The organism is Limnohabitans sp. T6-20 (assembly GCF_003063505.1).
In the GTDB taxonomy this organism is placed as follows: domain Bacteria; phylum Pseudomonadota; class Gammaproteobacteria; order Burkholderiales; family Burkholderiaceae_C; genus Limnohabitans_A.
The window spans coordinates 56,638-111,672 of record NZ_NERW01000002.1; the positions used below are offsets into that span (position 1 = coordinate 56,638).

At 58.0% G+C, this 55,035-nt stretch carries 58 protein-coding genes and 4 tRNA genes (2 of these 62 cut by a window edge); 25 read left to right on the forward strand and 37 right to left on the reverse strand.

Features of this window, described 5'->3' with window-relative positions:
* From serS to B9Z33_RS15520, 4 genes are all read left to right on the forward strand, one after another.
* Positions 1–920 carry the 3' portion of a serine--tRNA ligase gene (gene serS / locus B9Z33_RS06490; protein WP_108286244.1) on the forward strand. 388 nt of this gene lie to the left of the window's left edge, so only the last 920 of its 1,308 coding nucleotides appear in the window; its start codon lies off the left edge, out of view; the stop codon is at positions 918–920.
* 29 nt (positions 921–949) lie between these two features.
* Positions 950–1,429 (forward strand): hypothetical protein, encoded by a 480-nt coding sequence (locus B9Z33_RS06495; protein ID WP_108286245.1) that lies wholly within the window; start codon positions 950–952, stop codon positions 1,427–1,429.
* A gap of 37 nt (positions 1,430–1,466) precedes the next feature.
* Positions 1,467–1,556 (forward strand) — tRNA-Ser (locus B9Z33_RS06500).
* A gap of 99 nt (positions 1,557–1,655) precedes the next feature.
* A complete protein-coding gene (locus B9Z33_RS15520) occupies positions 1,656–1,829 on the forward strand; it encodes a hypothetical protein (protein WP_158270188.1) in 174 nt (57 codons plus the stop codon).
* A gap of 115 nt (positions 1,830–1,944) precedes the next feature.
* Here B9Z33_RS15520 and B9Z33_RS06505 read toward each other — a convergent pair whose 3' ends face one another.
* The 6 genes from B9Z33_RS06505 to B9Z33_RS06530 all read right to left on the reverse strand — a co-directional run bounded on the left by B9Z33_RS06505 (position 1,945) and on the right by B9Z33_RS06530 (position 7,204).
* On the reverse strand, positions 1,945–2,553 hold the full coding sequence (locus B9Z33_RS06505; protein WP_108286246.1) for a LuxR C-terminal-related transcriptional regulator: 609 nt from the start codon (positions 2,551–2,553) through the stop codon (positions 1,945–1,947).
* A gap of 87 nt (positions 2,554–2,640) precedes the next feature.
* Positions 2,641–3,957: a tryptophan--tRNA ligase gene (locus tag B9Z33_RS06510; protein ID WP_108286247.1), complete on the reverse strand. Its 1,317-nt coding sequence runs from the start codon at positions 3,955–3,957 to the stop codon at positions 2,641–2,643.
* Between the two features lie 25 nt (positions 3,958–3,982).
* Positions 3,983–4,645, reverse strand: a complete 663-nt coding sequence (locus B9Z33_RS06515) for a site-2 protease family protein (RefSeq protein ID WP_108286248.1) — start codon at positions 4,643–4,645, stop codon at positions 3,983–3,985.
* Positions 4,646–4,814: 169 nt separating this feature from the next.
* The gene (locus tag B9Z33_RS06520) at positions 4,815–5,438 is read right to left on the reverse strand and encodes an L-threonylcarbamoyladenylate synthase (RefSeq protein WP_108286249.1); all 624 of its coding nucleotides are present in this window, start codon (positions 5,436–5,438) and stop codon (positions 4,815–4,817) included.
* A 30-nt stretch (positions 5,439–5,468) separates the two neighbouring features.
* The gene (locus B9Z33_RS06525; protein WP_108286250.1) at positions 5,469–6,365 is read right to left on the reverse strand and encodes a DMT family transporter; all 897 of its coding nucleotides are present in this window, start codon (positions 6,363–6,365) and stop codon (positions 5,469–5,471) included.
* Positions 6,362–7,204, reverse strand: a complete 843-nt coding sequence (locus B9Z33_RS06530) for a 3',5'-nucleoside bisphosphate phosphatase (RefSeq protein ID WP_108286251.1) — start codon at positions 7,202–7,204, stop codon at positions 6,362–6,364. The genes B9Z33_RS06525 and B9Z33_RS06530 overlap by 4 nt, the downstream gene beginning before the upstream one ends.
* A gap of 159 nt (positions 7,205–7,363) precedes the next feature.
* Between B9Z33_RS06530 and B9Z33_RS06535 the strand changes: the two genes are divergently transcribed.
* The gene (locus B9Z33_RS06535; protein ID WP_019430476.1) at positions 7,364–7,612 is read left to right on the forward strand and encodes a YfhL family 4Fe-4S dicluster ferredoxin; all 249 of its coding nucleotides are present in this window, start codon (positions 7,364–7,366) and stop codon (positions 7,610–7,612) included.
* 12 nt (positions 7,613–7,624) lie between these two features.
* On the opposite strand, the gene pth is transcribed toward B9Z33_RS06535, so the two are convergent.
* The 7 genes from pth to B9Z33_RS06570 all read right to left on the reverse strand — a co-directional run bounded on the left by pth (position 7,625) and on the right by B9Z33_RS06570 (position 13,348).
* Positions 7,625–8,275 carry an aminoacyl-tRNA hydrolase gene (gene pth / locus B9Z33_RS06540; protein ID WP_108286252.1) on the reverse strand — a complete coding sequence of 217 codons (651 nt, stop codon included), beginning with the start codon at positions 8,273–8,275 and terminating at the stop codon, positions 7,625–7,627.
* A gap of 114 nt (positions 8,276–8,389) precedes the next feature.
* Positions 8,390–9,019: a 50S ribosomal protein L25/general stress protein Ctc gene (locus tag B9Z33_RS06545; protein ID WP_108286253.1), complete on the reverse strand. Its 630-nt coding sequence runs from the start codon at positions 9,017–9,019 to the stop codon at positions 8,390–8,392.
* Positions 9,020–9,118: 99 nt separating this feature from the next.
* Positions 9,119–10,096 (reverse strand): ribose-phosphate pyrophosphokinase, encoded by a 978-nt coding sequence (locus B9Z33_RS06550; RefSeq protein WP_304598392.1) that lies wholly within the window; start codon positions 10,094–10,096, stop codon positions 9,119–9,121.
* A gap of 41 nt (positions 10,097–10,137) precedes the next feature.
* Positions 10,138–10,214, reverse strand: a tRNA-Gln gene (locus B9Z33_RS06555).
* A gap of 34 nt (positions 10,215–10,248) precedes the next feature.
* Positions 10,249–11,094: a 4-(cytidine 5'-diphospho)-2-C-methyl-D-erythritol kinase gene (ispE, locus tag B9Z33_RS06560; RefSeq protein WP_108286254.1), complete on the reverse strand. Its 846-nt coding sequence runs from the start codon at positions 11,092–11,094 to the stop codon at positions 10,249–10,251.
* Between the two features lie 35 nt (positions 11,095–11,129).
* Positions 11,130–11,630: an outer membrane lipoprotein LolB gene (locus tag B9Z33_RS06565; RefSeq protein ID WP_108286255.1), complete on the reverse strand. Its 501-nt coding sequence runs from the start codon at positions 11,628–11,630 to the stop codon at positions 11,130–11,132.
* Entirely contained in the window at positions 11,627–13,348 is a 1,722-nt protein-coding gene (locus B9Z33_RS06570) for a tetratricopeptide repeat protein (RefSeq protein WP_233252755.1), read from the reverse strand. Before B9Z33_RS06570 ends, B9Z33_RS06565 begins: the two co-directional genes overlap by 4 nt.
* Positions 13,349–13,425: 77 nt before the next feature.
* On the opposite strand from B9Z33_RS06570, the gene mutM reads away from it, so the two are divergent.
* Both mutM and mutY read left to right on the forward strand, forming a co-directional pair.
* Positions 13,426–14,241 carry a bifunctional DNA-formamidopyrimidine glycosylase/DNA-(apurinic or apyrimidinic site) lyase gene (mutM, locus tag B9Z33_RS06575; RefSeq protein ID WP_108286257.1) on the forward strand — a complete coding sequence of 272 codons (816 nt, stop codon included), beginning with the start codon at positions 13,426–13,428 and terminating at the stop codon, positions 14,239–14,241.
* Positions 14,226–15,278, forward strand: a complete 1,053-nt coding sequence (gene mutY, locus B9Z33_RS06580; protein WP_108286258.1) for an A/G-specific adenine glycosylase — start codon at positions 14,226–14,228, stop codon at positions 15,276–15,278. Before mutM ends, mutY begins: the two co-directional genes overlap by 16 nt.
* A gap of 29 nt (positions 15,279–15,307) precedes the next feature.
* Here mutY and rapZ read toward each other — a convergent pair whose 3' ends face one another.
* From rapZ to B9Z33_RS06595, 3 genes are read right to left on the reverse strand one after another with little or no spacing between them, the layout of a single operon-like run.
* Positions 15,308–16,174: an RNase adapter RapZ gene (gene rapZ / locus B9Z33_RS06585; RefSeq protein ID WP_199220305.1), complete on the reverse strand. Its 867-nt coding sequence runs from the start codon at positions 16,172–16,174 to the stop codon at positions 15,308–15,310.
* Positions 16,171–17,865, reverse strand: a complete 1,695-nt coding sequence (gene recN / locus B9Z33_RS06590; RefSeq protein ID WP_108286260.1) for a DNA repair protein RecN — start codon at positions 17,863–17,865, stop codon at positions 16,171–16,173. The genes rapZ and recN overlap by 4 nt, the downstream gene beginning before the upstream one ends.
* Positions 17,866–17,868: 3 nt before the next feature.
* Positions 17,869–18,762 carry an NAD kinase gene (locus B9Z33_RS06595; RefSeq protein ID WP_108286261.1) on the reverse strand — a complete coding sequence of 298 codons (894 nt, stop codon included), beginning with the start codon at positions 18,760–18,762 and terminating at the stop codon, positions 17,869–17,871.
* 28 nt (positions 18,763–18,790) lie between these two features.
* Between B9Z33_RS06595 and hrcA the strand changes: the two genes are divergently transcribed.
* Together hrcA and B9Z33_RS06605 are read left to right on the forward strand one after the other, a co-directional pair.
* The gene (gene hrcA / locus B9Z33_RS06600) at positions 18,791–19,795 is read left to right on the forward strand and encodes a heat-inducible transcriptional repressor HrcA (protein WP_108286262.1); all 1,005 of its coding nucleotides are present in this window, start codon (positions 18,791–18,793) and stop codon (positions 19,793–19,795) included.
* Between the two features lie 623 nt (positions 19,796–20,418).
* Complete coding sequence (locus B9Z33_RS06605; protein ID WP_108286263.1) at positions 20,419–21,372, forward strand: amidohydrolase family protein; 954 nt, start codon at positions 20,419–20,421, stop codon at positions 21,370–21,372.
* A gap of 363 nt (positions 21,373–21,735) precedes the next feature.
* Here B9Z33_RS06605 and B9Z33_RS06610 read toward each other — a convergent pair whose 3' ends face one another.
* The 5 genes from B9Z33_RS06610 to B9Z33_RS06630 all read right to left on the reverse strand — a co-directional run bounded on the left by B9Z33_RS06610 (position 21,736) and on the right by B9Z33_RS06630 (position 27,658).
* Positions 21,736–22,953: a serine hydrolase gene (locus B9Z33_RS06610; protein ID WP_108286264.1), complete on the reverse strand. Its 1,218-nt coding sequence runs from the start codon at positions 22,951–22,953 to the stop codon at positions 21,736–21,738.
* A gap of 17 nt (positions 22,954–22,970) precedes the next feature.
* Positions 22,971–24,176, reverse strand: a complete 1,206-nt coding sequence (locus B9Z33_RS06615) for a serine hydrolase (RefSeq protein WP_108286265.1) — start codon at positions 24,174–24,176, stop codon at positions 22,971–22,973.
* 73 nt (positions 24,177–24,249) lie between these two features.
* A complete protein-coding gene (locus B9Z33_RS06620) occupies positions 24,250–25,749 on the reverse strand; it encodes a potassium channel family protein (RefSeq protein ID WP_158270189.1) in 1,500 nt (499 codons plus the stop codon).
* A 140-nt stretch (positions 25,750–25,889) separates the two neighbouring features.
* On the reverse strand, positions 25,890–26,444 hold the full coding sequence (locus tag B9Z33_RS06625) for a hypothetical protein (RefSeq protein ID WP_146183835.1): 555 nt from the start codon (positions 26,442–26,444) through the stop codon (positions 25,890–25,892).
* Between the two features lie 212 nt (positions 26,445–26,656).
* On the reverse strand, positions 26,657–27,658 hold the full coding sequence (locus B9Z33_RS06630; protein WP_233252756.1) for a P1 family peptidase: 1,002 nt from the start codon (positions 27,656–27,658) through the stop codon (positions 26,657–26,659).
* 55 nt (positions 27,659–27,713) lie between these two features.
* Between B9Z33_RS06630 and B9Z33_RS06635 the strand changes: the two genes are divergently transcribed.
* From B9Z33_RS06635 to greB, 7 genes are all read left to right on the forward strand, one after another.
* Positions 27,714–28,679 carry an ABC transporter permease gene (locus tag B9Z33_RS06635; protein ID WP_108286269.1) on the forward strand — a complete coding sequence of 322 codons (966 nt, stop codon included), beginning with the start codon at positions 27,714–27,716 and terminating at the stop codon, positions 28,677–28,679.
* The gene (locus B9Z33_RS06640; RefSeq protein ID WP_108286270.1) at positions 28,669–29,514 is read left to right on the forward strand and encodes an ABC transporter permease; all 846 of its coding nucleotides are present in this window, start codon (positions 28,669–28,671) and stop codon (positions 29,512–29,514) included. The genes B9Z33_RS06635 and B9Z33_RS06640 overlap by 11 nt, the downstream gene beginning before the upstream one ends.
* A 15-nt stretch (positions 29,515–29,529) precedes the next feature.
* Entirely contained in the window at positions 29,530–30,525 is a 996-nt protein-coding gene (locus B9Z33_RS06645) for an ABC transporter ATP-binding protein (RefSeq protein WP_369916560.1), read from the forward strand.
* Positions 30,525–31,397, forward strand: a complete 873-nt coding sequence (locus B9Z33_RS06650) for an ATP-binding cassette domain-containing protein (protein WP_108287023.1) — start codon at positions 30,525–30,527, stop codon at positions 31,395–31,397. Before B9Z33_RS06645 ends, B9Z33_RS06650 begins: the two co-directional genes overlap by 1 nt.
* Complete coding sequence (locus B9Z33_RS06655; protein ID WP_233252757.1) at positions 31,394–32,911, forward strand: ABC transporter substrate-binding protein; 1,518 nt, start codon at positions 31,394–31,396, stop codon at positions 32,909–32,911. Before B9Z33_RS06650 ends, B9Z33_RS06655 begins: the two co-directional genes overlap by 4 nt.
* Positions 32,912–32,965: 54 nt before the next feature.
* Positions 32,966–33,042: transfer RNA gene (locus tag B9Z33_RS06660), tRNA-Arg, on the forward strand.
* 120 nt (positions 33,043–33,162) lie between these two features.
* Positions 33,163–33,717: a transcription elongation factor GreB gene (greB, locus tag B9Z33_RS06665; protein ID WP_108286272.1), complete on the forward strand. Its 555-nt coding sequence runs from the start codon at positions 33,163–33,165 to the stop codon at positions 33,715–33,717.
* Positions 33,718–33,737: 20 nt separating this feature from the next.
* Here the strand turns inward: greB and B9Z33_RS06670 are convergent, their stop codons facing one another.
* The 4 genes from B9Z33_RS06670 to B9Z33_RS06685 form a co-directional block, all read right to left on the reverse strand.
* Complete coding sequence (locus B9Z33_RS06670) at positions 33,738–35,996, reverse strand: bifunctional (p)ppGpp synthetase/guanosine-3',5'-bis(diphosphate) 3'-pyrophosphohydrolase (protein ID WP_233252758.1); 2,259 nt, start codon at positions 35,994–35,996, stop codon at positions 33,738–33,740.
* Between the two features lie 115 nt (positions 35,997–36,111).
* The gene (rpoZ, locus tag B9Z33_RS06675) at positions 36,112–36,312 is read right to left on the reverse strand and encodes a DNA-directed RNA polymerase subunit omega (protein WP_062402588.1); all 201 of its coding nucleotides are present in this window, start codon (positions 36,310–36,312) and stop codon (positions 36,112–36,114) included.
* Positions 36,313–36,344: 32 nt separating this feature from the next.
* A complete protein-coding gene (gmk, locus tag B9Z33_RS06680; protein ID WP_108286273.1) occupies positions 36,345–36,965 on the reverse strand; it encodes a guanylate kinase in 621 nt (206 codons plus the stop codon).
* 10 nt (positions 36,966–36,975) lie between these two features.
* A complete protein-coding gene (locus B9Z33_RS06685; protein WP_108286274.1) occupies positions 36,976–37,878 on the reverse strand; it encodes a YicC/YloC family endoribonuclease in 903 nt (300 codons plus the stop codon).
* 175 nt (positions 37,879–38,053) lie between these two features.
* On the opposite strand from B9Z33_RS06685, the gene rph reads away from it, so the two are divergent.
* Genes rph through hemW form a run of 3 tightly spaced genes read left to right on the forward strand, consistent with a single transcriptional unit; the run spans position 38,054 to position 40,668 of the window.
* Positions 38,054–38,815 carry a ribonuclease PH gene (gene rph, locus B9Z33_RS06690; RefSeq protein WP_108286275.1) on the forward strand — a complete coding sequence of 254 codons (762 nt, stop codon included), beginning with the start codon at positions 38,054–38,056 and terminating at the stop codon, positions 38,813–38,815.
* A gap of 19 nt (positions 38,816–38,834) precedes the next feature.
* Positions 38,835–39,449, forward strand: coding sequence for an RdgB/HAM1 family non-canonical purine NTP pyrophosphatase (gene rdgB, locus B9Z33_RS06695; RefSeq protein ID WP_108287026.1), 615 nt, complete (start codon positions 38,835–38,837; stop codon positions 39,447–39,449).
* 16 nt (positions 39,450–39,465) lie between these two features.
* Entirely contained in the window at positions 39,466–40,668 is a 1,203-nt protein-coding gene (gene hemW / locus B9Z33_RS06700) for a radical SAM family heme chaperone HemW (RefSeq protein ID WP_108287027.1), read from the forward strand.
* A 20-nt stretch (positions 40,669–40,688) separates the two neighbouring features.
* Here hemW and B9Z33_RS06705 read toward each other — a convergent pair whose 3' ends face one another.
* Together B9Z33_RS06705 and B9Z33_RS06710 are read right to left on the reverse strand one after the other, a co-directional pair.
* Positions 40,689–41,249, reverse strand: coding sequence for a hypothetical protein (locus B9Z33_RS06705; RefSeq protein WP_108286276.1), 561 nt, complete (start codon positions 41,247–41,249; stop codon positions 40,689–40,691).
* A complete protein-coding gene (locus B9Z33_RS06710) occupies positions 41,246–41,614 on the reverse strand; it encodes a hypothetical protein (protein ID WP_108286277.1) in 369 nt (122 codons plus the stop codon). Before B9Z33_RS06710 ends, B9Z33_RS06705 begins: the two co-directional genes overlap by 4 nt.
* A gap of 82 nt (positions 41,615–41,696) precedes the next feature.
* On the opposite strand from B9Z33_RS06710, the gene B9Z33_RS06715 reads away from it, so the two are divergent.
* Positions 41,697–42,662 carry a Gfo/Idh/MocA family protein gene (locus tag B9Z33_RS06715; protein ID WP_108286278.1) on the forward strand — a complete coding sequence of 322 codons (966 nt, stop codon included), beginning with the start codon at positions 41,697–41,699 and terminating at the stop codon, positions 42,660–42,662.
* 56 nt (positions 42,663–42,718) lie between these two features.
* On the opposite strand, the gene B9Z33_RS06720 is transcribed toward B9Z33_RS06715, so the two are convergent.
* The 8 genes from B9Z33_RS06720 to ureA form a co-directional block, all read right to left on the reverse strand.
* Positions 42,719–42,806: transfer RNA gene (locus tag B9Z33_RS06720), tRNA-Ser, on the reverse strand.
* Between the two features lie 60 nt (positions 42,807–42,866).
* Positions 42,867–43,535, reverse strand: a complete 669-nt coding sequence (ureG, locus tag B9Z33_RS06725; RefSeq protein ID WP_108286279.1) for an urease accessory protein UreG — start codon at positions 43,533–43,535, stop codon at positions 42,867–42,869.
* Positions 43,532–44,221, reverse strand: coding sequence for an urease accessory protein UreF (locus tag B9Z33_RS06730; RefSeq protein ID WP_108286280.1), 690 nt, complete (start codon positions 44,219–44,221; stop codon positions 43,532–43,534). Before B9Z33_RS06730 ends, ureG begins: the two co-directional genes overlap by 4 nt.
* The gene (ureE, locus tag B9Z33_RS06735) at positions 44,211–44,903 is read right to left on the reverse strand and encodes an urease accessory protein UreE (RefSeq protein WP_108286281.1); all 693 of its coding nucleotides are present in this window, start codon (positions 44,901–44,903) and stop codon (positions 44,211–44,213) included. The genes B9Z33_RS06730 and ureE overlap by 11 nt, the downstream gene beginning before the upstream one ends.
* Positions 44,903–46,645: an urease subunit alpha gene (ureC, locus tag B9Z33_RS06740; protein WP_108286282.1), complete on the reverse strand. Its 1,743-nt coding sequence runs from the start codon at positions 46,643–46,645 to the stop codon at positions 44,903–44,905. Before ureC ends, ureE begins: the two co-directional genes overlap by 1 nt.
* A 1-nt stretch (position 46,646) precedes the next feature.
* Complete coding sequence (locus B9Z33_RS06745; RefSeq protein WP_108286283.1) at positions 46,647–46,985, reverse strand: urease subunit beta; 339 nt, start codon at positions 46,983–46,985, stop codon at positions 46,647–46,649.
* Positions 46,986–46,992: 7 nt separating this feature from the next.
* Positions 46,993–47,163, reverse strand: coding sequence for a hypothetical protein (locus B9Z33_RS15525; protein ID WP_158270190.1), 171 nt, complete (start codon positions 47,161–47,163; stop codon positions 46,993–46,995).
* 16 nt (positions 47,164–47,179) lie between these two features.
* Positions 47,180–47,482: an urease subunit gamma gene (ureA, locus tag B9Z33_RS06750; protein ID WP_090138429.1), complete on the reverse strand. Its 303-nt coding sequence runs from the start codon at positions 47,480–47,482 to the stop codon at positions 47,180–47,182.
* 223 nt (positions 47,483–47,705) lie between these two features.
* Here ureA and urtA point away from each other — a divergent pair, with 223 nt between their 5' ends.
* From urtA to urtE, 5 genes are all read left to right on the forward strand, one after another.
* Positions 47,706–48,977: an urea ABC transporter substrate-binding protein gene (gene urtA / locus B9Z33_RS06755; protein ID WP_108287028.1), complete on the forward strand. Its 1,272-nt coding sequence runs from the start codon at positions 47,706–47,708 to the stop codon at positions 48,975–48,977.
* A gap of 176 nt (positions 48,978–49,153) precedes the next feature.
* A complete protein-coding gene (gene urtB / locus B9Z33_RS06760; protein WP_108286284.1) occupies positions 49,154–50,737 on the forward strand; it encodes an urea ABC transporter permease subunit UrtB in 1,584 nt (527 codons plus the stop codon).
* Between the two features lie 14 nt (positions 50,738–50,751).
* On the forward strand, positions 50,752–51,864 hold the full coding sequence (urtC, locus tag B9Z33_RS06765; protein WP_369916567.1) for an urea ABC transporter permease subunit UrtC: 1,113 nt from the start codon (positions 50,752–50,754) through the stop codon (positions 51,862–51,864).
* Positions 51,861–52,736, forward strand: coding sequence for an urea ABC transporter ATP-binding protein UrtD (gene urtD / locus B9Z33_RS06770; protein WP_108286285.1), 876 nt, complete (start codon positions 51,861–51,863; stop codon positions 52,734–52,736). Before urtC ends, urtD begins: the two co-directional genes overlap by 4 nt.
* 120 nt (positions 52,737–52,856) lie before the next feature.
* The gene (gene urtE, locus B9Z33_RS06775; protein ID WP_108286286.1) at positions 52,857–53,561 is read left to right on the forward strand and encodes an urea ABC transporter ATP-binding subunit UrtE; all 705 of its coding nucleotides are present in this window, start codon (positions 52,857–52,859) and stop codon (positions 53,559–53,561) included.
* 121 nt (positions 53,562–53,682) lie between these two features.
* On the opposite strand, the gene B9Z33_RS06780 is transcribed toward urtE, so the two are convergent.
* Positions 53,683–54,513: an urease accessory protein UreD gene (locus tag B9Z33_RS06780; RefSeq protein ID WP_108286287.1), complete on the reverse strand. Its 831-nt coding sequence runs from the start codon at positions 54,511–54,513 to the stop codon at positions 53,683–53,685.
* Positions 54,514–54,567: 54 nt separating this feature from the next.
* Positions 54,568–55,035: the 3' portion of an ABC transporter permease gene (locus B9Z33_RS06785; RefSeq protein ID WP_108286288.1), read on the reverse strand. It continues 300 nt past the right edge of the window; 468 of the gene's 768 nt are visible here — the last part of the coding sequence; the start codon falls outside the window, past its right edge; its stop codon occupies positions 54,568–54,570.

Below are 55,035 nucleotides of genomic sequence, written 5' to 3' on the forward strand. Positions count from 1 at the left end.
GCTGGGGCCAGGTTCGGGCTTTTGACTTTGAAGTCAAAGACCATGTGGACATTGGCGAAAAGCTGGGCCTGGACTTTGCCACCGGCACCAAGCTGACCGGTTCGCGCTTTACCTTCATGCGCGGCCCGATGGCCCGCCTGCACCGTGCTTTGGCGCAGTTCATGCTGGATGTGCAGACCAACGAACACGGCTACACCGAGTGCTACACGCCTTACATCGTGAACGCGGACACGCTGCGCGGCACGGGCCAGTTGCCCAAATTTGAAGCCGATTTGTTTGCCGCCAACAAGGGCGGCCAAGAGGGTGAAGAAAGCCAGGCGTTGTACCTGATTCCCACCTCTGAAGTGACGCTCACCAACGTGGTGCGCGACGAGGTGTTGGCCGAGGCCGATTTGCCCATCAAACTCACAGCGCACACCCCGTGCTTCCGGTCAGAAGCCGGCAGCGGCGGGCGCGATGTGCGTGGCCTGATCCGTCAGCACCAGTTTGACAAAGTCGAGATGGTGCAGATTGTGCACCCCGAGCACAGCTACGAAGCGCTGGAAGCCATGACGGGCCACGCCGAGGCCATTTTGCAAAAGCTGGGCCTGCCTTACCGCGTGATGAGCCTGTGCACAGGCGACATGGGCTTTGGTGCCAGCAAGACCTATGACCTGGAGGTCTGGGTGCCTGCGCAAAACACCTACCGCGAGATCAGCTCGGTGTCCAACTGCGAGGCCTTTCAGGCACGCCGCCTGCAAGCGCGCTTCAAGAATGCGCAAGGCAAAAACGAGTTGGTGCACACCTTGAACGGTTCAGGTCTGGCCGTGGGCCGTGCGCTGGTGGCGGTGCTGGAGAACTACCAGAACGCCGACGGCTCGGTCACCGTGCCCGAAGTGTTGCGCCCCTACATGGGCGGCGTGGCGCTGCTGAGCGCTTGATGCTTTTGAATTTCACCAGGAGTGCTTTGATGAACACCATGCAACGGATTTCTGGTGCGCTTCGGGGGGGCTTGCTGGCCTTGTCTGCCTTTTGTGCTTTGGGTTTGGCCGGATGTGCCAGCCCGGGCAGTTCGCCCTCTGTGGGCGTGGGGCCGGATGGCAAGGTGCAGAACCCGGTGCAGTTGCTTGGGCAGCTGCCTTTGCCTCCGGGCAGCATCATTCGGGCCGATCAGTCCCTGATCATTGGCGCGGGCGACAACTGGGTGGGCCGGGTGGTGCTGGATGTGGGCCGTGATTTTGATGCCGCTTACCGGTTCTTCCTTGAAACTTATCCGGCACAGGGCTGGACCGTGGTGTCTGCGGTGCGTGGCAAAAACAGCTTCATGGTGATGACCCGGCAGGAACGCACGGCCACGTTGGAGATGGTTGATGGCGGCATGATGGGCAGCAACGTGTCGTTGACGATGGCCCCGCGCAATGCGGCGGTGATGGTGCCCAAAAAGCCCTGAAGGGCTCTGCTAGAATCACAGCTTCGACAAATACTCAGGAGGGGTGGCAGAGTGGTCGAATGTACCTGACTCGAAATCAGGCGTAGTGGCAACACTACCGAGGGTTCGAATCCCTCCTCCTCCGCCAGTTGAAAACCCCACATTGGTTTGCCAATGTGGGGTTTTTTTATGACTTTCGCGGCGTCCAAGTTCTGTGACGCTTTCCTCAAAACTTCAGACTGTGGTCATGAAATCCTTGTTCTTAGTTCTGTCTGCCATGGTGGTGTCCACATGCTTGTCGGGCTGCACGCTTTTGGCCATTGCCGATGCTGCAGGCTCAGCGGTGGTTTATGGTGTCAAGACCACGGTGAATGTGCTGGACGCGGTGACGCCCGACATTGTGAACAAGAAGAAGGATTGAGCAGCGCAGCCGTGGCTGGCTGATCCCAGCACGCCAGCAGGCCACACAAAGCAAAACCGGCACATCTGTGCCGGTTTTCATGAACGCAACAGGCACTTGAAGTGCCTGTTGTTTTTTAAATGCCCAACCAGCCGTTGGTGCGTGCAAAGTGCAGCGCTTGGGTGCGGCTATTGACGCCCAGACGGCGGAACAGACGCCAGAAGTGCACCTTGACGGTGTGCTCGCTGATGTCGAGTTTTTCGGCAATTTCGCGGTTGGACAAGCCCTGGTCCAGCATCAGAATCAATTGCTTTTGACGTTTGGACAGTTTGGTGGGGCCAGCCGGCGTGGCAGCTTCTTCTGCTGCGGCTTCCTCTTCTTCAGAGACCAGCAAAGAACGCAAAGCCGCGATGATTTGCGTCGGGCTGTTGGACTTTTCGATGAAGGCGTTGGCACCCGCTTCAAGGCAACGTGCTTCAAATTCGCTGGCGCTGGCGCTGGTGACCACGGCCAGTGGCACATCCGGAAACTTGGCTTTCAGAACCTGTACGCCCGACATGCCGAGCGTGTCGGGCAGCTGCAAGTCGAGGCAGAAGAGCTCGGGTGCACCATTTTTTTCAACAGTGGACTCGACCACATTCAGTTTGTGGATCGGAATGATTTTGAGACCGGGCTTGACGCGGTGCACGAGCATCGTCAGCGCATCGCGCATCAAAGGGTGGTCGTCGATGACATATACAGTCATGTTTTAGTTCTCTGCAGTAGGCTTAAAGTTTAAGGATACACCGGATTGGAATTTTTAGCAATATAAATTGCCAAACTTGAGAAAAAATTATTTAAATGATTTTTTCAAATTTATCAAATATTCCAACGCTTGTGTGAGAAGTGGCTCGGTATCCGGTGTCAGAGGTTCCAGTTGCGCACGCAATTCGCTCAGGCAGGCAATGCCTTCGGTTTGCAGACGGGCCATGGTTTGGGCGGCTTCTTTGGGCGATGCAAAGCCCAGGCTTTGCAAGATCAGCTGGCCCTGTGCATCGACCAGCTTGAAGTAGAACTGCCCGTCTTTTTCGCGGTATTGCTTGAAGCTGGGGGTTGCGGCTTTGGCTTCTTTGGCCACTGGCGCCTTAGCACCCGATGACAAGGCGCGAAGCCCCACGGCGTGGCGCACTTCGCGCATGAACGGGGTGGCCAGTTGGCGGGCTTTGTCGGCACCGGCCAGCAAGATTTTGTCCATCTGTGCGGGGTTGTCGATGAGGGCTTGGTATTGCTCGCGCATGGGCGCGATTTCACGGTCGATGCGCTCAAACAGCATTTGTTTGGCATCGCCCCAGCCAATGCCGTCGGCATAGGCTTGGGCCATGGCCGCGGTTTCTTCGGCGCTGGCAAAGGCCTGGTAAATCTGGAACAGGGCCGAGCCTTCGGTGCTTTTGGGCTCGCCGGGCGCTTTGGAGTCGGTGACGATGCCCGCGATTTGCTTGCGCATTTGCGCCGCAGGGGCAAACAGCGGGATGGTGTTGTCGTAGCTCTTGCTCATCTTGCGGCCGTCGAGGCCGGGCAGCAGGGCCACGGATTCTTCGATCACGGCTTCGGGCAGCACAAAGTGTTCACCATACAAATGGTTGAAGCTGGACGCCATGTCGCGCGCCATCTCGATGTGCTGGATTTGGTCACGGCCCACGGGCACTTTGTGCGCTTTGAACATCAAGATGTCGGCACCCATGAGCACCGGGTACATGAACAGGCCTGCCGTCACGTCGCTGTCGGGGTCGTGGCCTGCGGCGTTGTTTTTGTCGACAGCGGCTTTGTAGGCATGGGCGCGGTTGAGCAGGCCTTTGCCGGTCACGCAGGTCAACAGCCAGGTGAGTTCGGGGATCTCGGGGATGTCGGATTGGCGGTAAAACGTGACCTTTTCAGGGTCGAGGCCCGAGGCGATCCAGCTGGCGGCGATCTCAAGCGTCGAGCGCTGGATGCGGGCAGGTTCATCGCATTTGATGAGCGCGTGGTAGTCGGCCAGAAAGTAAAAACCGTCGGTGTTGAGGTCACGGCTGGCTTGCACCGTGGGGCGAATGGCCCCCACATAGTTGCCCAGGTGGGGCGTGCCGGTGGTGGTGATGCCGGTGAGGACGCGGGTGCGGGGCTTGGAGGTCATGTGAGCAAAATCAACGAAGCAAAAATCAACGAAGTAAAAAAGACAAGGGGCTGAGCGCCAGCTTGAGCAGATCAAAGGTCACGCCCATGAGCGGCTGCATCCACAGGCTGCTGATGACGCCTGTGATGACCAGTGCCATGACGATGTAAAAACCGAAGGGCTCAATGCGCGAAACCATCACGGCCTGACGCCAGGGCAGCAAGCCGACCAGAATGCGCCCACCGTCGAGCGGGGGCAGCGGAAACAGGTTGAAAGCGAACATGACCACGTTGGTCAGCATGCCGGCTTTGCACATTTCAAGAAAGAACCGCTCGGTGATGCCGCCAGCTGCCAGCACATAAAGCAAGACGCCCCACAGCAGTGCTTGCACCAAATTGGAGGCCGGGCCTGCCAACGCCACCCAGACCATGTCGCGTTTGGGGTGTCGCAATTGGTCAAAGCGCACGGGCACGGGTTTGGCATAACCAAACAAGAAAGCCCCCCCGGTGCTGAAATAAAGCAGCAGCGGCAACAAGATGGTGCCCATTGGGTCGATGTGCGGAAGGGGGTTCAGGGTGACGCGCCCCAGCATGGCTGCTGTGTTGTCGCCCAGGCGTTGCGCGGCATAACCGTGTGCCGCCTCGTGCAGCGTGATCGCAAAGATCACCGGCAGGGCATAGATCAGGACGGTTTGGATGAGGTCGGTCATAAGCTGTTGATTGTCTCAGACCTGGCCTCACTTTGACTTGGTGCGCGGCCGTCTTTGTGGGAGGCTGCCCCTGCGGCCGAATGCTTGCTTTGCCAATGCACGAATTCGCGAGCTGGGGCTCGCTCCTACAGAGACACCGTTTGCTGCCTCCCACACGACAAAAGCGAGTTCAGAGCCCCAAAAGGGCCGGGTCGCCCTGGCCGCGCCGCAGCACTTCGGGCTCGTCGCCGCTCATGTCGATCACGGTGGTGGGTTCCAACGAGCAGGCGCCAGCGTCAATCACCGCGCCGACCTGGTGTTCCAGGCGTTCGCGGATGTCTTCGGGGTCGTTCAGCGGCTGTTCTTCGCCCGGCATGATGAGTGTGGCCGCCAGCAGTGGCGCGCCGTGCAAGCTCAGCAGTTCTTGCAGCACTTTGTGATTGGGCACACGCAGGCCGATGGTTTTGCGCTGGGGGTGGCTGACCCGGCGGGGCACTTCTTTGGTGGCTTCCAGAATGAAAGTGAAGGGGCCGGGCGTGGCCTGCTTGATGGCGCGGAACTGCTGGTTGTCGACTCTGGCGTAGTTGGCCAGTTCACTCAGATCGCGGCACAGCACTGTCAGGTGGTGCTTGTCGTCCACGCCACGAATGCGGCGCAGTTGGTCGGCTGCGTTTTTGTCGTCCAGGTGGCAGACCAGGGCATAGCTGGAGTCGGTGGGCACCGCCAGCACGCTGCCTTGGTTCAGCAGTTGCACGGCTTGCTTGAGCAGGCGCGCTTGCGGGTTGTCGGGGTGAACGGTGAAAAACTGGGCCATGGCGTCTTGACGATCGAGGGAATGCGGAATTCAGGATTCTGGCGGTTGAATGGCGATGCGGTTTTCGCGAACTGTGAGCCAGGCCCCCAAAGCGCCGCACAAGGCCACCAGGCCCATGCCCACAAAGGTCCATTGGTCCGGCAGGTGCTTGAAGACGAGCCAGCCGCCCAGCACGGCAAAGCCGATCTGTGTGTACATATAGGGCGTGAGCGTGGCGGCCGGTGTGCGGGCATAGGCCAGGATCAGCAAGAAATGCCCGATCGAGGCCAGTACACCCATCAACAACAGTTGCAGCCAAACCGTCCAGTCTTGCGGCATTTCCCAGACAAAAGGCAGGATCAGCGAAGACAAGGCGGTGCCGATCCAGCCCGTGTAGAAGTGCATGGTGATCGGGTCTTCGGTTTTGGCCATCTTGCTGGTCAGGATCTGAAAGCCCGCATTGGTGGCCACCAGCATCAGGGGCAGAATCACCGTCCAGTCAAAGTGGTGGCTGCCGGGGCGGATGATGACCAGCGTGCCTGCAAAGCCACCGGCAACCAACATCCAGCGCAGGGGGCGTATTTTTTCCTTCAGCATCCAGGCCGCCAGCAAGGTGATGACCAAGGGGGCCAAAAGCGCGATGGACGTGAATTCGCCCACAGGCATGTATTTGAGGCTGTAAAAGGCCAGGATGCTGCAGGCAAACAACAGCAGACCGCGCGCCAGTTGAAAGCGCGGGTGGTGTGTCAGCAATACCCGGCGACCACGGCCTGGCCAGACCACGGCGGTGGTGATGAGCGCCTGAATGGCATAGCGAAACCAGAGCGCCACCAAAACAGACAAGCCTGCACTGATGTGCCGGGTGGTGGTGTCCAGCGTGGCAAAGCAGGCGGTCGCCAAAACGGCAAAGCCAATGCCGTGCAGGGTGTTCGCGGCGGGTTTGCTCACTGAATGCGGTCGGCCAGCAGTTCCCAAACCGGGGTCAATTGGCCAGGCAAGAAGGGCAGTGTGCCCAGGTCGATGCGGCTTTCGTCGGGGCTGTGGAAATCACTGCCGCGCGAGGCCGCGAGGTCGAATTCGAGGGCGGTTTCCGCATAGCGCACGGCTTCGGGTGAGGAGTGGCTGCCTGTGATGACTTCGACGCCACGGCCGCCATGGGCCTTGAACTCGCTGAACAGGGCATATTCTTCGTTGGGGCTGAAGCCGTAACGTGCCGGGTGGGCAATGACGGCGATACCGCCAGCATCGGTGATCCACTGCACGGCTTCTTGCAGTCGTGCCCAGCGGTGCGGCACATAACCGGGCTTGCCTTCGGTCAGGTATTTGCGAAACACCTCGGAGGTGTCGCTGCAAACACCGGTTTCCACCAGGTGTCGCGCAAAGTGGGTGCGTGAAATCAGCTCGGGGTTGCCCACATATTGCAAGGCGCCCTCGTAGGCATTCAGGATGCCGACTTTAGCCAGGCCATCCGACATTTCCTGGGCGCGTTCGCTGCGCCCGCCGCGTGTGCGGCGCAAGCCCTCCACCAGCGAGGTGTTGTGGGCATCAAAGCCCAAGCCCACGATGTGGACGGTCTGGTTGGCAAAGGTGATCGAAATTTCGGTGCCCGTGAGGTAGGGCAGGTTTTGCGCACGGGCTGCCGCCAAAGCACGGTCTTGGCCACCTACTTCGTCATGGTCGGTCAGGGCCCAGAGTTCTACGCCGTTGGCTTTGGCGCGTGCGGCCAGGGCTTCCGGGGTGAGGGTGCCGTCGGAGACAACGGAGTGGCAATGCAGGTCAGCGTTCATGGTGATTTCCTCAAAGGCATTTTAGGCCCATGCCGAACAGCACGGCCTTTGGCGTGGCAAAGCCCTGACAGCACGAACAGCCCTGCGTTTTTTCAGGCTGATCGGGCTGGCCGATAATCCAAGCATGACCACGATGCAGAATTTTGCGGAGCCCACCCCATGGCACTGATGATCACCGATGAATGCATCAACTGCGATGTGTGCGAGCCCGAGTGCCCGAACCAGGCGATTTATCTGGGCGAAGAGATTTATGAAATCGACCCGTCCAAGTGCACCGAGTGCGTAGGCCATTTTGACGAGCCGCAATGCGTGCAGGTGTGCCCTGTGGCGTGCATTCCCGTCAACCCGCAGCACGTCGAAAACCAGGAATCCTTGTGGGCCAAGTACCGGCGCTTGCAGGGGCAGTGACGGCTTAACGCTTCAGGGGCGGTTTTCGCTGCTTTCAGTGGGCGGCGTCTGTGCCACAGCTGGGGCCGGCCTTGGGGGTTTGGGTCTGGGCGGTTTGCTGGTGTGAATTTGCGCCATGGCTTTTTCCATCTCACCTGCCAGTAACAGCGGCAAAGCTTTCACGGAACGGTGAATGCTTTCTTCGATGGCTTTTCGGTGCTCCAGCATCGGCTTTTTCAAGACCCAACTGACCACTTCGGCTTTGTCACCCGGGTGGCCCACGCCGATGCGCAGCCGCCAATAGTCGGCGGTGCCCAGTTGTGCATGGATGTCGCGCAGACCGTTGTGCCCAGCATGGCTGCCGCCCAGTTTGAGCTTGGCTTCTCCGGGCACGATGTCCAGTTCGTCGTGTGCCACCAGGATTTCGTTGGGCTGGATTTTGAAAAATCGCGCCAAAGCGCTAACCGATTTGCCGGACAGGTTCATGTAGGTCTGCGGCTCCAGCAACCAAACGGTTTGCCCGTTGACGGTGGTACGGGCCATCAGGCCGTGGTAGCTGCGCTCGGGCACCAGGGAGACCTTGAGTTCACGGGCGACCGCATCGATCCACCAAAATCCGGCGTTGTGGCGGGTGTCTTCGTATTCGTTGCCCGGGTTGCCCAGGCCGACTAGGAGTTTGATCATGGTGCGTGATTATCCTTGGGTGCGTGGCCATGCCGCCTGCAATGCGGTGCGCCAAAGAAAAAGGCCCGCATGGCGGGCCTTTTGGAGCCAGGCTTTTCAGCCTGAGCAAGAAGATTACTTCTTGCCTTTGCCCTTGCCTTTGGCGTCTGCTGGTGCAGCGGCCACAGGCGCTGCAACCACTTCTTCCACGGGAGCCACCACGGACACGAGGACCGGGTTTTTCTTGCCGTGGGTCACGGGCTTGCAGCCAGTGGGCAAAGTGATGTCGTTCAGGTGCAAAGAGTTGCCCTTGGTCAGGCCTTTCAGGTCCACCGCGATGAATTCGGGCAGGTTGGCAGGCAAGCAAGCCACTTCGATTTCAGTCACGACGTGGTTGACCAAGCACTTGTCGGTCTTGACGGCTTCGGACTCTTCTTCGCCGCTGAAGTGCAATGGCACTTTCATGTGCAAAGTGGTGTTCGCATCGACGCGCTGGAAGTCGATGTGTTGCACCAATTGCTTGTAGGGGTGCATTTGGTAGTCACGCAACAGCACTTGGCTGGTTTGACCGTTGAATTCCATCTCAAGGATCGAGGCGTGGAAAGCTTCTTTTTTCAGGGCGTGCCACAAAGCGTTGTGGTCCAACTCGATCAGTTGAGGGGCCGATGTGGAACCGTAAACGATGCCAGGTGTGCGACCGGAATTGCGGAGACGGCGGCTCGCACCCGTACCCTGCTTAGCGCGCTCAAAAGCGACAAATTTCATACATTTCTCCTTCTAGGGCCCACCGCGACCAGTGCGGCCCTGACTCAAAAAAGCCAGCCAGTCCACAAGGACGGCTGGCCGCTGTTGGCCTTTTTCCGATCAGGCTTGATCGGAGAACAGGCTCATCACCGACTCGCCATGGGCAATCCGGTTGATCGTTTCGGCGATCAGCGGAGCCACGGAAAGTTGGCGAATCTTGGAACACGCTGCGGCTTCGGCCGACAGCGGGATGGTGTTGGTGACCACGACTTCGTCGAGGGCTTCGCCCTTGGCGATGCGGTCGATGGCCGGACCCGAGAAAATCGGGTGCGTGCAATAGGCGTAGACTTTTTTGGCGCCGCGCTCTTTGAGCACTTCGGCGGCTTTGACCAAGGTGCCTGCGGTGTCGATCATGTCGTCCATGATCACGCAGTTGCGGCCTTCGATTTCACCGATCACGTGCATGACTTCGCTCACGTTGGCCTTGGGGCGGCGCTTGTCGATGATGGCCAGATCGCAACCGAGCTGCTTGGCCAATGCACGAGCGCGCACCACACCGCCCACATCGGGCGACACGACGATCAGGTCGTCGTAGTTTTTCTGGCGCAGGTCGCCCAGCAAAACTGGCGATGCATAAATGTTGTCGACCGGGATGTCAAAGAAGCCTTGAATCTGGTCAGCGTGCAAGTCCATGGTCAGGACGCGGTCAACGCCCACGGCCTGCAGCATGTTGGCCACCACTTTGGCCGAGATCGGCACACGGGTTGAACGTGGGCGACGGTCTTGGCGTGCGTAACCGAAATAAGGAATGACGGCGCTGATGCGACCAGCCGATGCGCGCTTGAACGCGTCGACCATGATCAGCAGTTCCATCAGGTTTTCGTTGGTCGGTGCGCAGGTGGACTGGACCACGAAGACTTCGCGTGCACGCACGTTTTGCTTGAGTTCGACGGTGACTTCACCGTCAGAGAAGCGGCCCACATCGACGGCACCGAGCTGTGTGCCCAGGCAACGGGCGATTTCGGCAGCCAAAACGGGATTGGCGTTGCCGGTGAACAGCATGAATTCGGGGGGGAGTGAAGCAGGCTGCATGTGCATTCCAGCGATCAGAAAAAAGGGCCTGTACGAGTGAACGTATTTGGCAGGGGAAGAAGGACTCGAACCTTCGAATGCCGGAATCAAAATCCGGTGCCTTAACCAACTTGGCGACTCCCCTACACGGGTTGACCGCTGAAACAGCGATCTACCGATCAACTTTCGCTGGATGCCCAACCATTTAATGGGTGAACTTCCATGTTGCTGCATTTGCGCACTTGCCAGTGGTCTGGGACCGGACTGAGCGTTGTGCCTGTTGTGCAATGTGCGAACACTGCACTGCCAGAACCCGTCATTCTGCCGTTCATGCCTGCGTTGGAAAGCACTTGCAGTGCTTGTGAAACCTCAGGGCATATCACTTCAGCGATGGGTTGCAGATCATTGTGACCGAAGTCATATGGCTCTGCAGCGAAGACCGAAATTGTAGCAGGGTTTGTGGCCCTTTGAAGCCCCGGATGCGTAAAAATTTGAGCAGTTTCGATTCCGCTGGGGGGTTTGATGACCCAAAACTGGGCCGAAGGCAGTGTCAAAGGGGTGATTTTTTCGCCCACGCCTTCCACCCAGGCATTGTGGCCGCGCAAGAAAAATGGCACGTCTGCACCCAATTGCAGGCCCAGTTTTTCGAGTGTTTCAAGGCTCAGCTTCAAGTTCCAGAGCTGGTTGAGCGCCAGCAGGCAGGTGGCTGCATCCGATGAGCCGCCGCCCATGCCAGCTTGGGCTGGGATTTGTTTTTCGACGGCAATGTGCACGCCTTGTGTGCAGCCTGTGTGTTGTTGCAGCAGTCTGGCGGCTCGGGTGATCAGGTCGTCGGCGGGCAGTTGCACCGTCAAGTCTTCTCGGCTGATGGCCGCATTCGGGCGCTTTTCAAAGTGAAGCGTGTCGCACCAATCGATGAGCATGAACACCGATTGCAGCAAGTGGTAGCCGTCAGGGCGCTGGCCTGTGATGTGCAAAAACAGGTTGAGTTTGGCCGGTGCGGGGACGTCGTGCAGCTGTTTCATGAGGGAGATTATCGTCAGCGCTGAAAGGCGTTGCGTCAGCGGTCGAGCACGATGCGCAACACAGCTTCGGGCGCGGGCGTGTCTCTTTTGGCCGTCAGTCGGCCTTGGGCGTGTGCCGACAAGTCGGCTTGCCAGCCAGAGGCTTGTGCTGTTTTGCCTGCCAGCCATTCAAACAGGGCCGCAATGGGCAGCTCAGTGCCCGTCAGGCGCTGGCTCAGGCTTTGCAGGTTGTGGCTTTCGGTTTTGTCCTGGCCTTGCTCCAGCCATGCCGCTTGGGGCGTCCAGCTCAGGCGTGCCAAGGTGGTGCCGATGGGGCTGAGCAAGACCATTTGGCCTTGCTCGGCGGAGCCTTGCAGCTCAAAGCTGGCGCTCCAGTTTTGGGGCGGCGTGCTTTGCAGTTGCAGCGCCAAGCGACCAGACCAAAAGGCCGAGGTGTCGGCCGGCTGGGGGCGGGGGGTGGCACAGCCTGCCAAAGTCAGCAGAGCCAGGCCGCAAACGCTCAGCCATGCCCGGCGCTGTGCCCCGTGTGGCGTCATGGCTTGAAGTTGAAGCGTTTGAGGGTCTCGACCAGCGTTTCATTGTCCGCTTTGAGCAGCAGACCTTCGCGCCAGATGGTGCCGGCTTCACGGGTTTGGCCGATAGTCCAGAGCACTTCGCCCAAATGGGCGGCTATCTCCGCATCGGGTTTGGCTTTGTAGGCCGCTTGCAAAATGCGCAAAGCTTCCTGATGTTGGCCTTGGCGAAAAATCACCCAGGCCAAGCTGTCCTGGATGTAGGCGTCTTGCGGGGACAGTTGCACCGCCTTTTCGATCAGTTGACGGGCCTCATCCAGCCGGATGTTCCGGTCTGCCAGTGAATAGCCCAGCGCATTGAAGGCATGCGCATCTTCTGGTGCTTTGGCCATGAGTTGGCGCAGCAGAAGCTCCATTTCGTCAAAGCGTTTGAGTTTTTCGCAAATGAGTGCCAGCTCTGACAGCAGTTCGTTGTTGTCGGCTTGGCGTTCCATGGCGGCCTTCACCAGCGTGTAGGCGGCTTGGGCTTCGCGGTGTTCGCGCAGCCAATAGGACTGAGCCAGGATCTTGCGCTGGGCTTGCTCGGCATTGGCTGGCTTGACTTGGGCCAGCACATTGCGTGCCTCGTCCATGCGCCCTTGTTGGGCCAGCAGATCGGCTTGCCGACTGGCGAGCTTGATGGGGTCGGCGCCTGCTGGCATTTTGGCCAGCCATTGGTTGGCACGTTCCAGTTGTCCGTTCTTTTGAGCGATTTGTGCCAGTGACAACAAAGCTTCGGCCAACCCGGCTTGGTGCTCGGGTGTCTTGCTCTGGGCCACCAGACGCACGTACTGTTCCAGCCGTTTTTCGGCTTCAGGCAGTTGGCTATTTTCTTGCAGCACCAGGCCGTGGATCAGCCAACCTTCGACAAACTCTGGGTGCTTGGTGTTGAGCACCACCAGCTGCCTGATGGCGTCAGGGTAGAGCTGCAGTGAAACCAGGGTGCGGGCATAGCCCAAACGCAATTCGGGCACGACATCGGTTTTCATGGCCGCGTCGAGCATGGGTTTGAGGGTGCTGTTGTCGGAGACCATCAAACTGAGGGCCAGAATCAGTGGCCCTTGTGCCTTGGGATCGGCTGCATACCCTTTGACGGATGCTTCTACCGCCGGGGTGATTTGACCTGCATCGCGGCGCATGCGACCTATGGTGGTCCAGGCGGAGGCCGACGTTTGCGGCTTGGACAGTGCTTGCGCCAGGGCTTTTTCGACCACGCCAGCCGCCAGGGCTTTGTCTTGCACCACGCCAAACAGTCGGGGCACAGAAGCGATGGCCCCCGATTGCTGCTCCAAAGGCAGTTCATGGATGGAGACCGCGAGGGCTTTGCCCGCTTCTTCGACCCGGTTGAGTGCCAGCAAAATTTGCAGCACATAACGGCTGGCTTCAATGGCGGAAGGGATCTCTTTTTTCCAGGTTTGCGCCGCTTGCAATGCGGCTTCGCCTGAGCGGGCTTGCAGCGCCATGTCGACGGCGCGCTGGAACAAGGCCGGGTCGCGCGTTTTGCGGGCGGCGTCGAGCATGATCGAAAAGCCGCTGCCTGGCGAGCCTTGGCGCGTGTTCAGTTCACCCAGCAGAATTTGGTAGAACAAAACCGCATCCAGTGCAGATTGTTCGGGGGGCACCTCGGCTTTAGGGGCTGCAGGCTGAGCCCAAGCACCGATGACGCACGAGGACAAGACGGCAAGTCGAAACCAGAATTTCATGTGGACGATCATAATCCAGCCACCTTTTCAACCAGTGCGTCAGGGGTGGATTGCCCACTTTGACGCAGGACCCCTGCATGCCCGAACTCCCAGAAGTTGAAGTGACCCGTCGCAGTTTTGCAGACCGCATAGCCTTGGCCAAAATTTTGGATCTGCGCATGGGCAAGCCCTTGCGTTGGCCCTTGGGGGTGCCAGCCCCAAGCCTGGTGGGGCGGCAGATTGCGGGTGTGCGCCGTCGGGGCAAATACCTGTTGCTCGATCTGGACCAAGGCTTGCTGCTGGTGCACCTGGGCATGTCGGGCAGCCTGAATTTCGCCCCCACTCAGCCGGAATCCGGCCCCCATGACCACATGGATCTGGTGACCGATCGTGGCGTTTTGCGTTTGCACGATCCGCGCCGCTTTGGTGCCGTGGTTTGGGCACCTTCCGAAGATTCGCCCCAAGCCCAAAAGTTGCTGGGGCGGCTGGGTGTCGAGCCGTTGGATGGTCAATTTGACGTTGACCGCTTTGGTGAGGCCCTCAAAAAGCGCCAATCGGCCATCAAGCAGGTGTTGCTGGCGGGTGATGTGGTGGTGGGCGTGGGCAATATTTATGCGTCCGAGGCGTTGTTCATGGCCGGCATCCGCCCGACCACCAAGGCATCGCGTTTGTCCCGGCCCCGTGTGGCCAAGTTGCATGCCGCCATCGTTCAGGTATTGACCCGCGCTGTGCAGCAAGGCGGCAGCTCGCTCAAGGATTTTGTGAGCGCCGAAGGCCGCACCGGTTACTTTCAGTTGGAGGCGGCTGTCTATGGCCGTGCTGGCGAGCCTTGCCGTGTGTGTGCCACGCCGATCAAGTCCATGCTGCAAGGCCAGCGCACCACTTTTTATTGCCCCGTATGCCAGAAACCCTGATACGCCCCTCTCGTGATTTGCCCGAAGGTTTTGCCCACCGAATGGTGGCTTGGCAGCGCCAACACGGGCGTCAAAGTCTGCCGTGGCAAAACACCCAGGACCCTTATCGCGTGTGGCTGTCCGAGATCATGTTGCAGCAAACGCAAGTGAGCACGGTGCTCGATTACTTTCCCAGATTTCTGGTGCGCTTTCCTGATGTGGCGGCTTTGGCCGCCGCGCAGCAAGACGATGTGCTGGCGCTCTGGAGCGGCTTGGGCTACTACAGCCGTGCGCGCAATTTGCACAAATGCGCCCAAGAGGTCATGAGCCGATTTGGGGGCGCATTTCCAAGGCAAGCCGAAGACCTGCAAACCTTGCCGGGCATTGGGCGTTCGACCGCTGCCGCGATTGCTGCGTTTTGCTTTCAAGAGCGCGCTGCGATTCTGGATGGCAACGTCAAGCGCGTGTTGACCCGCGTGCTGGGCTATGGCGATGATTTGGCGGTGGCCAAAAACGAACGCGCCCTGTGGGCCTTGGCGCAAGACCTGCTGCCTGAAAAACCAGCCGACATGCCCCGTTACACCCAGGCCTTGATGGACTTGGGCGCCACGGTGTGCTTGCCACGCAAGGTGCAGTGCGACACGTGCCCCGTGAGCAGCTTGTGTCAGGCCCAAGGGCAGGGCGAACCGCTGGCTTATCCCGTCAAGACCCGCAAACTCAAACGGACCAGTGCCACGCTGTGGTTGTTGTGGGCCGTGAATGCACAAGGCCAGGTGTGGCTGCAAAAGCGGCCTGACAAGGGCATTTGGGCGGGTTTGTTCAGTTTGCCAGTGTTTGATTCAGAGGATGAATTGCTGGCAGCCTGGGCGCAGGGGCACGGTGCGCATTACATCGAGCCGTGGAAGCATGTACTGACCCACCGTGATCTTTATTTGCACCCCGTGCGGATGACGGGCACCGCCAAAAACGCACCCGCTTGCGAGGGGCAGTGGGTGGATGCTGCGGTGTGGCCCGCCATGGGCTTGCCTGCACCGATCAGGACTTTGCTGGAAGGTTGAGCCTGGGCTTGTGCAGCCTAAGGGGCCGTTCAAGCCAGCGCGTCAAGCTCGCGGTGCCGTTTGAGGGTGAGCCAGCGCGTGCCAAAGCTGTGTGCCAGCTGCTCCACCATAAAGACCGAGCGGTGTTGCCCCCCGGTACAGCCGATGGCCACGGTGACGTAGCTGCGGTGATCGCGTTCGATGGCGGGAATCCACTGCTTGAGAAAACCTTCGATCTGCAATTGCATTTGCACGAACTCTTCGGATTGCCGCAAATAGTCTTGCACCGGGGCATCGCGCCCAGTTAAAGGTTTCAGGGCGCTTTCATAGTGCGGATTGGGCAACATCCGGATGTCAAAAACGTAGTCGGCGTCGGTGGGAATGCCGCGCTTGAACCCGAATGATTCGAACACCAGGGTCAGCTGTGCCACCGGGGCGCTGACCAGGGTTTTGATGTAGGTTTGCAATTGCGCCGAGCGCAGCAAGCTGGTGTCGATGACGTGGGCGCGTTCGCGCAAATCGGCCAGCAATTCGCGTTCGAACTCGATGGTTTCAAAAAGCGCTTTGTCACTCTGGGGTTTGCTGCCGCCCGACAACGGGTGCTTGCGACGGGATTCGGAATAGCGGCGCTGCAAGGTGTCAGAGGTGGCGTCCAGAAACACCGATTTCACCGTCATGCCCATGTCGCGCAGCAAGGTCATTTGCTCGGGCATCAGGTGCAGCGAGTTGGCGCTGCGCACGTCGATGGCGATGGCCAAGCGCTGTTCTTTTTGTTGTTCTTCAAGCTTGACGAAGGAGATCAGCAACTCAGGCGGCAAGTTGTCGACGCAGTAGTAGCCAGCGTCTTCGAGCGCGTGCAGCGCGACCGATTTGCCGGAGCCGGACATGCCGGTGATCAGAATGATGTCCATGCTCAATTTTGTGTGGCTTTGCGGCCCGCAGGTTTCAAAGGGGCATCGCCCAGCATTTCTCGGGCGTGGGCCAAGGTGGTGGGCGACAGCTTTTCACCGCCCAGCATGCGCGCGATTTCGCTCACGCGCTCTTCGCCGTTGACGGCGCGCACCTGGCTGCTGACCTGGCCTTTGGCAGCGGCTTTGCTGACCAGCAAATGGTGGTCAGCACAAGCCGCCACTTGGGGCAGGTGCGTGACCGCCAGCACTTGGCGGTGCACACCCAATTGCTTCATCAGGCGGCCCACGGTTTCGGCTACTGCGCCGCCGACGCCCGAGTCGACTTCGTCAAAAATCAGGGTGCCTGCTTCGCCCAGTTCGCTGGTGGTGACCGCAATGGCCAATGCGATGCGAGAGAGCTCACCACCGGAGGCCACTTTGCCCACCGGGCGCGGTGTGCTGCCTTCGTGTCCGGCGACCAGAAAGCTGACTTCTTCGAGGCCATGCTGTGCAGGCACATCGAGCGTTTGCAGCTGAACTTCAAAACGACCGCCTTGCATCCCCAGTTGCTGCATGGCGTTGCTCACGGCTTGTGCCAGTGGTTTGGCGGCTTTTTGGCGTTGGCGAGAGATCGCTTTGGCTTCTTGCATGCACGCGGTTTGTGCGGCTTGTTCGGCTTTTCGCAGGCTGTCCAAGTCGGCGGCCGCATCGAGTTGGGCCAATTCCTGACGCCACGATTGCAGTGCCACAGGCAATTCATCGGGCGTTTTTTTGTAGCGGCGTGCCAGCGACAGCCACAGGCCCATGCGTTCGTCGAGCTGTGCCAGATGCCCTGGGTCCAGATCGGTTTTGCGCAAATAACTGTGCAGGCTGTGCGCCACGTCTTCGGCTTGGGCTTGGGCTGATGTCAGCACATCGGCCAGCGCATTGAACTCGGGCTCAAACTGCCCGAGCGACTGCAGGGCCTGGATGGCGCGGGACAGCTGGCGCAACGCGCCGCCCTCGCTGTCGTTGTCTCCGCCTTCGAGCAGCAGCGTGCCTTGGTTGGCCCCGTCGATCAGGGCCTGCGCGTTGGCCAGGCGGCTGTGCTGGGAGCTCAGGTCTTGCCACTCACCCACTTGGGGGTTGAGCTTTTCCAGTTCGCCAATTTGCCAGGCCAGGCGCTCGCGTTCGTTGACCAATGTACTTTGCGCTTGGCTCGCGTCGGCGAGGGTTTGCTGTGCTTGTCGCCAAACTTGCCAGGCGGCTTTGAGCGGGCGGATGTCGGTGCCGGCGTAGGCGTCCAGCAGGCCGCGCACGGCGTCAGGGCGGGTCAGGCTTTGCCAGGCGTGTTGGCCATGGATGTCCAGCAAGCGTTCGCCCAGTTCGCGCAGTTGTGTGGCCGTGGCGGGGCTGCCATTGATCCAGGCGCGACTTTTGCCAGCCGTGTCCACGGTGCGGCGCAGCAGCAATTGAGCCACTGCGTCAAAGCCTGCTTCTTCAAGCCAGGCCTGAATGGGCGGGGTGGGCTCGAATTCGGCGCAGACCTCGCAGCGGTTGGCACCTTCGCGCACCACGCTCGATTCGGCGCGGGCACCCAAGGCCAGCTGCAGGGCATCGATCAAAATGGATTTGCCTGCGCCTGTTTCTCCTGTGAGTACGCTGAAGCCTTGGCTCAGATCGAGCTCCAGCTCGTGCACGATCACAAAATCGCGCAGGGTGATGTGCGTCAGTGCCACGGCTTATGCGCCTCCATTCCAGTGCATTTTTTTGCGCAAGGTGTCGAAGTAGTTCCAGCCCGAGGGGTGCAAAAACCGCACTTTGTGCTCGGAGCGCTGCACCTTGATCTGGTCACCCAGGATCAGATCGGCCAGCGATTGCATGTCGAAATTGGCGCTGACATAGCGCCCCGCCACGATCTCGATGCTGATCTCGGATGACTCAGGCAGAACGATGGGGCGGTTGGACAAAGTATGCGGTGCGATAGGGGCCATGACCCAGCCCCCAATGGCCGGGTGCATCAGTGGGCCGCCGACCGACAGAGAGTAAGCCGTTGAGCCCGTAGGCGTCGCAATGATCAGGCCGTCGGCGCGTTGGTTCGACACAAAATGACCGTCGACCTCGACCCGCAGCTCCACCATGCCCGAGGTGCCCCCTCGGTTGACGACCACGTCGTTCATCGCCAAAGCGCTGAACACACAGCGCTGGTCGCGCATCACTTGGGCTTGCAGCAAGCTGCGGTCTTCTGTTTGGTAATTGCCCTGCAGCATGGGCTGCAGCACATCCTGATAACTTTGCAAAGGGATATCTGTGATGAAGCCCAGTCGGCCCTGGTTGATGCCCATCAGCGGCAAGCCGTAGCGCGCCATTTGGCGACCAATGCCGAGCATGGTGCCATCGCCGCCAATCACCAGACCCAAGTCGCACTGCGCGCCAATGTCGGTCATGGGCAAGATGGAGTACTGGTTCAAGCCCGTGTGCGCGGCGGTTTCCTGGTCCAACACCACATCGCAACCTTGGCGGGTCAAAAACTGGGCGACGTCGTCCAGAGCACGTCGAGAGTTCTCCAGCGCACCCCCTTGGGTGGTCGTGTGGTATTTGCCAAAAAGTGCAACGTGACGGAACTTGGATCTCATGCGCAAATTACATCATTAAAATGGCCAAATGCTAGATGATCGTGCCAAGTTATTGCTCAAAGCGCTGGTTGAACGCTATATCGCGGACGGCCAACCCGTGGGCTCGCGCACGCTCTCCAAAGCCTCGGGCCTGGACCTGTCGCCCGCCACCATCCGCAACGTGATGGCTGATCTGGAAGAGCTGGGCCTGATTGCCAGCCCGCACACCTCAGCCGGGCGCATCCCGACCAGCCGGGGCTATCGGCTCTTTGTGGACACCATGCTCACGGTGCAGCGGGATGGTTTTGAAACGCCTGCGCTCACGCCCGATCAGCCGCAAAAGGTGATTGCCAGCGCAGCCAACCTGTTGTCCAACCTGTCGCATTTTGTGGGCGTAGTCATGACGCCGCGCAGGGCCTCAGTGTTCCGGCACATCGAGTTTTTGCGTTTGTCCGAGCGGCGTTTGCTGGTCATCATCGTTTCGCCCGAAGGCGACGTGCAAAACCGCATCCTGTTCACCGAGACCGACTACTCCCAAAGCCAGTTGATCGAGACCTCGAATTTCCTCAACACCCACTATGCAGGCATGGCCATCGAGCAGGTGCGCAGCCGGGTGCAGCAAGAGCTGGTCAGTTTGCAAAGCGAAATCGCCACCCTCATGCAAGCGGCCGTGCAGGTCAGCACCGAGGCGTTGGCCGAAGACCAGAACGAAGTGGTGATCGCGGGCGAGCGCAATTTGCTGTCGGTCAGTGATTTTTCCAGTGATATGGGCCACCTGCGTCGGGCGTTTGACCTGTTTGAACAAAAAACGCAACTCATGCGCTTGCTGGACGTGTCCAGCCAAGCCGAAGGTGTGCGCATTTATATAGGCGGTGAAAGCCAGATCGTGCCCATGCAGGAGCTGTCGGTGGTCAGTTCACCCTACGAGGTCGACGGCCAAATTGTGGGCACTTTGGGCGTGATCGGCCCCACCCGCATGCCCTACGACCGGATGATCCAGATCGTCAACATCACTTCTCGCTTGGTCAGTAACGCGCTGAGCCAGTCGAAATAAGCGGCCTTCGCTGGCGACTACAATCACTCCTTCGGTTGGGGCGTTAGCTCAGTTGGTTAGAGCAGAGGACTCATGAAAATTGTGCACCGAGGTAGGAAACTCTTCGTGTGAATGGCGTCAAATTCGGTGAAAGCTAAGTGCAGCAATGCATAGGCCAATGCCGAGCCAAGCTCAGTGAGAAATCACTTTGAAGGTGTAGAGACTAGACGGCGCCCGTCTAAGTGCAGTGATGCATACGATGAAGGCATAGTCCAGGGAGTGATGAAAGTCACACAAACCAGAATCCTTTGGTCCACGGTTCAAGTCCGTGACGCCCTACCATTCCAATCCTTTGAGTTACTTCGTAGAACGCTACAGAGTGACTTTTTTCCGTGTGTGTGCCAAGTTGACGCTCGCAGCTCACACAGTCCTGTCACAACTGTAGGGCTGTGTTCAATGATGCTACGCCACGTTGTCCCACCGTAGGATTCAGACGCCGCCACCGCCAGCACAAGCCGTGAACACACGATTGACGCACTGATACAACTGGCCGAGAGGAACGAGACCGAGGTCTCAACTTAAATCAACCTGCCTCCACGAAACCCGGGGCGATTCACCAACAACGTTCTAACTAAGGGTTCCTAATGTTCAAGTCAGTCTTTTTGGGGTCGTGTTTTTCGTTAACTCTGTTGACTTTTAATTCTTTCGCACAAAGTAGCCCTGAGACTGTTGAATTCGCTAAAAAAATCCCAATTGCTGACGTTCACATGCACACGTATCAGCAGAACCCACGTTCTGCCGCATGGTGGAAAGAACAAATGGATGTCAATGGCGTGAAGTGGGGCGGTGCTGTTGGTGACTATCGAGAAGACGTGCAAGCAGAGTTGAAAGATAGATTCATTCCTGCGATTGGTCAGATCGCTTTCTTTAAAGTATTTTTCAAAGACAACACACGTGGTTTGATAGATCCAGAGAATCCAGTTTTTCAGGACTTGTATGGTCGAGCAGATAAATTGTTTGAATCTGGACTAGTCAAGGGTTTTGGTGAGTTTCATACTGACAACCATACAAGTGGACATCCAAGAATACGTCGTGTTATTCGCACGGACAACCCTGCAATGCGCAAGTTTTATGCAATTGCAGAGAGATACAGTGGATTTGTTCAAATCCATGCTGAATTTGATAAAGACTTCGGAAAAGACATCTTGTCTTTATCTGCTGATTTTCCTAATGTCACAACTGTGTTGTCTCATTGTCTTAGTGCCAATGATGCAAATTCACTTGCATTATTATTCAGTAAGCGCACAAATATCACTTGTGAAATGTCAGCAACAGGAGAAGCGATCAATAGAATTTTGGGGCTCAATAAGTCACCAATTGCCTTTAATTCGTCTGGACCATTTAAAGATTGGAAGAAGCTCATAGAGAGCTATCCTGATCAAGTTATGCTTGGCACTGATCCTTGCTGCGGTGCAGATAGGGGCTACTCTGAGTTGATCTCCGAATTGAGAGCAAATTTGCTTCCCTATTTTTCACCTGAGATCATGGAAAAATTAGCATACAAAAATGCAGTGCGAATTTTCAAACTGAAAGAGTGATGCTCGAATGAGGCCTAACCCTATCTTTTTGCATTTTTAGTGTCTGCTGGCAAATTTCCTTGATGAAATTATTAACTGAAAATTTTCAATTAGCTACACACTTCGTTGCGGATTTTATAAAAGTCATTATAATCTTTTTATTTTAATAAATATATTAAATTTAAAAAAAATCATAATAATTTGGCCGGCGGTTTAATTCTGTGACGCCCTACCGTTCAGGTAAACAATTTAGACTACTTTTAATCAGGTGGTCTTTTTCGTTTATAAGAGTTTACAGACTGTGGCACCTGAATTTTTAGCGTAATAATGAGCCCTGTTTGAGGTAAAACCATATCGGCGCCAATACAAAAAAATGCTACAAGACTACTTGGTAGGTGAATTTAAATTGTTAATCACAGCATTTAATAATCGATACGTTCGCAGTGATCGAATAGAGTTGGTTTCATTGTTATCTGCAGAGTTGATAATCAAGGCAGTTTTGGAGTCCCTGTCAATTCCAATATATTGACCATATGTACCTTGCATAAAGTACCGGCCCGGTTTTTCACGCAACCAAAACTGATAACCATAGCCTGTTGCCATTTGAGCTTGGTTAAATTTAAAGCCTTCTGGTTGCCTTTCCACGTTGGTTGCTTGGTCAATATACTCGGCTGAAATAATGCGCTTGCCATTGATAACACCTTCATTGGCCATCATCACGGCGACCTTTGCATAGTCAAATTGTGTTGCATTAAAGAATGCGTAACCTAATTCATTGCCGAGACTGTCAGTTGTCCACCAAGCATCGAACTCGGCACCGATGGGGTCCCACAATTTTTCTTGCATAAACTGACAAACACTTTTACCAGTAGCGCCCCTCAATACCTCAGCGAGCACCGTAGTTTCAATGCTGGCGTAGTTGAACTTTTTACCTTCATTTGAACTTGAACGCTGCACATCACTCAAGACTTTCAGCACACTCGAATTGGAGTTGAAACGCATTGCTTGGTCAAAATGGTAGATGTCATTTTTTCCCGTGTAAGTCTCATTAAATGACACACCCGACGACATTCTCAACAATGAGCGAATTGATGTTTTTGAATAGATTGAATCACCTATACGATTTGTGTAGCGGGATGCTGGATCATCTAAGTTCTTAATTAAACCTTCATCCAGTGCGATGCCAATCATGATGCTGATCATTGACTTTGCCACTGAGAAAGAGGTAAAAAGGTCGGTATCACGTCGTTCGTGGCTATGGTGTTGATCGATGATCTTGCCATCTCGGACCACCATCAAGGCCATAACGTTGTTTTTGTCTATGTGCTCCTTCAATGTGTAACTAAGCACTGCATCGTATTTGACAGCAGATAAATCCCGAGATACACGTTGTAGCGGTACGGGTGAGGAAGATTTGGATACTTTACACGAGGGGCCCACTTCCGCCATGTGTGTAAACAATCCAACCTTGTGCGGTGTCGTCACATCTGGAGATTTTGGTACCAAATAACGTTTATCGCGATCTTCGTGCTCAATAAATTGAGCGTGAGATAGATTTGCAACGAACGTAAATAGCAAGAAGATTAATTTTCTTACTGTCATAAATTAATTGCTAAATATTATTGTGGATTGGTTGCTGCAATCAGGCTATCGAAAAGCCGCCTTGTTCTTAGCGTTCTCATTCCATTGACACGTACAGGGTCTGCGGTGTGAACGACAAGTACAGATTTTGAGTCGCGATCAACGAATACATATTGGCCATATGATCCAACCATGGCGTAACGACCGGTAGTTTTTTGTAGCCAGAATTGGTAGCCATATCCTGATAACTTGTCTGCTTGGTCGTACTTAAATCCCTCGGGTTGTCTCTCCACATTGGTAGCTTGATCAATATACTCAGCAGATAGCAAACGCCTACCGTAAATTTCTCCCATGTTGGCAAGCATGACAGCAACTTTTGCATAGTCAACTTGAGTGGCATTGAATCCTGAATGGCCTAAAACATTTCCTTCACTGTCTGTTTCCCAATAGGCGTCTGATTCCGCACCGATAGGCCCCCAAAGTTTTTCCTGCGTATATTGACAAACACTTTTACCAGTTGCACCGCGGATAACTTCGGCCAGCACAGCAGTCTCAATGCTGGCGTAGTTGAATTTCTTTCCTTCGCTGAAGCTAGTGCGTTGCCATTTGTTAAGTGCTTTTGGCACGCTGGAATTTAAATTGTTACGCAGTGATTCGTCAAATTCAGATGCATCTCCTCTAGCCGTATTCGGTTCAGTAAATGGTATGCCGGAGGCCATCCGAAGTAGCGAACGAATTTTTATCTTACTGTAGCTGGATTGATTTATTCGATTTGTGTATTTTGAAACTGGGTCATCAAGACTTGTTATCAATCCTTCATCGAGTGCGATGCCTATTAAGATGCTGGTTATTGACTTGCCAGCTGAAAAGGATGCAAATAAGTCATCAGCTCGGCGTTCGTTCTGGTAATGCTGATCAATAACTTTACCGTCTCTCACAAACGTCAGTCCCATTACGTTGTTCTTTTTGAGATGTTCTTTCAATGTGTAATTGAAAATTAACTCGTATTTCGTGTTCGATAAGTCACGTGGGGCACGCGGCAAAGGCGCTGGTGCAGATGACTTAGCAACTTTGCAAGTTGGCGTTATTTCAGCCATGTGCGTGAACATTCCAACTTGGTTAGTCGTGCCTCGAACAAACGAACTCGGTATTGGGTAGCGTTTATCTCGATCTTCGTGCTCGATGAATTGGGCGTTTGCGAAATTTGCGATAAGGAAAATCAACAAACCGAGTGACTTTTTCATAGGCTTTCGTTCGCTTTAAGGTGTGAGTCAGTGTGCGTTCTTGTCTCGGTTCAAGCTGCAAACTTTGAGTGCATCATGGCTTGATAGGCTCATCTCCCTGGATCTGCTTCCACAGCGCCCATTCATCTGGCGTGAGTCGTTTTTTATCGCGAGCGACCGATGCAAACTTTGCGGCATCGGTCATGACACCCAGTTGCCGAATTTGAGAGATCAGGACTTTGTAGTGCTCAATGGCATGTTCTGAGGTGGCTGCGATTTTGTGCAGCGGCAGCACCGATACGTCTTCCTTGAGTTCCCTTTCCCGCCTTGCCTTGACGATCAGTCGGTTGACTTCTTCTTCGCTCAGGTGAAGGCGCTTGGCTTCGGCCATGATTTTTTCAGTCTCGGCCTCGTCCAGCACCCCGTCTGCCAGCATTTCATACAGTTCATTTTTCAGGGTTTCCCGTTCGATCCTGAGCTGGTCGGTAAAGGCAGAAGACAACAAGGCGGCAGGAATGGCAAAAATGCCGATGCCCAGCAACGCCAAAATGATGGTCATCACACGGCCCATGGGTGTGATGGGGGAAATATCGCCATAGCCGACGGATGCCAGCGTGATCACGGCCCAATAAATCGATTGGGGAATGTTTTCAAACTTGTCGGGTTGGGCTTCGTGTTCAAACAGATAGCCCAAGCTGGCCGTCATGATTACCAGCAACAGCATGATGAAGGCCGACGCAGCCAACACAGGCCATTCTCTGGAGATCACTCGCGTGAGTGTGGTGGTGGCACCTGTGTAACGGGTGAGTTTGAGCAGCCGCAACAACCGGAAAACCCGAAGGAATCGCAAATCCAGCAAGTGGTGCAGAAAGACTTCGAGAAAGAAAGGCAGGATGGCCAGGAAGTCGATGATGGAGCTGGTGGTTTTGGCTTGTTTGAAGCGTCCACTCAGTGCTTGTTGCATGCCCGGATTTTCGACGCAGCTGTACAGACGCAGGCAATATTCCAGTGTGAAAATGCCGACCGCTATCGCGTCAAGAATGATGAATTCCAGGTTCAAAAGGTATTGGATGCTGTGCACGGATTCCAAAATCACGGCAATGACAGAGACGATCACCCAGATGACAATGAAGTTGTCAAAGATATGGTGCAGCGTGCCTCCGAACGCGCTTGGAAACACCAAGGCATGGACCTTTTGCCTGAAGGTTCGGCCTCGATTGGCTTCCATGAATTCATGGCATGCAGGAACCAGGACCCGAAAGAGCTTGAGAATCCGCAGCAGACGAAGCAGCCGCAGCGCACGCAAGTCGAGCGGGATGAAGGCCTGCAAGTAAAACGGCACCACGGCGATCAGGTCGATCAGCGCAAACGGACTGAGCACATAACGCAGCCTTGGCCGGTGAGCGGTCTGAAACTCTGCGTCCTCGGGGGCCAGGTACAGCCGAAGCAAATATTCAAGGGTGAAGACGGCGACCGAAAACACATCGAAGGCGTGAAACCAAGTGGCATAAGGTGTGTAAATCGCGGGGATGTGTTCCGTCACCAAGGCGGCTAAATTGGCCAGAATCAGGAGGCTGATCCAGCGGTCAATCATTTTGTGGTGGTTGCCCTTTTGGTGTGGGCACAGCAGCCACAGAAAAAGCCATCTGCGCATTGGCAAATCACGCGAAATCATGCCCGCTGAGTCATTGGCTGTGAAACTGAACTTTGCTTGGGTGTCCATCTTCAATGTCCTCAGAATTCCAGCTCACCGATGCGAATCGGGTTGGAGCCACTGTCACAGACCGAGATCCTGATTTGTATTTTTTCGCCGATGCTGTCGCTGTCCAGCAATGCCGTCATGAGGGTGGGGATGGCCGAGCCAGGCGGGGTTGGGGTGATTTTTTCAAACACCAACGAGCCCGCTAGTTGACGGTCTTGTGAGTCACATTTGACCGCGCGCTGCACCTGGTGGCTTGAAAACGGGTTGCGCTGTGGGCCCAATGGACCATCTGCAGCCGTGAGGCTTTGGTAGCAGTTTTGCCAACGCTGTGACGTGGGGGGCAGTTGCGCAGCGCAGGCCTCAGGTTGAAAACCCGCTTCATGGCGGTGAGTGGCTGCTTCGCTCAACCATTGCAGCCAGGCTTCCCCGTTGCGTTTGGTTGTTTCTTCCAGCTGACCTTTTTGGTAAGACAGATAACCCACCCACGTCACGATGCACACCATGCAAATCATGAACAGGATGAAAAAGTTATCTGAACGCTTCAGTGGCGGTTCGACCGGGTGGGCGCTGCCTGATTCTGTTTCCATGGTCATTTTTTTTAGCGCTGAAACGCAAAATGAGGCCAAGGAGCAGGCCTGCAACTGTTAATTTTAACAATTTACATAAATTTTTGTCTACTTTATCTTTATTAGTTGTTGTTTTTGGTGTTTTGTCGAGGTGTAGGTGAGCCGATTGCTCGCTATCACGCAAGTGTTCATGGCCCGGCGGGTGACCATTGGGAACATCTTCAGCGCTTGTCTCAGAGGCTGTTCATGGCCGGGATGTGTCCTGAGTGGGTGTCGATTGCGCGTGCGTGCTGGACGGCATCGACCGTCGCCAGTGCCGTGGCTTGAGCGGCCATCATGGTCAGCAACATCAGGTCAGCCGGACGGGTTTCGCTGCCCGTGGCCAACGCAAACAAGGTGTCGCCATCCAGTGTGGTGTGCGCGGGCCGGATGCTGCGCGCCAAGCCATCGTGCGCGCTCATGGCCAAGCGTTTGGCTTGGGCTTTGGTCAACGTGGCGTTGGTGGCGACCACACCGATGGTGGTGTTGGTGCCGGGCAGTGGGCGGTTGCCGCGTTCGCCGTTCAGAAATGCGCGTTGGGTGTCGAGCAGTTGTTGGCCGTCGGGCGTGCGCGCACCTGCCAATACTTGTCCTGTAGCGGGATCGATGACATCGCCCACGGCATTGCAAGCGACCAAAGCACCCACCACCCAAGGGCCCACACGCACACTGGCATTGCCGATGCCGCCTTTCATGCAACGGTCAAGCCCAAACAGTTTGCCCACACAGGCGCCTGCGCCTGCGCCTACGTTGCCTGCATCCGGCATCTGGCGGGTGGCCGCTTCGCATGCGGCATAACCGGCATCAGGCCCGGGGCGGGCCTTGGGGTTTTCGCCTGGCCGGACCACGGGCAAGTCAAACAACACGGCGGCTGGCACGATGGGCACCCGGCCGTAGCCTGTCTCGAATCCGATGTTGTGTTCCTCCAGCCAGCGCAACACGCCACTGGCTGCATCCAGACCAAAAGCGCTGCCGCCACTCAACAGCACGGCATGCACTTTGTCCACCAGGTTGGCTGGGTCCAGCAAATCGGTCTCGCGTGTGCCAGGTGCGGCACCCCGCACATCCACGGCGCCCACCGCGCCTTCAGGTGCCAGCACGACAGAGCAACCGGTCAACCGTTCGCTGAGCGTGAAGTGACCGACTTGCAAACCGGGAACATCGACGATCGAGCCCTGGGCTGTGTTTACAATCATTTCGGATGTCATTTAAAACCTTCTTCATTGTTGCTCGTTGGCCTGAGGATAGCGTGTGCCCCTGTTCGTCCTGAGAAGGCTGCTGAGCTTTATTTTGACCTTGCTGGCCACCTCGGTGGTGGTGTTTGCCGTGCTCGAGCTTTTGCCGGGCAACGCCGCCCAAGTGATTTTGGGGGAGACGGCCACGGCAGAGTCGATTGCCGCGATGGAAGACAAGCTGGGTCTGAACCAGCCTGCCAGCAACCGTTATCTGAATTGGGTGGGAGGCCTGTTGCAAGGCCGGACTGGCCTGAGCATTTCTTACGACACCCCCACAGCACAGTTGATGGCCGAGCGAATGCAGGTCACTTTTCCGCTGGCCGTGATGGCCATGGGCTTGACGGTCGCGCTGGCGCTGGCGTTGGGCATTTATGCAGCATCACAGCAAAACAAAGCGGGTGATGTGGGCGTCATGACACTCAGTCAGCTGGGCCTGGCCTTGCCCAATTTCTGGCTGGCCATCTTGCTGATCTTGCTGTTTGCGGTGCACTTGGAGTGGGTGAGTGCGGGCGGTTTCCCCGGCTGGACCGAAGAAGCTGGCGGCGGCCTAGGAGAGGGCATCAAGGCCTTGCTCTTGCCAGCCATGGCGCTGGCGGCCGTGCAAACGGCCATCTTGACGCGGGTGACCCGCTCAGCGGTGCTCGACACTTTGCGTGAAGATTTTGTGCGTACTGCAAGGGCTAAAGGCTTGTCGCGGCGGCAGGTGCTGTGGCGGCATGTGCTGCGCAACGCCATGATCCCGGTGCTGACGGTGATGGGCCTGCAGTTTGGCAACCTGATCACCAGCGCCATCGTGATTGAGAACGTGTTTGTGTTGCCGGGCATCGGGCGGCTGATCTTTCAGGCCATAGCCAACCGCGATTTGATTGTGGTGCGCGATGTGGTGATGTTGCTGGCGGCCTTGGTGATCCTGATCAACTTCTTGATTGACGTGTTGTATGCCTGGATTGATCCACGCTTGAAGGTCGGCCATGCAGGATAAAAACCACGCTTTGCGCCGAGCGCTGCGGCACCCGAGCTTTGTGGCTGGCGGGGCCATGGTGTTGTTGCTGGTGCTCTGCGCTGTTCTTTCGCTGTTCTGGTCGCCTTATCCCGTCGCTGACATTGACATTCCCAACAAGCTGGCCTCCCCAAGTGCGGCCCATTGGTTGGGCACCGACAGCTTGGGGCGCGACATCGGTTCTTTGCTGTTGGTGGGCAGCCAAAATTCCTTGCTGGTGGGCTTCATCGCGGTCGGCATTGGCCTGGGGGTGGGTGTGCCTTTGGGCTTGCTGGCATCGGCCCGGCGGGGCTGGGTCGAAGAAGTCATCATGCGGGCCTCGGACTTCACCTTTGCTTTTCCGGCTTTGCTGTCGGCCATCATGCTGACCGCCATTTATGGGCCGGGTCTGGTGGTCAGCATTGCGGCCATTGGCATTTTCAACATTCCGGTGTTCGCGCGCATCACGCGGGGCGCCGCCAACGCAGTTTGGACGCGTGACTTCACGGCCGCAGCGCGGGCGGCAGGCAAAGGCCCGGTGAACATCACTGTGGCGCATGTGTTGCCCAACATCGTGAGTGTGTTGATCGTGCAGGCAACGATCCAGTTTGCCATTGCGATCCTGGCCGAGGCGGCCTTGTCTTATCTCGGGTTGGGCACGCAACCGCCGCAGCCCAGCTGGGGCCGTATGCTCAACGAGGCGCAATCCCAGATGTTTCAGGCGCCCTTGCTGGCGGTGTATCCGGGCGCTGCGATTGCATTGGCGGTGCTGGGCTTGAACCTGTTGGGTGACGGCTTGCGCGATGTGCTTGACCCGCGTCTGGCACGGCAACGGTGAACCCACATGACTGAAATGCCGACCCCGCCCCCCTTGTTGCAAGTGGCCGATTTGCGGGTCACGTTGCCCACTGCGCGTGGGTGGGCGCAGGCTTTGCGTGGCGTGTCTTTGCGCATGGAGCGCGGCCAGACGGTCGGGTTGATCGGTGAAAGCGGTTGCGGTAAATCGCTCACGGCTTTGGCGCTGATGGGCTTGCTGCCCGAACGTGCACAGGTCAGTGGATCGATTCTGTTGCAAGGCCAGGAATTGGTGGGCATGCCCGAACCCCAGCTGTGCCAGTTGCGTGGTGCGCGCATGGCCATGATTTTTCAGGAGCCAATGACGGCGCTCAACCCGCTGCATCCGATCTGGAAGCAAATTGCAGAACCTCTGCGATTGCACCAGCACATGGGGGTGAAGCAGGCCAAGGCGCGTGCACTCGAGCTGCTGGAGCGGGTGCAGTTGCCCCGTGCGCGTGAGCGGCTGGACGCTTACCCGCACCAGCTGTCGGGCGGACAGCGCCAACGCGTCATGATCTCGATCGCACTGGCCTGCAGCCCCGACTTGCTGATCGCCGATGAGCCCACCACTGCGCTCGATGTGACGGTGCAAAAAGAGGTGCTGGCGCTGATCAAGCAATTGGTCAACGAAGATGGCATGGGCCTGCTGCTGATCAGCCACGACTTGGGCCTGATGCAAGACCAGGTGGACCGCGTGATGGTGATGTATGGCGGCTCGGTGGTGGAAAGCGCGGCCACGCCCGAGTTGTTTGCCCATCGGGCGCATCCGTACACCCGAGGTCTGTTTGCGGCCCGACCGCGTTTGGGCTTGGCCCGGGGGACCCGTTTGACCACGATTCCCGGCAGCGTGCCCGAGTTGATGGATTTCCCTGCGGGTTGTGCGTTTGCCGACCGCTGCGCTTGGGCGGTAGACGAATGCCGCCACACGCCACCTCAACCCGAAACCATGGCGTTGCAAAGCCCCTCGGATGAACCCCATGCGGTGAGTTGCCCGCGCTGGAGGCTGCCTTGATGAAGCCTCAACCATCGATCACACCACCCCTGTTGGATGTACGGCAATTGGGGCGGCGTTTTGTCATGCCGCGTTCTGCCATGTGGGGACCCGCGAACAGTTTGCAGGCCTTGTCCGATGTGAGCTTCAGCCTGCAGGCAGGCAAGAGCCTGGGCATTGTGGGTGAGTCGGGTTCAGGCAAATCCACCCTGGCCCGTTTGGTGATGGCGCTGGACCAACCCACCGAGGGTCAGGTGTTGTTCAATGGCGTGGATGTGCACCAGGCCAGCACATCGCAGCTGCGGCGTCTGCGCAGTGGGTTTCAGATGGTGTTTCAGGACCCGTATGGCTCGCTGGACCCTCGGCAAAAAGTTTTCAGCATCGTGACCGAGCCCATCCAGACCCTGGCCAGGCCCGCTGACGGCCGCACGCCGTTACGCGACCGCGCAGGAGATAGGTCGGAACTGCGCGACCGCGCAGCACAGGCCCTGAGCGAAGTGGGCCTTAGAACCGCAGATCTGGACAAATACCCGCATGAGTTTTCAGGGGGGCAACGCCAGCGCATTGCGATCGCACGGGCCTTGATCACGCGTCCGGCCTTGATCGTGGCCGACGAGCCTGTGAGTGCGCTGGATGTGTCTGTGCAGGCGCAGGTGCTCAATTTGATGATGGACCTGCAAGACCGCTATGGCCTGAGCTATTTGCTGGTCAGTCACGATCTTGCGGTGGTCAACCTCATGTGCGACGATGTGCTGGTTTTGCAATCGGGCCAAGTGGTTGAACAAGGCCCTGCAGCACAAATTTTTCAGCATGCCGAGCATCCATACACCCGGATGCTTATTTCAGCCGTACCCGGGAAACGGGACGCACTTTTGGAGCAGGAGAAGACATGAAAGTTCAATTCCCCATGACCCGCCGCACTGCGGGCTTGTGTTCGGTGGCTTTGCTGGCCGTCAGCCTGGCCTGGAGCCCTTTGCAGGCGCAGGCTCAATCGCGCAAAGACAGCGTGGTTCTGGGCATGATTTTGGAGCCCACCAGCCTTGACCCCACCATGGCCCCTGCTGCGGCCATTGGCGAGGTGGTGCACTACAACATCCTCGAAGGCCTGACGAAAATCAATGTGGACGGCTCCATCAGCCCCTTGCTGGCCGAGAGCTGGAAAATGGACGCCGATGGCAAGGCCTACACCTTCAAACTGCGCAAAGGTGTGAAGTTTCAGGATGGCACCGACTTTGACGCCGCTGCTGTCAAGTTCAGCTTTGAGCGCGCCAAAGACGCCAAGAGCACCAACAAGGCCAAAGGCGCGGTGTTCAACAACATCAGCCACATCTCCACACCCGATGCGCACACCGTGGTGCTGGTGCTGAACAATCCGGATGGCAACTTCCTGTTCCGCATGGGTGAGAACACGGCCGTCATCCTGCACCCCGACAGCGCGGCCAACGCGGCCACCAAGCCGATCGGTACCGGTCCCTACAAACTCGACAGTTGGGCCAAAGGCACAGCCGTGACCTTGTCCAAGTGGGATGGTTTTCGCGATGCCAGCGCCATCAAGGTGAAGAAAGTCACCTTCCGTTTCATCAACGATTCGGCAGCCCAAGTGGCCGCTTTGTTGGCGGGCGATATCGATGGCATGCCCCGTTTCCAGTCACCGCAAAGCCTCAAGCAATTCCAGGCCGACAAGCGCTTTGTGGTCGAGATGGGCAGCACCGCTGGCAAAGGCATCATGACCATCAACAACCGGAAAAAACCGTTTGACGATGTGCGCGTGCGCCGTGCCTTGTCGCATGCAGTCGATAAAAAAGCGTTCATTGATGGCGTGTTTGAAGGTCTGGCCAAACCGATTGGCAGCCACATGGCACCCACCGATGCCGGTTATGTGGAGTTGAGTGGCACCTATGCCTATGACCCCGAAAAAGCCAAAGCCCTGCTCAAGGAAGCCGGTGTCCAGACGCCCCTGAACGTGACCTTGACCTTGCCCCCGCCGCCTTATGCACGCAAGGGCGGTGAGATTCTCGCGGCCCAACTGGCCAAGGTGGGCATCATCGCCAAAATTGAAAACGTGGAATGGGCCCAATGGTTGGGCGGCACCTTCAAGGGTAACTTTGACCTCACGGTCATCAACCACGTCGAGCCGCTCGATTACATGGCGTATGCCAATCCGCAGTATTACTGGGGCTACGACAGCAAGGCCTTTCGTGATCTGGCCGCCAAGCATTCGGCAGCCACCACGGCCAAAGAACGCACGCAGCTGTTTGGCGACATGCAGCGCATGATCGCCAAGGACGCTGTGAACGTGTTCTTGTTCAACGCCTCCAACACGGCGGTTTACCGCAAAGGCCTCAAAGGCCTGTGGTCCAGCTCACCCATTTTTGCCAACGACATGTCAGCCGTTTCCTGGCAATAAATTGCAGGCGGGCTCAAATGGGCCAAAAAAGCTTGCTATAATTCAATGCATGATGCGGCTGTAGCTCAGCTGGATAGAGTACTTGGCTACGAACCAAGGGGTCGTGGGTTCGATTCCTGCCAGCCGCACCAAAAATTAGAAAGCCCACAACGAAAGTTGTGGGCTTTTTCTATTTCTGAACGCCAACACGACATGCCACCACACGGCGGTCTTGCACTTGCGTCTTACCTTGCCTTTTCAAGCATCAGGACATGAGCAAAGCATTCACCAAAGAATCTGAAGGCGACGACGATGAAGACTTGGGATTGCCCGCATTGCCTTCGGGCGCGCGCAATTACATGACCCCTTCGGGCTATGCCCGACTGAGGGCTGAGCTGTTCGCCTTGATCGATGATGAACGGCCCAAGGTGGTCGAGATCGTGCATTGGGCTGCGAGCAACGGTGATCGCTCTGAAAACGGTGACTACATCTATGGCAAAAAACGCTTGCGGGAGATTGATCGGCGCATCCGCTTTTTGACCAAGCGCCTGGAGATTGCCGAAGTGGTGGACCCTGCGGTGCACCATGGCAGCGATCAGGTTTTCTTTGGCGCGACCGTGACCTATGTTGAAGCCACAGGTACCGAACGGACCTTGACCATTTTGGGGATTGACGAAGCCGACAGCCTGCATGGCCAGGTCAGCTGGGTGTCGCCGATTGCACGTACTTTGCTCAAATCACGCGAAGGCGATGAACTCAAACTGGTCACGCCAGCAGGCGTTATGGACATTGCGGTCTTGCAGGTCAACTACCCCACGCCCGCTTGAGGACTGGTTGACGCCTGGCTTCAAGTAGCCGAATTGCCTTTGTTGCTTTGGCGTTCTGCCTGGATCACGGCCGGTGTTCGCTTCAGGTGGCGCAGCACCTGCTCCAGATGAGCGGTGTCTCTCACGGCCACCACGAACTTCAACTCGGCTGTGTCTTGTGGTGAGTCTTGGCCCATGTCGACGTGAACAATGTCGGTTTCGGCGCTGGCCAATGCGCCCGCCACCCTGGCCAAGACACCTTTGCCATTCACCACGGTGACGTTGATGGCGGTCTCAAAATTGCGCGTCAACTCATCCGACCACTCCACGCCAATGAAGCGTTCTTTGTCTTTGTATTCCAGTTTCCGTGCCGTTGCGCAGTCGCGGGTGTGCACGGCCAGGCCTTCGCCTCGGCCCAGATAGCCCACGATGTCGTCGCCCGGCAAAGGACGGCAGCAGCGTGAATAGACCACCGAAGCGTTTTCGCTGCCATCCAGGGTAATGGCTCCTTGCGATATGGACTCATGCGCAGTGAAGCGTTCGCGGGTCATCAGCAGGGCGTCTGGTTTTTGACCCAGCTCCGAGAGCAGCGCTGTCAATCGCTTGGCCACGATGGTGGCGATGCGTTTGCCCAGACCAATGTCCATCAGCAGATCTTGCCGGTTGCGGTTGCCCGTGAAACGCAGCAATTTTTCCCACAAAGCTTGGTGGGTATCGTCGTCCACCGGGAGTTTGTCGATGCCTTCTGCGCGCAGCGACTGGGTGAGCAGTTTTTCGCCCAGTTCGACCGATTCGGTCTGCGCCATGGTTTTGAGGTGGTGGCGAATTTTGGAGCGGGCCCGTCCGGTGCGCACAAAACCCAGCCAAGCCGGGTTGGGGGCTGACACGGGGGCGGTGATCACTTCGATGACGTCACCGTTTTTCAGCTCGGTGCGCAGCGGCACCTGGTCACCATTGATGCGGGCCGCCATGGCGTGGTCCCCCACGCGGCTGTGGATGGCGTAGGCAAAGTCCACCACCGTGGCACCGCGCGGCAAGGCCATGATCTGGCTCTTGGGCGTGAACACATAGACGGCATCGGGGAACAGGTCGACCTTGACGTGGTCCCAGAACTCGGCTGCGTCACGCGTTTCGGTCTGGATGTCGAGCAGCGACTGCAGCCACTGCGTGCCCAGCCGCTCGGACTGGGCGCTGGCCGACTCGTGTTCTTTGTACAGCCAGTGCGCCGCCACACCCGACTCGGCCACCAGGTGCATGGCCTCGGTGCGCATCTGGAACTCGACGTTCACGCCCGATGGCCCCACCAACGTGGTGTGCAGCGACTGGTAGCCGTTGACCTTGGCAATGGCGATGTGGTCTTTGAACTTGCCGGGTACGGGCTTGTAAATCTGGTGCAACCAGCCGAGCGCGGTGTAGCAATCAATGACTGAGGGCACGATGACCCGAAAACCGTAAATGTCGGTCACTTGGGCAAAGCTCAGGTGTTTTTCATCCATCTTCTTGTAGATGGAATAAAGCGTTTTTTCGCGGCCACTGATGCGCACATCCATCTTGGCCTGGGCAAAAACGGCCTCCACATCGGCCTGCACTTTTTGGATCAGGTCGCGGCGACGGTTGCGGGCGCGAGACACCGCCTTGGTCAGCACCGCATAGCGCCAAGGCAGCAGGTGCTTGAACGACAGGTCTTGCAGTTCGCGGTAAATCTGGTTCAGGCCCAAGCGGTGGGCAATCGGGGCGTAAATTTCGAGGGTTTCTGACGCAATGCGGCCCCACTTGCTGCGCGGCATGTCGGACATGGTGCGCATGTTGTGGGTGCGGTCGGCCAGTTTGATGAGGATGACGCGCACATCGCGGGCCATGGCCAGCAGCATTTTGCGAAATGACTCGGCCTGGTTTTCTTCGCGGGTATTGAACTCCAGCTTGTCCAGCTTGGTCAGGCCATCGACCAATTCGGCTACCGGAGAGCCAAAGCGCTCGATCAGCTCGATCTTGGTAACGCCGCAGTCTTCCATCGAATCGTGCAGCAAGGCGGCGGCCAGGGCTTGGGCGTCCAACTTCCATTCGGTGCACAAACCGGCCACGGCAATCGGGTGCGTGATGTAAGGCTCGCCACTTTTACGCATTTGCCCCAGGTGGGCTTCGTCGGCAAATTTGTAGGCTCTGCGCACCATTTCGGTGTCGGCCTCGTTCAGATAACCGAGCTCGGCCTCCAGCACCGCGAAGCTGGCCGCTGCCGCATTGGCTGCAGCCGGGTCTGTCGCTTTGGGGCGACGCTGACCAGCTTGGGAAGAAGGGGGCATGGCGGGGCTCATGGCATCAATGTAACGCAAGCCGTTGCGGGCATTTTCAGTGGACAAAAAAAAGCCCCATCGCTGGGGCTTTTGCTGACCCGGCAGGTACCGGGCGGGTGGCGGATCAGGAAACGCGCTTGAGCATTTCGATGCCGACTTTGCCTGCAGCAATTTCGCGCAAGGCGGTCACGCCGGGCTTGTTTTTGCTCTCAATGCGGGGGGTGTGGCCCTGGCTCAGCATGCGGGCACGGTAAGTGGCTGCCAAAACCAGCTGAAAGCGGTTCGGGATCTGTTCCAGGCAATCTTCAACAGTGATGCGGGCCATGATGGTTTTCCTTGAGAAATTCTGAGCGTGATTCAAGCAATTTTGAGCGCTTGGAAGGTGTCAGGCCGTGCTCGGCGCTGGACGTGGTACTTGAGCCGCTGGGCGTGAACAACCGCTTTGAGGTCAAACAGGGCACGATCAAATACTTCGTTGATTATAACGAAGTCGAATTCTTTGGCCTGGGCCATCTCGACGGCGGCATTTTGCAGGCGCAGCTCGATGATCTCAGGTGTGTCTTCGCCTCGGCGTTCCAGGCGCGAACGCAACTCTTCCCAGCTCGGCGGCAAAATGAAGATCAGCACCGCGTTGGCATACATCTTCTTGATTTGCAGGCCACCTTGGTAATCGATCTCCAGCACCACATCCGCGCCTTGCGCCATGCGGTCTTCGATCATCTTTTTGGAGGTGCCATAACGCTGGCCATGCACATGGGCCCATTCGACGAAGGCGTCGCCCAGCACCATGGCGTCAAACTCTTGAGCCGAGGCAAAAAAGTACTCGCGGCCATGCTTTTCCTGTCCACGCGGGGGGCGGGTGGTGTGCGATACCGTGGGCTGAACGCGTGAGTCCAGCTCCATCAAGGCCTTGACCAGGCTGGATTTGCCGGCCCCGCTGGGGGCGGCCACGACAAAGAGGTTTCCGGGGTAATCCATGGGCAGTTCTTTATTCGATGTTCTGGACTTGTTCGCGCATTTGCTCGATCAGCACCTTCATGTCCACCGAGATGCGGGTCATCTCCAGCACGGCGGATTTGGAGCCCAGCGTGTTGGCTTCGCGGTGCAGCTCCTGAATCAGGAAGTCCAGGCGCTTGCCAATGTCGCCGCCTTTGTCCAACAGGCGAGAAAGTTCGTCCAGGTGCGAGCGCAGGCGGGTCAGCTCCTCGGCCACGTCGATGCGGATGGCAAAAGCGGTCGCTTCGGTCATGGCGCGGTCTTGGGCGGCTTCGGGCAGGTGGCTGCCATCGGCCAGTGCCATGGCGTCTTTCCAGCGCTCCAAAAAGCGGTGGCGCTGCTGTTCGACCAATTGCGGCACCAGCGGCACGGCCAGATCGGCCAGGCTGCGCAGCTGGGTGATGTGGCCTTGCAGCATCTCGGTCAGGCGGGCACCTTCGCGGGCGCGGGCTTCGCGCAGGGCATCCACCGCTTGGGTGGCCAGCTGCATCCATGCGGCTTCGTCGGGGGCGGCTTGGCCTGAGCTGCCAGCGGTCATGCGCAGGACATCGGCCACGCTCAAGGCGCGGGCTTCGGGCAGCCAGTCTTGAATTTTGTCTTGCAGGGCCGCGATTTTTTGCAGGGCTTGGTGGTTGGGGGCCTGCAGGGCAGCGCCGTCACCGGCGTCCTGGCTGGCGCGTACTTCGACTTTGCCGCGTTTGATCTGGCGGGTGATCAGCTCGCGCAGGCCGGGTTCGAGCTGGCGCAGCTCTTCGGGCAGGCGAAAACTCAGGTCCAGAAAGCGGCTGTTGACCGAGCGGATTTCCAGGCCCAAACGCGCTGTGGGGCCTGCGCTGGCAGGTGCCTCGCCGTCGGTGGGCAGCGGGCTGTGCTGCACGCTGGCGTACCCGGTCATACTGTAAACTGGCATCGGTCAAATTCCTTGGGACAGCGCGGCACTTCTTTATGGGCAAGAAGCGGCTCAAACGCTGCAAATGGGGCGCACCACGTGCGAACACCAAACCGTGGATTATCGCAAACTCTCTGCCTGCCCCGATCTCCTGCACACATCCAACGCACTTTTACACGCCATGAACACTTCGACTGTCTCTTATGTCCGATCCGGCCGTGCCGCCGATGCTTTGCGCGCCGTTCACATCACCCGCGGCTACACCGTGCATGCCGAAGGCTCGGTGCTGATCGAGTTTGGACAAACCCGTGTGCTGTGCACCGCTTCGGTCGAAGAAAAAGTGCCGGGCCACAAAAAAGGCAGTGGCGAGGGCTGGGTCACCGCCGAATACGGCATGCTGCCCCGTGCCACCCACACCCGGGGCGACCGTGAAGCCGCACGCGGCAAGCAAAGCGGCCGTACGCAAGAAATCCAGCGACTGATTGGCCGCTCACTGCGTGCCGTGTTTGACCTGAAAAAGCTGGGCGAGCGCACCATTCACCTCGACTGCGATGTGCTTCAAGCCGATGGCGGCACCCGCACGGCCAGCATCACGGGCGCATTTGTGGCAGCGCAAGATGCGGTGAGCTGGTTGATGGCGACTGGCAAACTGAGCGAATCACCGATCCTGGACCGTGTAGCTGCCATTTCGGTCGGCCTGAAAAGCGGCACCGCCTTGCTGGACCTGGACTACCCCGAAGACTCGGCCTGCGACACAGACATGAACGTGGTCATGACGGGTGCGGGCAATTTTGTGGAAGTGCAGGGCACGGCCGAAGGTGTGGCCTTCACCCGCGTTGAGATGGACCGCATGCTGGCGCTGGCCGAAAAAGGCATTGCCCAATTGGTGCAACTGCAAAAGCAGGCGCACGACGAACCCAAGACCCTGACTTTCAGCGCCTGATGCGCGGGCCATGGCACACATGAAAATCGTTCTCGCCTCCAACAACGCGGGCAAACTGGCCGAGTTGCAAACCCTGTTTGCGCCGCTGAACCTGACGCTGGTGCGCCAGTCCGAGCTGAACATTCCCGAAGCCGCCGAGCCGTTCAAGACCTTTGTTGAAAACGCCTTGGCCAAAGCCCGCCATGCGGCCCAGCTGAGCGGCATGCCCGCCCTGGCCGATGACGCGGGCCTGTGTGTGGATGCTTTTGGCGGCCAGCCCGGTGTGGACACAGCCTACTACGCCACCCGCTTTGGCTACCCCAAGGGCGATGACACCAACGTCACCGCTTTGCTGGAGCAGATGCAGGGCATTGCCAACCGCCGCGCCGCCATGGTCAGCACGCTGGTGGCGGTGCGCAGCGCCGACGACCCGGAGCCGTTGATTGCGGTGGGCCGAGTGGTGGTGCAAATCACGCCCGAGCGCCGGGGCACCAACGGTTTTGGTTTTGACCCGGTGATGTGCCTGCCCGAATTTGGCAAGACCTTTGCCGAGTTGCCCCCCGAGTTGAAAAACGCCAACAGCCACCGGGGCCGTGCTGCGCAAGCCATGCTGGCCCTGATGCGTGAGCGCTGGATGGACGGTTCTGCCGCATGAGCCCAACATGAACCCGATGATGGACCCGGTGCACGCCATGCGCCCTGGCGTGTTGCAATTGAGCGCCTTGCCGCCCCTGTCTCTCTATGTGCATCTGCCTTGGTGTATCAAAAAGTGCCCGTATTGCGACTTCAACTCGCATGAGTTCCGTGAGGGTGCAGATCCGGTGTCGACGCAAGACGCCTACATCAACGCGCTGTTCGCCGACCTGGAAGCGAGCTTGCCGCTGATCTGGGGCCGCAGCATCCAGACCGTGTTTTTGGGTGGGGGCACGCCGAGCCTGTTTTCGCCAGAGGCGATTGACCGCCTGGTTTCGGGCCTCCGCGCCCGCGTGCGTCTGGCACCCGATGCCGAAGTGACGATGGAGGCCAACCCCGGCACCTTTGAAAAAGACCGTTTCAAAGCGTTCAGGCAAGCCGGCATCACCCGCTTGTCGATTGGCGTGCAGAGTTTTGACAATGCGCACCTGAAAGCGCTGGGCCGTGTGCACGACCGTGACCAAGCCTTGGCTGCCGTGACCGAGGCCGCTCAGGTGTTTGACACCTTCAATCTGGACCTGATGTACGCCTTGCCGGGCCAAACGCTCGAAGGCCTGACGCAAGACATTCAGACCGCGCTGGCCTTTGCGCCGCCGCACATCTCGATCTACCACCTGACGATCGAGCCCAACACCGTGTTTGCCAAGTTTCCGCCCGCCTTGCCTGAGGACGACCTGGCCTACGAGATGATGGACCGCATCACCGAGCTGACGGCGTCGGTGGGGCTGAACCGCTACGAGGTCTCTGCCTATGCCAAGCCCGGTCATCAGTGCGCCCACAACCTGAACTATTGGCAATTTGGCGACTACCTGGGCATTGGGGCCGGTGCACACAGCAAGCTCAGTTTTGCCCACCGCGTGGTGCGGCAGGTGCGTTACCGGGAGCCTGCGCTTTACATGCAACAAGCCCTCAAGGGCGAGCCCGTCACGCAGAGCACCGAGGTGTCACGCCAGGAGTTGCCCTTTGAGTTCATGCTGAATGCCCTGCGCCTGCGCGATGGTTTTGCTTTGGCCGATTACGTGGACCGCACAGGCCTGGCCATGACCAGCATTCAGCAGGGTTTGCAAGAGGCAGAAAAATTGGGCTTGGTGGGGCGCGACCTGCACCGGGTTTGGCCAACCGAGAAAGGCTTCGATTTCTTGAGCGATTTGCAAGCCTTGTTTTTGTCTGAGGCGGATTAGGCTGCCCCGGTCATGGGGCTTTAATGGCGTTTGATTTTGATGCGCGACAGCAGCAACTTGAAGCCATAGAGCATCAGCAACGCGCCAATGGCATCCCCAATGAACATCGGCCACACATCGACCCAGATGTTCACATCGGCGCGCTCCAGCAGCAACCAGACCAGGTGATGTGCCACCGCACTGGCCGCCGCAAAAATCAGGGTGAAGTTGAGCAGGCGCTGGGCAGTCATGTCTTGCAGCAGGTGCTGTGTGCGTTTGCCGCGGTTAAGGACTTTCAGAACCCACAAGGGTGTGAATCCTGAAACCACGCCATTCACGAGTGCCAGCCACATGCTGCTGGTGCCCAGGGAATCCCGGTCCAGGAACCAAGTTCCCAGCATGATGCCCATGGCGCCAGGCAGACCCAGGATCAATACCAAAATGACCCGAAAGCCCGCAGGTAAAAACACCCAATTGACGCCTTCGCGGTACACCAAGTCCGCAAACAGCCACCCGTTGAACTGAAAGAAGCTTGCAAACAAAACCGCACTGCCAAGGGTCAGTGCGCTCGTTTCGATAGCTTCTTGAATAGCGATTTTCATGCTGCCAGGTTTTGATGTGCCTGTTGCATGGATTGCCCGAGGTCATTGAAATAGTCCAATGTCCGTTGTGTTGGGATCAGGAACTTGGCCCGGCGATCGCCTTCCAGGTTCAATGTGCTCAGCATGTCTTTTTCACGCAAACGCGTGATGCGCTTGTGCAGTGTGGCTGGGGAGCCCAATTCGGCCAAGCCAATCGCTTCTCGGACGGTCATGGGCTTGTTCTCATACCAGCGCAAAACCACGGCCTGCAACAAGGCTTTTTCGTTCGCGTCCATTTCCATGCCATCGGGCAAAGCCTGGATGACCTTGGCGAGCTGCAAAAATCGCAGGTAGGCCGACACAAAGGGACTGTTGATTTTTTCCATAAATATGATTTTATCGAATTTCTATCAATAGTTAAATGGGTCGGGTTAATGAATGGTTAAGCTTCGGTAAAAGGAAACAAACATGACACATCGATTGGCCATCATCGGACTTGGCATCATGGGCCGACGCATGCTGGAAAACGCGTTGCAACACCCGGCTTTTGAGGTCTCGGGTGTGTGGGACCCGTCTCCCCAATCGCTAGCCAAAACGCTGGAGGCCATGCCGGGCGTGACCGTCCAATCCAGCGCTGAAGCCACCATGGCCGGTGCCGATGTGGTTTATTTGGCTTGCCCACCAGGCCCCCGCAAAACCTATGCCTTGCAAGCCGCTGCCGCTGGGCAGGGCGTTTTCATGGAAAAACCCTTGGGCACCGACAACGCGCAAAGTCGCGATCTGGTTGCAAAGTTGAGTCAGGCCCGTTTGCCGGGTGTTGTCAACTTCACCCAAGCGGCATCGCGGGGTTTCGACGAACTGCACCGGGCCATCAACGCCGGTGAAACGGGCGAGATTTTGGGCATCGACATCGTGGTGAATTACCCCGCTTGGCCACGTGCTTGGCAAAAAGACGCCGATTGGCTGCGCTTGCGCCACGAAGGCGGTTACACACGCGAGGTGATTTCACACTTCCTGTTTTTGGCAGGGCGCTTTTTGGGGCCGTTGACTCTGCAAGAGGCCCTGCCACGTTATCCTCAAGACCGCACGCTGTGCGAGCTGGACATGTTGGCCCGGTTGACCACAGCAGACGGCAAACCCGTGACGGTGATGGCCACCACTGGGGGGCAGCAGCCCGACCGGCAAGAAGTCACGGTGCGCGGCAGCCGCATGAACCACCAGTTCAGAGAGTTTTACCAACTGTGGCGTTCAGACGGTGGGCCATGGCAGGAGGCGCTCGACTGGACCACCGAAGATCCGCGTACCAGCGCTTTGCAACGTCAACTGAGCGAAGTCGATCTGTGGTTACAAGGCAAGCCCCACAAGCTCGCGACAGCAGAAGAAGCGCTGGCAGTGCAGGAGTTGGTGGAGGCGATGTTGGTGGGCAAGGTCTGATTGGGTTTCCCCATGCAAAACGCCCCTTTCAAGGGGCGTTTTGCATGGGGTGTGTCTGGCGGAAGCGGTGAGATTCGAACTCACGGACCCTTTCGAGTCGCCGGTTTTCAAGACCGGTGCAATCGACCACTCTGCCACGCTTCCTTGGGGTGAGATTGTAACGATTTAAAGCCTTGGTTTGGCGTTCCCCCAGACCAAAGCTGTTCAAGCATGGCCCAGCATGCCTCGTTTCTCAATAAATGCGATCACTTCTGCCAAACCATCGAGCGTTTTGAGGTTGGTCATCACCCAGGGACGGGTTTCGGGGTTGGGGCGCATGCGGTCGGTGTCGGCGCGCATCACGTTCAGGTCGGCACCCACATGGGGGGCCAAATCGGTCTTGTTGATCACAAACAAATCGCTTTTGGTGATGCCGGGGCCGCCTTTGCGCGGGATTTTTTCACCTGCGGCTACATCGATCACATAAATCGTTAGGTCACTCAATTCGGGGCTGAAGGTGGCGGCCAGGTTGTCGCCGCCGCTTTCGATGAAAACCACATCGGCGTTCGGAAACTTCTCCAACATGCGGTCAATGGCTTCGAGGTTGATGGAGGCGTCTTCGCGGATGGCGGTGTGTGGGCAGCCGCCGGTTTCAACACCCATGATGCGGTCCGCTGGCAGCGCACCGCTCACGGTGAGCAGGCGCTGGTCTTCTTTGGTGTAGATGTCGTTGGTGATGGCGATCAGGTCCCAGCGCTCGCGCATGTTTTTACACAGCATCTCGAGCAGCGTGGTTTTGCCGGAGCCTACAGGCCCGCCGATGCCCACGCGCAGGGGTGGTAGTTTTTTGCTGCGGTTGGGGATGTGGTGCAGTGCGGAAAAAGATGTGCTCATGATCGGAAGATTCGGGAGTATTGGGTTTCGTGGCGGGACGACAAGATGGCCAGCATGGGGTTGAAGGCTTGTCGGTCTTCGTCGTTCAAGTGCAGGGCGGTTTGCACTGCCTGTGGGATTTCTCGTGCCAGCCGTGCCAACATGCGCTGGCCTGCGCTTTGGCCCAAGGGCACGGCCTTGAGCGCAGCTTGGGTCATGTTTTCGGCCCAGCCAAAGGCACAGGCTTGCAGGGCTTGGTCCAGCGGGGCTTGCGCAAGAGACAAAGCCAGCGCCATGGTCAGCGGGTAAGTCGGGGGCAGTTGGGCGCAGCATTGCAGCTGTACGTCGCTGGCTTGCTGCAAATTGCGCAGCCAGTCGAGCAGCGAGCGGCCCATCTGCTCCGCTTGCAAGCGCATTTCGGCGGTTTCGCGGGTGGCCATGACCCAGTCGTTCAGCGCTTGCAGGCGCTGGGTGTCCATAACTTGCCAGGCGGGAATGGCTTGCGCCAGCACCGCCATGTCACAGCGGGACTGCGTCAGGTGCAGCTGGTCCACTACCCAGTCGGTGGCACTTTGCTCGTTGTGCACCAAGCCTTGCTCGATAGCGGCCTCCAGTCCTTCGGAATACGAGAAGCCACCGATCGGGAGCGCAGGCGATGCGAGCCAGATCAGTTGCAGCAGGCCAGACGGCGCGGTGTCAGTGCTCATGGTTACAGCCAGGGCCGTGTACATGGGGTTCAGCAGGGGCTGAGCTGATTGGGATGGCGGCGATGCGTTTGCCCGCCACCGGCGTGGCTGCCGGGGCCGCATGTTCGTGCTGGCAGTCGGGGCCGTGCACATGCTGCGTGGTGTTGGCGGCGTGTTCATGGCCCGCATGCGCATGGCTGTGCCCGTGATCGTGGTTGTGCCCATGTGCGTGTCCAGCATGTCCACCGTGGTCGCCATAGGCACCGCTTTCAGGCTCGAAGGGCTCAGACACCTCCACCACGGTCATGTGCATGGCGCGCAGCATGTCGGCCAGCACATGGTCGGGTTCGATCTTCAGGTGATCGGGTTGGAGCTCAATCGGCACATGGCGGTTGCCCAGGTGGTAGGCGGCGCGGGTCAGGTCAAAGGGCGATCCGTGCTCTGTGCAGGCTGTGATGCGCAGCACCGCTTGCGGCGCGGCCTCCACGCGAATGAGCGAGCCGTCTTCGGCCACCAGCACATCGCCGCCACGCACCACGGTGCCACGCGGCAAGAACACCCCCAGGGCCCGCCCCTGGCTGTCGGTGGCGTCAAAGCGGCTTTTCTGACGAACGTCCCAATCCAGGGCGATGGTGCTGGCGCGTTGTACCAGCACCCGGGCGAGGCCGCGCCCTTGCGGCATGAGTTTGGAGCAGAGGATCATCAAAACAAAAAGTAGCGTTGCGTCATGGGCAGACTGGTGGCGGGTTCGCACACCAGCAGCTGGCCGTCGGCGCGCACCGCGTAGGTTTGTGCATCGACTTCCATGCGGGGCGCGTAGTCATTGTGAATCATGTCGCGTTTGCCGACCTGGCGGATGTTCTTAACAGCCGACAAGGTTTTGGCCAGGCCATACCGCGCACCGATGCCCGCTTGCAAACCGGCTTGCGACACAAAGGTGAGTGAATTGCGCGTGAGCGCGCCGCCAAAGCTGCCAAACATGGGGCGGTAGTGCACAGGCTGCGGCGTAGGGATGGACGCATTCGGATCGCCCATGGCCGCCACCGCGATGAAGCCGCCTTTGAGTATGAGCGCGGGTTTCACGCCAAAAAACGCCGGTTTCCAGATCACCAGGTCGGCCCATTTGCCCGCTTCGATGCTGCCCACTTCGTGGCTCATACCGTGCGCAATCGCAGGGTTGATTGTGTACTTGGCGATGTAGCGTTTGACGCGGGCGTTGTCGTGACGGTCGGTGTCGCCGGGCAGGCTGCCGCGCTGCTGCTTCATTTTGTGCGCCGTCTGCCAGGTGCGGATGATGACCTCGCCCACCCGGCCCATGGCCTGGCTGTCGCTGCTCATCATGCTGATGGCACCCAGGTCGTGCAGGATGTCTTCGGCCGCAATCGTCTCCTTGCGGATGCGGCTCTCAGCAAAGGCCAGGTCTTCGGCAATGGCAGGGTCCAGGTGGTGGCAGACCATCAGCATGTCCACATGCTCGTCAAGCGTGTTGATGGTGTAGGGCCGGGTCGGGTTGGTCGATGACGGCAACACATTGGCCTCGCCCACCACTTTCAAAATGTCTGGCGCATGCCCGCCGCCCGCACCTTCGGTGTGGAAGGTGTGGATGGTGCGGCCTTTGAATGCGGCCACGGTGTCCTCCACAAAGCCCGATTCGTTCAGCGTGTCGGTGTGGATGGCCACTTGTGTGTCGGTTTCTTCCGCCACGCTCAGGCAGTTGTCGATGGCCGCTGGCGTGGTGCCCCAGTCTTCGTGCAATTTCAGGCCAATGGCCCCAGCGTTGATCTGCTCGTGCAGCGCGGCTGGCAGGGCGGCGTTGCCCTTGCCCAGAAAGCCCAGGTTCATCGGGAAGGCGTCGGCCGCTTGCATCATGCGTTCGATGTTGAAGGGGCCGGGTGTGCAGGTGGTGGCAAATGTGCCCGTGGCTGGGCCGGTGCCGCCGCCCAGCATGGTGGTCACGCCGCTGGCCAGGGCCTCGTCGATTTGCTGGGGCGCGATGAAATGGATGTGCGAGTCGATGCCGCCTGCGGTCACGATCAGGCCTTCGCAGCTGATGATCTCGGTGCCGGGGCCGATGATGATGTCGACGCCCGGTTGCGTGTCGGGGTTGCCCGCTTTGCCAATCGCCGCGATGCGGTTGCCCTTGAGGCCAATGTCGGCCTTGACGATGCCCCAATGGTCGATGATGAGGGCGTTGGTCAGAACGCAATCCATGGCACCAGGCGCTTCGGGGCCCGTTCCGTGGGCGGCATTGGTGCGCTGCGATTGCGACATGCCATCGCGGATGGTCTTGCCGCCGCCGAACTTGACCTCTTCGCCATAGCCCCCAGCTTGCAGCGTGAAGTCTTTCTCAACCTCGATCACCAAGGCGGTGTCGGCCAGGCGAACGCGGTCGCCCACGGTGGGGCCGAACATTTCGGCGTAAGCGCGTTTGTCGATGGTGGCCATGTCAGTCTGCTTTCTGTGCGTTGTCGTTGGCAGCATCGAGTGCGCCTTGGGTTAAGCCCCGAAAGCCGTAAACCACCCGGTCGCCTGCGTAGTCCACCAGCTCCACTGTGCGTTGCTGGCCGGGCTCAAAGCGCACGGCCGTGCCTGAAGCAATGTTCAAACGCATGCCACGCGCGGCAGCGCGGTCAAAGCTCAGGCCGCCATTGGTTTCTGCAAAGTGGTAATGCGAGCCCACTTGAATGGGGCGGTCGCTGGCGTTTTGCACCACCAATGTGCAGGTTCGGCGGCCCACATTCAGAGCATGGTGCCCGGGGTCAATCAAAAGTTCACCAGGGGTCATGCTGGCCTCACTTTTTGCCGAAGTAAACAGCCAAAGCCACCAACGCAGCCGCAACCACAAAACCCAGCGCATCGGTGGCGTGCCAGTGGGTGCCGCCGAGCCCGTGGCCTTCATGGGCCCAGACGACGTTGCCCAATGTGCTCAGGCTCAGGCAAAGCGGTAAAGCAAATTTTTTCATGATCGTTTCCTTCGGTTCAAACAATGGGTTGGTGCACGGTCACCAATTTGGTGCCGTCGGGAAAAGTCGCTTCGACTTGAATGTCGGGGATCATCTCGGCAATGCCATCCATCACATCGGCACGGGTCAAAACTGTGCGGCCTTCGCTCATGAGTTGAGCCACTGTCTTCCCATCCCGTGCGCCTTCCATGACTGCAGCGCTGATCAGCGCGATGGCTTCGGGGTAGTTGAGTTTCAGGCCACGGGCCTTGCGGCGCTCGGCCAAAAGGCCAGCTGTGAAGATCAGCAGCTTGTCTTTTTCACGGGGAGTAAGTTCCATTTTGGTGCGCTCTGAATGAGTTGGTGCATTGAATGGTGTGAATCAAGCAAAGAGCGTGCCCTTTTATAGAGGCCTTGTTTTCTTCTGGGGGAAACACACGCCAATGGGGTGTCTGCCGCGTAGGTGTTTGAAGCTGGCACGGCGTTTGCAATGAGTGACTCAGCGTTGCAAGCGCTCCGCTTTTTTGTTGAACAACTTACTTCCTGATTGGAGTGATCACATGATGAACCGTCGTGGCAATCTCAAAGCCCTCGCTACAGCCGCAGCCTTGGTCGCAGGCAGCTTGACTATCTCGGTGCAAGCCTTAGCCGCTGACACCATCAAGGTGGGCGTGCTGCACAGCTTGTCTGGCACCATGGCCATTTCTGAGACCGTGTTGAAAGACACCGTGCTCATGGCCATCGACGAAATCAACGCCAAGGGTGGCGTACTCGGCAAAAAGCTCGAGCCCGTGATCGTGGACCCTGCATCGAACTGGCCCCTGTTCGCTGAAAAAACCAAGCAGCTGCTCGGTCAAGACAAAGTCTCCGTGATTTTCGGTTGCTGGACTTCCGTGTCACGCAAATCGGTGTTGCCGGTTGTGGAAGAAATGAACGGCTTGCTGTTCTACCCCGTGCAATACGAAGGTGAAGAGCTGTCGAAAAACGTGTTCTACACGGGCGCTGCACCCAACCAGCAAGCGATCCCTGCTGTGGATTATTTGATGAGCAAAGAAGGTGGCGCGGCCAAGCGCTGGGTTTTGCTCGGCACCGACTATGTGTACCCCCGCACCACCAACAAAATCTTGCGCGCTTACCTGAAAAGCAAAGGCGTGAAAGAGTCTGACATCGATGAGAAGTACACACCGTTTGGTCACTCAGATTACCAAACCATCGTGGCTGACGTGAAGAAATTCTCTGCCGGTGGCAAAACTGCTGTGGTGTCCACCATCAACGGTGACTCCAACGTGCCTTTCTACAAAGAACTGGGCAACGCTGGCTTGAAAGCCAAAGACGTTCCCGTTGTGGCCTTCTCGGTGGGTGAGGAAGAGCTGCGCGGTGTGGACACCAAGCCTTTGGTCGGTCACCTGGCGGCATGGAACTACTTCATGTCGATCAAGAACCCCGCCAACGATGAGTTCGTCAAGAAGTGGTCGGCTTATGCCAAGGCCAAGGGCATTGCCGGTCACAAAGACAAGCCTTTGACCAATGATCCGATGGAAGCCACTTACATCGGCATCAACATGTGGAAGCAAGCGGTTGAAAAAGCCAAGTCCACTGAAACCGACAAAGTGATTGCTGCCATGGCAGGTCAAACCTTCAAGGCACCAAGCGGCATCACCAGCAAGATGGATGAGAAAAATCACCACCTGCACAAGTCGGTGTTCATCGGTGAAATCAAGGCCGATGGCCAGTTCAACGTGGTCTGGAAAACACCTGGTCCCGTCAAAGCCAAGCCATGGAGCCCTTACATCCCTGGCAACGACGTCAAGCCTGACGAGCCTGCCAAGAAGTAATCGGTTTTGAGCGTCCAAGAAAAAGGGAGGGCGCAGTCCCTCCCTTTTTTGTGATGTCTGAACAGGACTGAGCGATGAACGGCCAGATATGTGCGGCGTTATCCGTGAAGACCCATCTGGCTGAGTGACAGGCGTTGAACCGAAGACGCAGAACGCGGTTCTGTGGAGTAAAAAGAATGAAGCTGACAATTAAATGGTGGCTGTTGTTGTGTTGGGGCGTATTCGGCATGCATGCTGCGCACGCACTCACACAGCAGGAAGCCTTGGGCATCGCCATCGGTGAAAGCGACGCTCGTGTTGAGGCACTCTCCAAAGCCTTGACCCAAGGGGATGAAAAAACAGCAGCCTATCTGCAGGCGCTGGCCGACGATGTGGTCAAGATCGCCAAAGACCAAGTGCTGGTGGTGCGTGACGGTCAAGGCCTGGACCCTGTCACAGGGCAAGTGGTGGCGGTGCCCCAGGACGCCGAAGATGTGATGCTGAACAACCGCCTGCGTGGTGAGATCGACACGGCCCTCGCAGCCTTGAAGTTGTTCAGTCCGGATGTGAAGGTGCGCAGGCAAGCGGCCTTGTTGCTGCTCAAAGAACCTGATGCCAGCCGCAGGCCCTTGCTCGACAAAGCCTTGGCGGCCGAAAAAGATACCACTGTGCAAAGCCTGGTGCGCGAGGCCCGCGCAGCAGCGTTGCTGACCAGCGATGCCGCGAATGACCGCTTGCTGGCCGCCCGCGAACTGGCGGGCAGCAAACAACCCGAAACGCTCTTGTTGCTCAACCAGCGGCTGGCTGACGAGCAAGAGCCTTCGGTTAAAAAACAAATTCAAACTTCCTTGGCCGCTGTACAAGAAAGCTTGCGTTGGGGCGAGCGCTTGGGCGCGCTGTTCACGGGTGCCAGTCTGGGCTCTATCTTGTTGTTGGTGGCACTGGGTCTGGCCATCACCTATGGCTTGATGGGTGTGATCAACATGGCGCATGGCGAGTTGATGATGATCGGTGCTTACGCCACCTATGTGGTGCAAGCCTTGTTCCGCCATTACCTGCCCGGCGCGTTTGACGCTTATTTGGCCGTGGCGATTCCGGTCGCTTTCATCACGTCGGCCCTGGTGGGCGCGGTGATGGAGCGAACCGTGCTCAAGCACTTGTATGGCCGTCCTCTGGAAACCCTGCTGGCCACTTGGGGCATCAGTCTGGTGCTGATGCAAGGTGTGCGCAGCTTGTTTGGTGCACAAAACGTGGGTGTGGAAAACCCCTCTTGGATGAGTGGCTCGTTGCAGCTACTGCCGAATTTGCAATTGCCCTGGAACCGTGTGCTGATAATTGTCTTTGCTGCTGCCGTGCTGATGGGCATGGCCCTGTTGATTGGCAAGACGCGACTGGGCCTGTTTGTGCGCGGCGTCACACAAAACCGCCCCATGGCTTCTTGCATGGGGGTCAACACCGCCCGCATAGACACTTACGCTTTTGCGCTGGGCTCGGGCATCGCCGGTCTGGCCGGATGTGCCTTGAGTCAGGTGGGCAACGTCGGCCCTGACTTGGGCCAGAGCTACATCGTGGACTCGTTCATGGTGGTGGTGCTGGGCGGTGTGGGCCAGCTGGCGGGCACCGTGTATGCCGCGTTGGGCCTGGGCCTGGTCAACAAGTTGCTCGAAGGCTGGACCGGCGCTGTGCTGGCCAAGATCTGCGTGCTGGTGTTCATCATCATCTTCATCCAGAAGCGGCCTCAAGGCATCTTCGCGATGAAGGGTCGCAGCGCCGAAGTGTGAATATGGACATGACCATGACAACTTTCAAACTCCCTCAAGCCGCGCCCTTGCTGACGCGCAAAGCCTGGTCGGTGTTCTTGCTGGCGCTGATCATCGTCGGTGTTGTGGCACCGGTGTTCAACCTGTTGGTGCCTGTGGGCAGCGCCCTTCACTTGAGCGACTACGCCATTGCTTTGATTGGCAAGATCATGTGCTACGCCATCTGTGCGTTGGCCATGGACCTGATCTGGGGCTACACCGGCATCCTGTCGCTGGGCCATGGCTTGTTCTTTGCCTTGGGCGGCTACGTGATGGGCATGTACCTCATGCGCCAGATCGGCCAGGACGGCAATTACAAAAGCGACTTGCCCGACTTCATGGTTTTTCTGGACTGGAAGGAACTGCCTTGGCACTGGATGTTGTCGGACAGCTTCATCGCTACCCTGTGTCTGGTCGTGCTGGCACCGGGCTTGATTGCCTTCGTGTTCGGTTACTTCGCGTTCCGCTCGCGCATCAAAGGGGTGTATTTCTCCATCATCACCCAGGCCATGACCTATGCGGCCATGCTCCTGTTCTTCCGCAACGAAACCGGCTTTGGCGGTAACAACGGCTTCACCGATTTCAAACGCATTCTGGACCTGCCGATTGCCACGCCCGGCATGCGCATGGTGCTGTTTGTCATCACTGGTGTCACGCTGCTGGGCTTTTATCTGTTCTCGCGCTGGCTGGTGGGCAGCAAGTACGGTCGCGTGTTGATGGCGATCCGCGATGCCGAGACGCGTGTGATGTTCTCGGGCTATTCGCCACTGCCTTACAAGCTGAGCATCTGGGTGATTTCTGCAGTGATGTGCGGCATTGCCGGGGCCTTGTATGTGCCGCAAGTGGGCATCATCAATCCGGGTGAGATGAGCGCTGCCAACTCGATTGAAATTGCCGTGTGGGCCGCAGTCGGTGGTCGTGGCACGCTGATCGGTCCTATCGTGGGTGCTTTCCTGGTTAACGGGGCCAAGAGCTGGCTCACCGTGACCGCGCCGGAGTTTTGGTTGTACTTTTTGGGGGCGCTGTTCATTGCGGTCACTTTATATCTGCCCCAGGGCGTGGTCGGTCTGATCACCAAACTCAAAAACAAGAAAGGCGGTGCCGCATGACGCCCGACCTGCTGAAAAAAGGCGCGGAGCGCGTTGCGCGCTCAGCCCAGCAACGTGTGGAATCGACAGAATCTGGTGGTCGAAACGCAGGCTATGGCCGTGTGGTGCAAGACGCCAACGAGGTCGATGTGACCCATGGCCGCATCCTGTACCTCGAAGACGTGAGCGTGAGCTTTGACGGCTTCAAGGCCATCAACAAGCTGTCGCTTGACATTGCGCCCGGTGAGCTGCGTTGCATCATCGGCCCCAATGGCGCGGGCAAGACCACGATGATGGACATCATCACCGGCAAGACCCGTCCTGATGAAGGCAGCGTGTTCTTCGGCAGCACCATCGATTTGCTGCGCTACAACGAACCCGAAATTGCCCAGTTGGGCATCGGTCGCAAGTTCCAGAAGCCCACGGTCTTTGAACACCTGAGCGTGTTTGAAAACCTCGAGCTCGCACTCAAGACCAACAAAGGCATCAAGGCTTCGATGTTCTTCAAGCTCGATTCGCGCCAAAGTGACCGCCTGGCCGAAGTGCTGCACACCATCCATTTGGCGGACAGCGTCAGCAAGCAGGGCGGTCTGCTCAGCCATGGTCAAAAGCAGTGGCTGGAAATTGGCATGTTGCTGATGCAAGACCCCAAGTTGCTGTTGCTCGATGAACCGGTTGCCGGTATGACCGACCACGAAACAGAACGCACCGCCGAGCTGTTTTTGACGCTCAAGGGCAAGCATTCGCTGATGGTGGTGGAGCATGACATGAGCTTCATCCGCACCATCTCGGACATCGTCACTGTGCTGTGCGATGGCTCGGTGCTGGCCCAGGGCACACTCGATCAGGTGCAAGCCGACGAGCGGGTGATTGAAGTTTATTTGGGGCGCTGATGATACGGCGCACCATTGTGGGAGGCCGCCCCTGCGGCCGAATTTTTGAATTTCCACGGTACACATTCGCGAGCAGGGGCTCGCTCTCACAAGGTATCCGGCAGAACGGAAATTTCAAAGATGCTTGAAGTACAAAAAATTCACCAGTATTACGGTGGCTCGCACATCTTGCGTGACGTGAGTCTTTCGGCCGAGCAAGGCCAAGTGACTGTGCTGCTGGGGCGCAATGGTGTGGGCAAAACCACCTTGCTCAAATCGCTCATGGGTTTGGTACCTATCAAAAGCGGCAGTGTGTCCCTGGCGGCGCATGACATCACCCAGGCCAAACCTTATGAGCGCGCCGCAGCGGGCATTGGCTATGTGCCGCAAGGCCGCGAGATATTTGCCCGCTTGACGGTCGAAGACAACCTGCTGATGGGACTGGCCACGCAGCCCGGCGGCACACCGATCCCGCCTGAGCTGTTTGAGCTGTTCCCCGTGCTCAAGCAGATGCTGCACCGCCGAGGTGGTGACCTCTCAGGCGGCCAGCAACAGCAACTGGCCATTGCCCGAGCGCTTGCGGCCAAGCCGCGCTTGCTGATCCTGGACGAACCCACCGAGGGTATCCAGCCCAGCATCATCAAGGACATTGGTCGCGTGATTCGGCAACTGGCCGATGTGGGCCTGCAAGGCCAGCGCATGGCCGTGTTGCTGTGCGAGCAGTACTACGACTTTGCCGAAGAACTGGCTGACCAGTATTTGGTGATGGAGCGCGGTGAAGTGATTGCGCGTGGGCCGGGGAGCGAGATGAAGGAGAAGAACATCCAGCAGTTGGTGGCAATTTGAACGGGTGCGATGGCACATCGCAAGCATCAACGCGGCACATTCACTTGTCGGGGCTAAAGCCGCCGACCTACACATCTCGGGTAGGTCGGTGGCTTTAGCCCCGACATGCGCTGCGTTGAAATCACAGATTCCACAACCGCGGCACCGTGCCGCTCATGCCCCACATTTCATGCCGCCACGCGGCCCACACCTGTCGCAGTAACTGCATGGCCGGCTCGGTCACAGGTGACAGCACACGCAGCACGATGACTTGTTTGTGCGGTGAAGTGGCCCCTGCCGTCAGGCGCAGCGGTGAGGCTTCGAGCAAGTCGCGGGCGCAGGCCAGTGCCCGTTCGATGCGCTCGTCGGCCATGGCGCTGCCCGCCGCAAACACCAGCGTGGCCATGCAGCGCTGCCCGGCCAGGCCCAGCGGGCTGTTCATCAGCCGCGTGTCGGTGGCGCTGATGGTGCCGCGCTCCAGCCACACGCCGGGAATCTCCAAGTGCTGACGGAATGTGCCTTGTGCGAAAGGCAAATCAGCGGCGGGTAGTCCCAAGGCGGTGATGTCCCAGGTCATCATTTCTGCACCGGGGGCCAAGTCAAACACCGCACGGTTCAAACCATCGCAGCCGTTGTAAGCAATGGCTTCAAGTGGCAGCCACTCCAGGCGCGCACCAGATTCAAGCCGCGCATGCACTTGCTGCGTCGCCAAGCCTGCGTCAGACCGGTAAAAGCGGGTAGCCCCGGGCGTGGTGACCAAGCCATGGGCACCCGCGCCCACGGTGACTTGCATGTCGAGTGTGTCGCCCCCCACCAGGCCACTGGGCGGGTGCACCAGCACGTTGTGACAGACCGCATCGCCTTCGGGGTAGAGGCTTTGCAAAATGCGCAGTGGCCCTTGGTGCAGATAACGGGCCACACTGCGCTCGGACTCCAGCGTGTAATCCAAATCCAGACGGGCCAGCCAAGTCATTGCTTCGAACCTCTTGGCTTGGCCGATGGCATCACGCTGCGCACGGCATGCGCTTTACTCACCTTGCGAGCCGCGGTGCGCCCAGCCAGTGGTGTGCTTTTCGATCGCGCTGAACAGTTCGTACATGATCATGGCCATGGCCCCCACCACCACCAGACCCGAGAAAGCCAGGCCCATCTGCATGGCCGAGCCCGCCGAGATCAACAGGTAGCCAATGCCTTCGTTCGATGCCGTCATCTCGGACACCGTGGTGCCCACAAAGGCCAGAGTGATCGCGACTTTGAGCGAGCCATAAAAGTAAGGCATGGAGCGGGGCAGGCCGACTTTGACCAGCACGTCCCAGCGTTTGGCACCCAGCACGCGCAGCACATCTTCGAGTTCAGGCTCCAGTGTGGCCAGTCCGGTGGCGATGTTCACCATGATCGGGAAGAAGCTGATGAGGAAAGCCGTGAGGATGGCCGGGCCGATGCCGATGCCGAACCACACCACGAGGATGGGCACAAAGGCGGCTTTGGGCAGTGC

Coding starts and splice junctions, on each gene's coding strand:
- B9Z33_RS06495 (WP_108286245.1), top strand. CDS start 950: ATGAACACCATGCAACGGATTTCTGGTGCGCTTCGGGGGGGCTTGCTG.
- B9Z33_RS15520 (WP_158270188.1), top strand. CDS start 1,656: ATGAAATCCTTGTTCTTAGTTCTGTCTGCCATGGTGGTGTCCACATGC.
- B9Z33_RS06505 (WP_108286246.1), bottom strand. CDS start 2,553: ATGACTGTATATGTCATCGACGACCACCCTTTGATGCGCGATGCGCTG.
- B9Z33_RS06510 (WP_108286247.1), bottom strand. CDS start 3,957: ATGACCTCCAAGCCCCGCACCCGCGTCCTCACCGGCATCACCACCACC.
- B9Z33_RS06515 (WP_108286248.1), bottom strand. CDS start 4,645: ATGACCGACCTCATCCAAACCGTCCTGATCTATGCCCTGCCGGTGATC.
- B9Z33_RS06520 (WP_108286249.1), bottom strand. CDS start 5,438: ATGGCCCAGTTTTTCACCGTTCACCCCGACAACCCGCAAGCGCGCCTG.
- B9Z33_RS06530 (WP_108286251.1), bottom strand. CDS start 7,204: ATGAACGCTGACCTGCATTGCCACTCCGTTGTCTCCGACGGCACCCTC.
- B9Z33_RS06535 (WP_019430476.1), top strand. CDS start 7,364: ATGGCACTGATGATCACCGATGAATGCATCAACTGCGATGTGTGCGAG.
- pth (WP_108286252.1), bottom strand. CDS start 8,275: ATGATCAAACTCCTAGTCGGCCTGGGCAACCCGGGCAACGAATACGAA.
- B9Z33_RS06545 (WP_108286253.1), bottom strand. CDS start 9,019: ATGAAATTTGTCGCTTTTGAGCGCGCTAAGCAGGGTACGGGTGCGAGC.
- B9Z33_RS06550 (WP_304598392.1), bottom strand. CDS start 10,096: ATGCACATGCAGCCTGCTTCACTCCCCCCCGAATTCATGCTGTTCACC.
- ispE (WP_108286254.1), bottom strand. CDS start 11,094: ATGAAACAGCTGCACGACGTCCCCGCACCGGCCAAACTCAACCTGTTT.
- B9Z33_RS06565 (WP_108286255.1), bottom strand. CDS start 11,630: ATGACGCCACACGGGGCACAGCGCCGGGCATGGCTGAGCGTTTGCGGC.
- B9Z33_RS06570 (WP_233252755.1), bottom strand. CDS start 13,348: ATGAAATTCTGGTTTCGACTTGCCGTCTTGTCCTCGTGCGTCATCGGT.
- mutM (WP_108286257.1), top strand. CDS start 13,426: ATGCCCGAACTCCCAGAAGTTGAAGTGACCCGTCGCAGTTTTGCAGAC.
- mutY (WP_108286258.1), top strand. CDS start 14,226: ATGCCAGAAACCCTGATACGCCCCTCTCGTGATTTGCCCGAAGGTTTT.
- B9Z33_RS06595 (WP_108286261.1), bottom strand. CDS start 18,762: ATGAGATCCAAGTTCCGTCACGTTGCACTTTTTGGCAAATACCACACG.
- hrcA (WP_108286262.1), top strand. CDS start 18,791: ATGCTAGATGATCGTGCCAAGTTATTGCTCAAAGCGCTGGTTGAACGC.
- B9Z33_RS06605 (WP_108286263.1), top strand. CDS start 20,419: ATGTTCAAGTCAGTCTTTTTGGGGTCGTGTTTTTCGTTAACTCTGTTG.
- B9Z33_RS06610 (WP_108286264.1), bottom strand. CDS start 22,953: ATGACAGTAAGAAAATTAATCTTCTTGCTATTTACGTTCGTTGCAAAT.
- B9Z33_RS06615 (WP_108286265.1), bottom strand. CDS start 24,176: ATGAAAAAGTCACTCGGTTTGTTGATTTTCCTTATCGCAAATTTCGCA.
- B9Z33_RS06620 (WP_158270189.1), bottom strand. CDS start 25,749: ATGATTGACCGCTGGATCAGCCTCCTGATTCTGGCCAATTTAGCCGCC.
- B9Z33_RS06625 (WP_146183835.1), bottom strand. CDS start 26,444: ATGGAAACAGAATCAGGCAGCGCCCACCCGGTCGAACCGCCACTGAAG.
- B9Z33_RS06630 (WP_233252756.1), bottom strand. CDS start 27,658: ATGATTGTAAACACAGCCCAGGGCTCGATCGTCGATGTTCCCGGTTTG.
- B9Z33_RS06640 (WP_108286270.1), top strand. CDS start 28,669: ATGCAGGATAAAAACCACGCTTTGCGCCGAGCGCTGCGGCACCCGAGC.
- B9Z33_RS06645 (WP_369916560.1), top strand. CDS start 29,530: ATGCCGACCCCGCCCCCCTTGTTGCAAGTGGCCGATTTGCGGGTCACG.
- B9Z33_RS06650 (WP_108287023.1), top strand. CDS start 30,525: ATGAAGCCTCAACCATCGATCACACCACCCCTGTTGGATGTACGGCAA.
- B9Z33_RS06655 (WP_233252757.1), top strand. CDS start 31,394: ATGAAAGTTCAATTCCCCATGACCCGCCGCACTGCGGGCTTGTGTTCG.
- greB (WP_108286272.1), top strand. CDS start 33,163: ATGAGCAAAGCATTCACCAAAGAATCTGAAGGCGACGACGATGAAGAC.
- B9Z33_RS06670 (WP_233252758.1), bottom strand. CDS start 35,996: ATGCCCCCTTCTTCCCAAGCTGGTCAGCGTCGCCCCAAAGCGACAGAC.
- rpoZ (WP_062402588.1), bottom strand. CDS start 36,312: ATGGCCCGCATCACTGTTGAAGATTGCCTGGAACAGATCCCGAACCGC.
- gmk (WP_108286273.1), bottom strand. CDS start 36,965: ATGGATTACCCCGGAAACCTCTTTGTCGTGGCCGCCCCCAGCGGGGCC.
- B9Z33_RS06685 (WP_108286274.1), bottom strand. CDS start 37,878: ATGACCGGGTACGCCAGCGTGCAGCACAGCCCGCTGCCCACCGACGGC.
- rph (WP_108286275.1), top strand. CDS start 38,054: ATGAACACTTCGACTGTCTCTTATGTCCGATCCGGCCGTGCCGCCGAT.
- rdgB (WP_108287026.1), top strand. CDS start 38,835: ATGAAAATCGTTCTCGCCTCCAACAACGCGGGCAAACTGGCCGAGTTG.
- hemW (WP_108287027.1), top strand. CDS start 39,466: ATGATGGACCCGGTGCACGCCATGCGCCCTGGCGTGTTGCAATTGAGC.
- B9Z33_RS06705 (WP_108286276.1), bottom strand. CDS start 41,249: ATGAAAATCGCTATTCAAGAAGCTATCGAAACGAGCGCACTGACCCTT.
- B9Z33_RS06710 (WP_108286277.1), bottom strand. CDS start 41,614: ATGGAAAAAATCAACAGTCCCTTTGTGTCGGCCTACCTGCGATTTTTG.
- B9Z33_RS06715 (WP_108286278.1), top strand. CDS start 41,697: ATGACACATCGATTGGCCATCATCGGACTTGGCATCATGGGCCGACGC.
- ureG (WP_108286279.1), bottom strand. CDS start 43,535: ATGAGCACATCTTTTTCCGCACTGCACCACATCCCCAACCGCAGCAAA.
- B9Z33_RS06730 (WP_108286280.1), bottom strand. CDS start 44,221: ATGAGCACTGACACCGCGCCGTCTGGCCTGCTGCAACTGATCTGGCTC.
- ureE (WP_108286281.1), bottom strand. CDS start 44,903: ATGATCCTCTGCTCCAAACTCATGCCGCAAGGGCGCGGCCTCGCCCGG.
- ureC (WP_108286282.1), bottom strand. CDS start 46,645: ATGGCCACCATCGACAAACGCGCTTACGCCGAAATGTTCGGCCCCACC.
- B9Z33_RS06745 (WP_108286283.1), bottom strand. CDS start 46,985: ATGACCCCTGGTGAACTTTTGATTGACCCCGGGCACCATGCTCTGAAT.
- B9Z33_RS15525 (WP_158270190.1), bottom strand. CDS start 47,163: ATGAAAAAATTTGCTTTACCGCTTTGCCTGAGCCTGAGCACATTGGGC.
- ureA (WP_090138429.1), bottom strand. CDS start 47,482: ATGGAACTTACTCCCCGTGAAAAAGACAAGCTGCTGATCTTCACAGCT.
- urtA (WP_108287028.1), top strand. CDS start 47,706: ATGAACCGTCGTGGCAATCTCAAAGCCCTCGCTACAGCCGCAGCCTTG.
- urtB (WP_108286284.1), top strand. CDS start 49,154: ATGAAGCTGACAATTAAATGGTGGCTGTTGTTGTGTTGGGGCGTATTC.
- urtC (WP_369916567.1), top strand. CDS start 50,752: ATGACAACTTTCAAACTCCCTCAAGCCGCGCCCTTGCTGACGCGCAAA.
- urtD (WP_108286285.1), top strand. CDS start 51,861: ATGACGCCCGACCTGCTGAAAAAAGGCGCGGAGCGCGTTGCGCGCTCA.
- urtE (WP_108286286.1), top strand. CDS start 52,857: ATGCTTGAAGTACAAAAAATTCACCAGTATTACGGTGGCTCGCACATC.
- B9Z33_RS06780 (WP_108286287.1), bottom strand. CDS start 54,513: ATGACTTGGCTGGCCCGTCTGGATTTGGATTACACGCTGGAGTCCGAG.